Origin of the sequence: Haloarcula sp. CBA1122 (assembly GCF_009741785.1) — an archaeon.
GTDB classification, from domain to species: Archaea; Halobacteriota; Halobacteria; order Halobacteriales; family Haloarculaceae; genus Haloarcula; species Haloarcula hispanica.
In genome coordinates this window covers 56,593-99,374 of record NZ_WPCB01000008.1, presented here as the reverse complement: position 1 = coordinate 99,374, position 42,782 = coordinate 56,593, and the positions used below count along the sequence as shown (strand labels likewise).

Genomic DNA, 42,782 nt, shown 5'->3' with positions numbered 1-42,782 from the left:
GCGTTCGAGCGCGAGTCCCTGCTGTTAGGCCGTTCGAGCGCGCCGAGTTCCGCTGCGAGATTGTACGCGATAGTGGACTTGCCGACGCCGCCCTTGCCGCCGGTGACTGCCAAGATCATGCCAGGCGCGACAGCGTCTCGGTCGGCACTGTGGCGGCCGCCCGTCGGTCGGCGAGCCGTCGGCCCGCCGGGCCACGCGCAGCGGACATCTGCTCGTCAGTATCGCCGCGTCGCGCGACCGTCCGGACGCCGGACAGGCCGTCCGCCGCGCGAACCGCAGCTGTCGCCGCCGACAGCGAGTCCGCCTCGGCCAGCCGCTCTGCGCGGTCGACGCGTCGAGCAACGGTTTCGAGCCACTGCGAGACAGCGTCGGGGAGCTGCTGGTCCGGTCGCTGGCCGCTTGGAGTCCTCGACTCGGCTGGCGATTTGACGGTCGCTCGCTGCGGGTCCATCTCCTGTTCGACTGTGGATTCATTCGACCGCCGACTCGCGGCTTCGGCCGCCTGCGATGGCTCGCCTGCAGGCACAGCATCAACAGGCGGCGACGGGTCGCCCAGTTCCCTGAGGACGGCATCTGCGGAGTCGAGTCGCTCGTCCGCCGGGGTCGTATCGGACGTCGGCTCGGCACGCACCAGATCTGCCGGCTGGTCAGATAGTGGGGCCGGCGTCGCGTAACCGAGCGCGTGCGTTCCCGGGCCGACGATGCCCTCGAAGCCGTCCTCGGTCCAGCCGGCCTCTGGAACGCCCTGCTTTCTCGGCGGCCAGAGAGGGCCATCGAGACAGTTCCGAACAGTGATTCGAGTCGGTTCGGTAACGTCGCCGACGGTCGCCGTGACGAGCGTCACGCCGTCAACTCGCTCGGCGCGACAGTCGAAGGTAACCATAGGGGTGGTGGTCCGGCCTTCCGATTTAAAAGTCAGCAGCGGACGACAGGGGCGTCGAGACAGTCCGACGCAGCCGTCGGTGACCTGAACCGATCCGTTCCGAGGACGACCGGTGCGGGCGTCCGGGCGACCCGGAGTACGGCCAGCGCGGCCGTTACTGGATCGGCGTCGAACGGGCTGTCCGGGACCGGCCCCGGAACGGCTTCGATGGCCCGAGCGAACGCATCGGCGCACCGGTCGACGAGGGTCGCCCGGGCACTCCGTCGGAGATTCGCCAGTTCGTCAGCAAGCCGTCGCTGCTCCTCCAGCGTATCCCGGTAGGCGCGTGCCCGCTCCCGGCGGAGTTCGCGGGTCTCTCTGGCGGCAGCCCGTCGGGTCTCCCGTTCGCTCAGTTCTGTCGCCGCGTCCCGGAGGTCAGCCTGTACCGCCCCGTCGTCCGCCCCGACCGCCTGCCGAGCGGTGAGACGGCCGCGGTGGGTCGCGACCGCTTCCTGCAAGCCGTCGATGGTCGACTCCGGAACCGGCTCGACAGGGTCCGGCAGATCCGGCGGCGAACATTCGAGCTCGGCCAGCTGGGCGCGGCACTCCGCGATAGCGTCGTCCTGCGGGGTCTCGTGTCCCCGTGACCGAGCGGCGGCCGCGAGCGCAGTCCGCGTTCGCAGTCCCATCGATGGATGGACGTGCCCTGCGTAGGCGTACACGGACGGTGGTTCCGGACAGGAAACGACCGGAACGGACTGCTGCCCGCGGATGCTTGCGGCGATGGTCCGACCGTCGACGTCTCGCGCTCGGAGGTCGACGACAGCGCCCGCGTAAGTGGTTCCAGCGACGCGGAGCTTCACAGGTCGACGCCTCGGAGTTGGTCCGGGTCCGGGAGGTCACGCCCCGACGCGAACCGCTCGTAGGGCGTCGCCGGTTCCTCGCGTGCCTCGTACCGTTTGGCCGCCTCGCGGACGTGCTTCGGGACGTCTGTCGGCTCAAACGGCTCGACGTGTTCGATCTGTATGTCGAGGTCGTGTTTCTCGTGGAGCCGGAGCGCCTGGAAGGCCCCGAACTCGGTTCCGGAGAACAGCGCTGCTCTCCCGAACTGCCGAACGACACAGTCTTCGTGGGCACGACAGACGTTCCGCAGGTCTGTGCGTGCCGCCCGGGAGTACGTGACGACGAGTAGCACTGGGTAGACATTGATATTATTACTATAAAATTTTACTGAATTGAATGTGGTTTAAATTGAATATATATGACGACTGGCAAGAAAGATAGCGGGGCGATCGGACTCCGGAGTCGACACTGTGGACAGCAGATGGAGACGCCGACAATACCTACGGTGCTAGAAAACGCCCTACTCGACGACTGTAACGGTAAATTCGCCGGCGTCCGCGACGAGGTCTTGCACCCGTTCGCGGGCTGCTGTCTCGGACGGCGCGAGGACGACGAGGCCGTCCACGCCGGCCTCACCGCTTGCCCGGTAGGCCTGCAGGTCCCCCTCGAACTCAGTCGCGTAGGTCCGGAGCGTGCCGCGAACGTCCTGTTCGAGGTCACTGAGTGACTTCGACCCTGTCTCGAACTCGGCCAGCGCCTCCTCGATGTTGCGGAGTGCGGAAATGCGGTCCATATCAGGTCGTCCGGAGGTGGTCCGTCCGGGGCTCGTACACCTCACCTTTCTGTTTCAGCTTGTCGATCTCGTGTTCGGCCTTCGACTCGTCGATGCCGACCTCCTCGGCGCGTTCGATGACCACGTCGGCGGGTGCGCCCTCGTCGTACTCGTCTTCGATGTCCGAGATGATGCCTTTGATGTTCTGGATGCGGTCGCGCTGGGTCTTTGACTGGCCGGTCTCGACCACATCGGCGTCGAACTCGCCGGTCTCGGGGTCGACGCCGATCTCCTTCAGGCAGTAGTGGGCGATGTCGACCGCTCGGTCGGCGTCGGCTTCGTCGACGGTGTCAGAGAGGCGTATACGTGCAGAGGCCTCGGCCAATCGGACCAGCGCCTCCAGTTTCCGGGCGGTGACGGGCACCGGCGCGTCCTCGTCCTGTCCCTTCATCCGTAGGTCGACGTAGAAGTCCTCGATACGGCTCTTTGCCTCCTCGGTCATCGTCGGGAAGCAGTTGCGCTTCGCGTAGGCGACGTACTTCCGGAGGAGGTCCGGTTCGATTGTCGGCGCGACCTCCTCGGTGACGGTCCCGACCTCCTCCTCGCTGAAATTCGAAGTGGGGTTTTCCGTCCGGTGCGTGTGGAGTTCGCCGGCGTAGTTGGTCTGGATGATGTGCTCGGCGAGGTTCCGGTCTTTCTCCTCGTCGGGCTTGTCCGTCACGGTGAAGATGAGGTCGAACCGGGAGATGAGCGCCGGTTCGAGGTCGATCTGCTCCCCGATGGGTTCGTACTGGTCGAAGCGGCCGTACTTGGGGTTGGCCGCGCCCAGCAGCGAACAGCGGGATTTGAGTGTCGCGTTGATTCCAGCCTTCGAGACGCTGATACGCTGCTGTTCCAGCGCTTCGTGCATCGCGGAGCGGTCTTCCGGAGACATCTTATCGAGTTCGTCGATAGCGGCGATGCCCTGGTCTGCGAGCACGAGCGCGCCCGCTTCCAGCGTCCACTGCTGGCCGTCGCCGAAGTCGTCGCGCACGGCGGCCGCAGTGAGCCCCGCGCTCGACGACCCTTTGCCGGAGGTGTAGACAGAGCGTGGTGCGATATTCTCGATATATGACAGCATCTGTGAGTTATGCGAGACCACGCCGTTAGTGAGATAGTTGTGTGTTCCCTCGATTTCGAGGTCGTAGACCCACTTTTCGTCGTGTTCGATAGGTTCTATCGATTCGATCCGGTCCCATGCCATATCGCCTTCGACGAATGCAGTGAGTGAATCCAGGTCTTGACGGAGTGACCCCGTTCCGCCGCCGTCGCTACGCGCAGTGTCGCTGATAGGTGTGTCATTGTTCATCTCAGCCAACCGTGCCTGGAACGCATCGAGAACCGATTCGAGACTGTCACGGCTTGGGTTTCGGCGTCCCCGCTCGTAGTGTTGATACGTCGAACGCGGAAGGCCGCACTCGGATTGGGTCAGTCCAAGTGCTTCCCGGATGCGACGGAGTTCCGGACCCAGATTGGGGACAATATCGAGATTCGTATTTCCGCGAGTTCCCTGGAACTGCTGGCACGCCTCGGTCTTTCGCTCTGTAATAAATCCGATTTTTTCGGCGTAGTCATGGAAGGAGTTTCCGGAGATTCGAAGCCGGTAGCTACCGTTGTTCCGGGGTTGGAGTTGTGCCGTGATTCCTTGTGTGACGAGCAGAGTTCGAACATCTTCCAGCAGCGGTTTACTCATCGAAGCAACAGTAATCTCCCGCTGTGATGTCGAAACGTGTCCCTCTCCCTCGATATAGCCTCGAATAAATCCGGTGACAACGTTGTCGCTGGCTCGCATGATATCTTGCGGAACGCGTCTCTCCGCCGAGGACTGGAGCAACGTTTCGTCCAGAGATGCGAGGAAGCTCACGAACTCGCCGGCAGAACACAACAGTTCGCGGGTGGTCTTCCCCTCGTGTGAACTCCGTTCCGTAACGTTGAGGTTCAGTGTCTCCAGAACAGATTTCGCGTCATCGAGAACTTCGCGGTCGTTATTGGTTATCGAAACATACCCCGTGTTATCCGGACGTTGCTCGACGTACCCCTCGGCAACAATATAACCGATCAGACGGGCCAGTTCGGGTGTCCACTGCGGTGGAAGGTCAAGGTCGATTCTGTTGTGGGCCTGTGATTGTCGGAACGTGACATCCAGTTCGTTACGGGCATTTGTGGAAACCTTCCGTGGAACGGCAACGTGTGTCCCGCTCTCTAATTCCTCGGCTTTCCTGGCCTGAAACCGCCCGTTAGATTGGACGAACAGTGGATGTGACGGTGTTACATCGAGTTCACGACCGGTCGCGGTTCGTATCCGATACAGTGTTTCCGGTGCCTTGCGCTTCCAAACCTTGGTCGCGTTTTGCGTGGCTACTGTTCCATCGGATTGGAGTGACGGGACATCGAAATCAACAGTGTCCCACACGCCGTCGTCGACTGGTTTGGGATCATCTAAGTTCGATTCAACGACCTCTCGTATCGGCCGTTCGTGGCCGTCTGCGAGAGTTACTCGCGTGTCACCGTGGACGCATTTCCCCGTCCCCGGATCTCCTATCAGCAACATATGGAGATCTCCACGTATCCGAGATCCGTCAGGAAGCTCTTTGGTCACGCCCGAGAAGAGCTGGAGCATCATCGCGAGCTTCTCCTTCTCGTAGCCGTAGATGGAGGGTGCGATGGCCCCGACCATCTTGTCGTAGATGTCAGCTTCGTTGGAGAGTTCGACGATCTCCTTCTTGTCGGCGTCGGTGATCTCCATGTCCTCGAACTGCTCGTCCTCGATTTCGACGCTGACGCCCTCCATGTAGATGTCGAACATCGGGGACTTCTCGTTGTCGTTGCCTCGCTGGTCGAGCTTGAGGATGCCGGTCACGCGGACGTGATCGCCCGCAGTGACGTGGCCTGTGATGTCGTCCTCGATGTTGATGTCGATGGACTGGGGTGTCTCCCCGCCGCGCAGTCCCTCGGGGGACTCCTGCACGCGGAGCTTCTGGGCGTCGATGAACTGGGACTGGTCGGTGTTGAGCCGGAACGGCCCCTGTCGTTCACAGCCCTGGCAGTCGTGGGGTTCCTGGAAGTCGCCGGCGGTCTGGGGGATGCGCGTGAGCGTCCCACAGCGCTGGCACTCGAAAGCCGCCTCGATGACCTTCGGGCGCACGTCGGTCGCTTTCCGGATGATGCCCCTGACGGCGACGAGGTTGCCGTGGTGTTCGTGGCGCAGGTCGCGGATGTCCTCCGACTCGGGGAGGTTCCGGACGCGGACGTGGGCCTGTCCGAGCGACACGTCCACCGGCAGGTCGTACAGTCGCAGGGCCTCCTCGGCGTACTCCTGAATCTGCTCGGGCTTGGTGCGGTAGTCGTCGGCCAGGTCCGGATCGAAGCGATAGAGATCGTCCCAGTCGATATACAGCGATTTCTGGTCGTTCGGATATTTCTGGGCGAGCTCACCGATCTCGTTGCGGTAGTAGTTGCGGTAGAACTCCTCGAAGCGGTCGATGAGTTCGGTGTTCTCGGCGGTCGCCATTTGAGTGGACAGTGGTTATGCCCACTGGCCTAAGAAGGTTCGCAAACCGGGGTGGAACTGAAATGAGGCGGCATTGGGGTACTATTAGTATCAGTGCCGAGAATTGGGACCAGTAGTTTTTGCTGGTATACCTGATTCACTCAGAGTAGAATAACCGTGCGCGATCAAAAAATCACAAGGCGTCGGCTCCTCGCCAGCGGCAGCGCGGCCGCGACCGCAACGCTCGCCGGCTGTGCAGGCCGCTTCGGGGATTTCGGAGGGAGCGGAGACGAGGACACCGGCGACAGCCAGCAAGCGACGGAAAGCGACATCGACGTGAGCGATGCGGCGGCGACTGTCGGAATGGTGTACGCACTGGGCGGGCTGGATGACCGCTCGTTCAACGATGCGGCGAACCGCGGCATTCAGCGCGCGCGGCTCGATGATGGGGTCGAATACACGAACCACGAGCCAAACAGCGTCGCCGCTTCGCCGAGGTACAGGCCGAACTGGCGAGTTCGACGAACCCACCATACGACCTGATCTGCTGTATCGGATTCCTGCAGGCCGAGGGGCTGTCTGAGACTGCACCGGAGTACACAGACCAGCAATTCATGATCGTCGACTCTGTCGTAGAGGCCGACAACGTGGCGAGTTACGTGTTCCGCGAACACGAGGGATCGTTCCAGGCCGGGAACCTCGCTGGGCTGCTCACGACCAGAGATATCGACCTCGGGGCAGGCTCGACGAACCCGGACGAGACGACCGTCGGATTCGTCGGCGGCCTCGACCAGCCCCTCATCCACAAGTTCGAGGCCGGCTTCAGAGCCGGCGTCGAGTACGCCAACACGGACGTCGATGTCCTCACGGAGTATCTCGGGAATTTCGACGACGTGCAGGGCGCCCGCGACATCGCAGCCGGGATGTACGACGATGGGGCGGACATCGTCTACCACGCAGCGGGTGGCGCAGGTGTCGGCATCTTCCAGGCCGCACAGGCCAGTGGCCGGTACGCAATCGGTGTTGACTCGGACCAGTCCCGCAGTAATCCCCGGTACGCGGACGTCGTGCTCGCGAGCATGGTCAAGCGGGTGAACGTAGCCGTCTACGACGCTGCGACGGCGACGGTCACGGACAGCCTTCCCGCTGGTGAGGTGGTCTCTCTCGGGCTGGATAGTGACGGCGTCGGCGTCGTCTATGGCACCTCCCTCGAACCGGCAATTCCCGACGATGTCAGGGAGGCGCTGTCGACGTCGCGGGAGCAGGTCGCCGCCGGCGACATCGACGTACCCACTGAGCGCTCCAACACGGGTGGTGCCTGATGGCGGGCGGTCCGCTCGACGGACTGGCGAGCGCGCTTGATCGGGTCGCTCCCGAGTTTGTCCGGCAGCGGTTCGCTGCGAAGTTCGCTGTTGCGTTCCTTGCCGTGTTGCTCGTCATCGCGGGCGCTGGCGCGTTCACCTTCCAGGCGACATCCACAGCCGTCGAACGCCAGACGACCGGACAGCTCGCCGAGACCAGCCAGCTGGAGGGGGGCTCTATCGGCTCGTGGGTCGAACAGCAACGCACGCACACGCGCTCCGTCTCACAGGGCGAACCGCTCCGGAGCGACCGGCGCGCCGCGGCGTACATCCTGTTGCAGGACCAGCTACTGCCCGACGATGTTGTCAGTATGCACCTCGTAAACGATACTCGTGGCGAAGTGGTCGCCAGCACGGAACTCCCGCTGGAGGGGCGGTCGCTATCCGAACTTGACGCGCCGTGGACGGCCGCCGAAGTGCCGGAAGGACCCGGGAACAACAGTCAGGTGTGGTCGAGTAGTCGGTCGTACCGCTCACCGGTCCTCAACGACGAGCCCGTGATGGCGTTCGCTAGCTCGGTCCCGAAGCGCGACGGCTCGTACCTCGTCGTCGTCACGCGCATCCAGAGCCAGGTCGACCGGCTCAGCGATGCCAATTCCACGAAGGAAACCACGATTCTGAACACTAACGACGAGACGGTGTTGAACATCGACCGCGAGTTCGATGCCGACACCCATAGTGAGAGCCTCGCGGCGATCCGCGACGCGAACGGCACTGCAGCACCGGTGACAGCGGTTGCCGATGGTCGCGTGTACGCGTTCGCGCCCGTCCCGACCACCAACTGGGTCACTGTTACGAGCCTGGACACGGCCCAGGCGTTCAGTGTCCGGGATACGGTCGGTCAGACGGTCGGACTGCTTGTACTGCTGGCGCTCGTTTCGTTGTCGGCTGTCGGTCTCGTGCTTGGGAAACGCACGGTCGACCCCCTGAAGCAGCTGCGAGACCGTGCCGAACGCATCGAGGCCGGGGACTTCGATGTCGACCTCTCGACGAACCGTGCCGACGAAATCGGCCGGCTCTACGGGACGTTTGACGATATGCGAGTCTCGCTGCAGAACCGCATTCAGGAAGCGGAGGATGCGGTCGAGGAAGCGAAGACGGCGCGGGCGGAAGCCGAAGAGCTGCGTACGGAAGCAGAAGACGCACGGGCCGAGGCAGAGGAAGCCAGCCAGCGTCTGCAGGAGCGCGCCACCGAGTACAGCGCGGTGATGCAAGACATCGCCGACGGTGACCTCACGGAGCGACTCGACGAGGACGCGGAAGAGACGGCGATGCGGGAAGTCGCAGTGGAGTTCAACGCGATGCTCGACGGCCTCGAAGCCACCGTCAGCGAGGTCGCGGCGTTCGCCGACGAGGTCGCGAATGCCACAATCGAGGTCGCAACCGGGGCCGAGGAAATCGAGACGACGAGCCAGACCGTCAGTGACCGCATACAGGAGATCGCCGACGGCGCTATCAGACAGCACGACGACCTCGAGGAGGCCGCCGCCGAGATGGACCAGCTATCGGCGAGCATCGAGGAAGTCGCAGCGTCGTCGACGACGGTCGCAGAGACGGCCAGAGAAGCCGTCGACCGTGGCGAAGCGGGCCAGGAAGCCGCCGAGTCGGCCATCGACGACATGGCGGAAATCGAGTCCCGCTCGGCAGACGCGGTCGACCAGATTCTCGCGCTACAGGAGCGGATGGACGACATCGGCGAGATCGTCGACTTCATCTCGGATATCGCCGAGCAGACGAATATGCTCGCCCTGAACGCCAACATCGAGGCCGCCCGTGCCGACAAGGACGGCGAGGGCTTCGCCGTTGTCGCCGACGAGGTCAAGAACCTCGCGGAGGAGACGAAACAGGCGGCCGCAGAGATAGAGGCCGAAATCGCGGCCGTGCAGACGGAGACCGACGAGACTGTCACGGACATCCGCGCGACCAGCGACCACATCGACACCGGTGTCGAGACTGTCCGCGAGGCTGCCGACGCCATCGAGGATACCGTCAAGGCAATCGAGGACGCCAACGACGGGATTCAGGAGATTGCGGATGCCACCGAAGACCAGGCCGACGCGACACAGAGCGTCGTCCACCGCGTCGATGGGGTTTCCGAGATCAGCCAGAACGTGACAGAGGACGCCGAGCAGGTATCGGCGGCCGCCGAGGAGCAGTCCGCGTCCGTCGCTGAAATCGCCCAGAGCGCGGACGAACTCCGCGACCGCGCCGACTCGCTGGCCGCGACTGTCGATCAGTTCGACACCAGTGGCGGGGGAGACGACCACGGCGATGCCGACGGTGCCAGCGAGGAGCGCACTACGCGTTCCACCCCCGACGGGACTGGCGACTAGCGCGGCGTGCCATCGCTACGGCTTCTTTTCGCAGTGTGGCTCGGGTATTCGCTGGTAGCATGTCAGCGGCAGTGGGAACGCGAGTACGACTACGAAGAGCGATGACTGCGAGGGACGATCAGAACGAGTATCTGAAGGAACGACAGTAGAAGCGGCAAAAGGGCCACTTCGAGTGTGGTAGGGATGGGATCGCCCAGATTTGAACTAGGGGCGCGGGCACCCAAGGCCCGAAGGTTACCAAGCTACCCCACGATCCCGCATCAACATCTCGACCGGACAGCGAGTAAAGGGTTTCGTTGCGAGGCCGCTGTGTCACGCGGGAGCGAGGCCCCAGAAGTACGCGATGCCGAGCGTGGTCACGACGGCGAAGACGGCCTGTAGCGGCGCTCCGACGCGGAGGTAGTCAGTGAAGCGGTATCCACCGGGACCGTAGACGAGGAGGTTCGTCTGGTACCCGACCGGCGTCATAAAGGCCGTCGAGGCGGCGAAGGTGACGGCGAGGACGAACGCGAAGGCGTTGGCATTCAGTTGCTGGGCCGTTTCGATAGCGACCGGAATCATCAGCACGACGGAGGCGTTGTTCGAGATGATGTTCGTCAACAGCGCCGTGACGAGATACATCAGCCCGAGGACGACGGCGAGGCCGCCTCCGGCGGTGAGGACGCTGCCGGCACCCATGACGAACAGCTCCGCGAGCAGGTCAGCGCCGCCGGTCTCCTGCAGGGCGACACCCAGCGGGATGACGCCGGCAAGCAGGAAGACGACGTCCCACTGAACGGCGTCGTACAGTTCCGACGGGCGGAGACAGCCGGTGAGGACCATCGCGAGCGCGCCGCCCAGCGCCGAGATGACGATGTGAATCGGAGTCAACGCGGCGACGCCGACGACGGCGGCGACGATGCCGACCGCGACGGGAATCTTCGACCGGCGGAAGTCCGGCCGTTCGACCTCCTGGGCGACGATGAAGTCGTTGTTGCGGTTGAGGCGGTCGATGCTGTCGGGGGTGGCCTGCACCAGCAGCGTATCGCCGATGCGGAGTTTGACGTGGTCCATCCGCTGGCGGTACAGCTCCTGGCCGTGGCGAAGTGCCAGCACGGTTGCGTCGTAGCGCTGGCGGAAGCTCGTGGAGACGAGCGTCTCACCGATGAGCGAGGAGCCGGGAGCGACGACGACCTCGACGAGGTTCTTTCGCTCGTTTGCGGCCTCCAGTTCTGCCTCACCGACCTCGACTTCGGGAATCACGTCCAGCCCTTCGACGTCGAGGAGGTCGACGAGCGTGTCCCGGCCCGTCCGAATCGCGAAGACGTCGCCGGCCCGAATCGTTTTCTGGCCGAAGGGTTCGAGGAACGTTCGTTTCTCGCGGACCAGCTGGACGATGTCCACGTCGAACTCAGATACCCTGAGGGCCTCCTCGACGGTCTGACCGATGAGCGGGGAGTCCTCGCGGACGACGACCTCGGTGAGGTACTCACCCATCTCGAACTCCTCGGTGAGGTCCTCCTCGGCTGGGATACGCGACGGGACCAGATAGCGACCGACGGTGAGCAGGTAGATCGTCCCGACGATGGTCACAATGATGCCGAGCTGGGTGAACTCGAACATGCTGAACGGGCGGCCGAGCAGTTCCGCCGAGAGCTGCGAGGCGAGGATGTTCGTCGAGGTGCCGATGAGGGTCAGCATCCCGCCGAACATCGAGGCGTAGGACAGCGGCAGCAGCAGTTTCGACGGCGAGAGCTTGCCCTTGTGCGCGATGTCGGTGACCATCGGCAGGAGGATGGCGACGGCGGCGGTGTTGTTGATGAACCCGGAGATAGGCGCGACCAGCCCGACGGTCGCACTGAGCTGTCTCGTTTCGCTGTCCCCGGTCAGCGAGGCGATTTTCGCGCCGAGAATCTGGACGATGCCGGTCCGCTGGACGCCGTCGGAGAGGATGAACATCGCCAGCACCGTTATGGTCGCCGTCGAGGCGAAGCCAGAGAGCCCGCGGTCCAGCGGCGAAATCCCGTCACCGGCCTGGTGTAACACGTACACCGGCTCGGCAAGCAACCCGAGGTCGGTCGCGAGCACCGTCACCGGTTCGGCCAGCATCAGCGCGACCATGACGGCGATAGCAGTCACGTCGACTGGCAGCGCCTCCGTCGCAAACAGCACCAGCGCAGCGACGATAACCGCGAAGACGAACAACATCCCCGGCGTAACAGGTGGCAGCGACACGTCTGGCCCCTGCGCCGCCAGTGACAAAAGCATGGGTCGTTTGCGTGCGGTGGCGTCCGCTCACACCCTGACCAGGCAGCCGACGTTTATCCCTGTCCGGGCCGAATAGATCACAATGAGCCTTTTCAACGATCTCGGTCGGAAAGTCGAGGAGCTGAAACAGGAGGTCGGGAACGCGTCCGACGACGAAGCCACCCACCGGTGTATCGAGTGTGATACGCTCCTCTACACGGACCACGACGAGTGTCCCGAATGCGGGAGCACGTCAGTCATACCCATCTCTGACTAGCAACAGCGAGAAACCGCCTGGCCGGTGTCGCGTCGCTCACCGCGTCGGCCCGTCACGACCCAGGTCTTCGAGCAGGGCGTCGTAGCTCCGGCCGAACACCGCCTGTTTTCTGAGCGAGGTTATCGCGACCTCGAAGACGGGGATGGCGAACTGCCCGCCCGGTCCGCCGACGACGACGGCCGCTTCGTGGTCCGTCTCGTCGGTCCACTTGCCGTCGAGTTGCCGGACGAGTACTTCGCCGAAGTAGCCGCCGAGTTCCCGCACGACACTGGTGAACGCGCGGTCGTCGAAGGAGTCGTCGCTCCCGAACGTCGTCTCGGCGAATCGCTCGTCGTCCCACTCCGCGTCGACCAGATCGTCGAGTCGCGAAAGCGAGGCCGGCGAGAAATCGAGGTCGTGCTCGCCCCAGAAGTCGGCGAACTCGACGGCGGTGTCGGCGTGGTCCGCCCGGACCGTGCCGGGTTCCCACGAGCGGGCCATCGAGCCAGCGGTCGAGTCGCTGCCGGTGGAAGCAGGCTGCTCACGTTCGTCAGCGGCCGCCGTATCAGGCGTCTCGTCAGCGGTTGCGTCCTGTGACGGTGCAGTCTCAGTGGCATCAGACGCCTCGACATCCCCGACAGGAGCCGATGTGTCGGGACGATCATCGGACTGTTCCACGGCGTCGGATTCCGCAACGGCTGCCGGCGTGTCATCGACCCCCGCGGCGTCAGCGGTGTCTGCAGGCGACTCGTCACCCGTGGTTTCGGAAACCGCCTCCGCGTCTGTAGCGACGTCTGACGACGCATCCGGCGAGATATCGGGCTTTGATTCGTCGTCTATCGATGTCCCGGCCGCTCCGTCGTCGGCTGTATCGGTCACTGCTTCGTCAGCAGATGTGTCGGTTGCCGCTCCCGCGGGCGCGTCGACAGTTCGGTCCTCGTCGCGAGTGTCGATAGCCGAGTCTTCGGGAAGTGTCTCGTCCGCCGGCGCTTCGTCCGAGGGGTCCGCTGTAGCACTGTCGGCTGCCGGTTCCGCTTCGTCGATGTACGCGGCCGCTTCGTCGGCAGTGGCCATATCAGCGGTATCATCGGCATCGGCCGTCGTCTCGACAGCATCAGTCGTGTCAGCAGTCGGTCCGTCTTCAGCGGCGTCGAAGGTCGAGTCCGATGCCGGTGTTTCGGCCGTTGGTTGCTCATCGGCAGTATCAACAGCCGACTGCTCGGCAGCGGGTTCGGTGGCCGGCTCCGCATCGCTTGAGTCGATAGTCGACCCCTCCTCGGTGGTTTTAGCGGCCGACGGCTCGCTGCCGGCATCGTCTGACGCTGACTCGGTCGTCTCGGGCTCTGCGTCCTCGCCGATGTCAGCGGTCGAACCGTCGGCGTCGTCACTGCCCCACGGTGGCTCGTTCTCTGGCTCGTTCTCTGGCTCGTCAGCGACCTCACTGGTGGCGGGTGTGGGGTCGGTGTCGTCCGGCCGGTCTTCGCCTTCCGACTCAGATTCGACCCGCCGGACGATTCGAGTCGGCTCTGTTTCGATGGCCTGGGACGAATCGGTATCAGCGGTGTCGCCGGCAGTTGCCTCACTTCGCTCATCTGTCGCCGTCGGTTCGGGCGGTCCGTCGCGTTCGTCCGCCTGTCCATCGTCGACGCGGCTAACGACCCGCGTCGGTTCGGAGACGACGCTGTCGGCGTCGGTTTCGTCCGCGTCCGGCTCTGTCAGACCGTCGTCGTCAGTACTCTGTATGCTATCCAGTTCCAGGTCGGATTCCAGACGCGTCACGACGGCCGCAAACACCGGTTTGTCGGCGAACGAGCGAGCGGCCACGTCGAACACCGCGACACCCACCTCATCGTCCGGGCCGGCGACAGCGACGCCCCATCGACCGTCTGACTGGACCCACTTGCCGTCGTACGCCCGCACGAGGAGTTCGCCGAGGTAGCTTCCGAACCGAACCGTGTTCTCGGTGTAGGTCGTCACACTCGCGGCGTCGCCGACGGTTTTGCCGTCGTAGCTCTCCTCGATAGCCGTATCGAGGCGTGCGAGTGCGTCGGGGTCGAACGTCAGCGGGTCCGCGCCGTCGACGACGCGCTCGGCGTACTCGCGAAAGGTCGGCGGGTCGAGCGTCGCCGTGTCCAGCAGTTCCGGCCCGTCGTCGGACGCCCGGTCGCCTCCGGCCGTCGTCTCGTCCCCGTCAGTCGACGAATCGCCGCCGCCGACGGCGCGACGGATCGTATCGAACAGGCCCATGGACACCGGAAGTACGTGCCGCTACAAGAATGTACGCCGAAAGGATACTCGGCCGACAGGTCTGCGGAACGAACGCGGCTCAGTGCTCGTCGCGCAGTTCCATGTCGGCGACGATCTCGTAGGGGTGCTGTCCCTTTCGGATGCCGTCGAGCAGCTGGAACGACTCGTCGGGCGCGAGGAAGTGCCGGGTCACGGCTCGGCCGAGCGGCGTCGGTGAGAGCCCGTCGATAAATTCGTACTCCAGTAGCTTCCCGAGCGCGTGCTTGGTCGGGACCTCGCCGACCATCCGGTCGTTGAGCCGCTTGGCCTGCTTGCCGGCGACGGTGACGTTCGCCAGCGTCTCCTCGACGGCCGCGCCCTCGTCGTAGCGGGTGATGACCGGCTCCATCTCGCCTTTCAGGAGCTTGAACGCCACCTCGTCCTCGGTCATCTCCATGCTGTTGTGGTACGAACAGTCCGGCTCGACCAGCATGTAGACGGTGCCCTTGTCGTGGTAGTCCGGGCGACCAGCCCGGCCGAGCATCTGGCTGAACTCCTGAACGGTGAGCCACTCGATACCCATCGCAAGCGAGTCGAAGATGACCTGCGAGGCCGGGAAGTCGACCCCCGCCGCCAGCGCCGCCGTCGTCACGACCGCCGCGAGGTCCTGATCAGCGAACTGCCGCTCGACCCGCTGTCGCTTCCGGTTGTCCAGCCCGGCGTGGTACGGCGCGGAGCTGTACTCCAGTTTGCGTGAAATCTGGTGACACCGGCGTCGGGAGTTCGTGAAGATGATGGTCTGGCCGCGGTACCCCTTGCTCGACTTGTTGTCGAAGGCTCGCTTGACGAGCTTCTTTTCGGTCTCGATCTTCTCGCGGCCGTCGGCGAACGTGACGTGGCGCTCGATGGGGACCGGCCGCTCCTCGAACTCGATGAGCGTCGCCCGGAGCTGGTCGGCCAGTTGGCCGGGGTTGCCGACCGTCGCCGAGAGATAGATCCATTGCGTATCGCCGCTGTCGGGTGCGCCGCCGGACTCGCAGTAGTATTTGAGTCTGGAAATCAGGCCGTCGAGGCGGTGGCCTCGCTCGTCCTCGCCGAGCGTATGGACCTCGTCGATGACGACCGTACCGACCGTCCCGAGGTCCTTGCCGGTCCGGAGCGCGTGGTCGATTCCCTCGTAGGTCCCGACGATGACATCGGCTTCGGGGTCGAAGCGTCCGCCCTCGTCGGCGATGCGGCTCGCGCCCACGCGCAGCGACACGTCGACCATGTCGCCGTAGCGGTCCTGGAACTGCTCGTACTTCTGGTTCGCGAGCGCGACCAGCGGGACGAGAAACAGCATCGTTCCCTTGTTGTTCAGGACGCGGTCGATGCCGGCCATCTCGCCGATGAGCGTCTTCCCCGTCGCCGTCGCGCTCACGACCAGCTGGTCCGTTCCCTCCGTGGCCCCGTGCTCGACGGCGAGACTCTGGACCGGCAGGAGCGTGTCGAACCGGGATTCGAGATGCTCCTGCATCCCGGGATGGAGGTCCAGCGAATCAACGCGAACGGGGTCGACCTCGTCGACGGTGGCCGAAATCTCGTCGAACTTCGTCAGGTCCGGGTCCAGCTGGCCCGACAGGAGGTTCGTCACGCGGTCGAGGGCCTGCACTTCGAGCAGGAGCTCTTCGAGCCGGTCGCGAGCGTCGCCGCCGATGTTTCCTTTGTAGGCGAGTTCTCGGTCGAGCTGCTGGCGAGCGCACTCCGGGCAGATGGTCTCGTCGTCAGTCTCGATAGCCGTCTCGCTGGTAATCGGTGAGTAACGCCCGTCGGAGGCACACAGCCGACAGGTCCGGACGACCTTGGCCTCGACCTGATACGCGTCGAGCATCTCGCGGATTCGCTCGCGTGCACGCGGAGCAGTCTGCTCTGAAATGCGAATGCGGGCCGCACGGCGGGCGAGGTCGACGAACTGGTCGGGCGAGCGAAGCTCCTCGCTGGTTCCGTCCTTGACGCGGAGCCGACGCGGGCGGGGGCCGGCGTCGGTCTCCTTGAGTTCGAGGATGCCGTGGAAGAGCCGCTCGCCGTCCCGGTGGGCGGCGACGCGGAACTCCTCGCCATGTTCGTGGAGGAACAGCGTCTCTACCTGTGCGGCCTGCTGTGACACAATTATCTAGTGGCGACTGCGCTACTTGAGCGGTTCGGACTAGCTGTGGGTGTTACTGGTGCTGTGACAGTTGATTTAAACAGCCGGAAAGCCCCGGTCGGCTACGCTCCCGCGCCTCGCTGTGCGCTTCCCTCGCTTCGCTCGGTACAGTGCTTGCGTCGTCGGGGTTCGCGTAGCCGACCGCCCCTTTCAGTCCCACCCAGCATGGCTTGTCCAACGAGCGACGGGTAGGGCAGTCTGGCCCGCACTGTTCCAAGTACGGGGAGAAGTGAACTGTTGCTCCGGGTCACCCTTGCAGTTTGATTTCGTCGTCGCCGGCGGGAACCGCACAGAGGAACGCGCCCGGTTCGTCGCCGTCGTTGCGGTACCAGTGGACAGCGCCGGCGGGGATGTGGAGGCTGTCGCCGGCTTCGACGTCGTGTTCCTCGCCTTCGATACCGACGGTATACCGCCCCGAAAGGACGTACTGCTCGTGTTCGATGTCGTTAGTATGTTTCGGCACGCTGCCGCCGGGGGCAAGCGTGAAGCGACGGATTGCGAGGTTGCCGCCGCCCCCCTCCTCGCCGATGAGGACGCCCTTTTCCAGCCCGTCGGCTGCGTCGACGGCCTCGTACTCGATGTCGTCAGCGCGGCGAATCAGTGGGTCGCTCATGTGCGGTCCATCGCGGGCGCGCCGCAAAGGCGTACCGGCGTCGGTTACCACGGCAGTTCCGCCAAGGGGGCTTAAGACCGTCCCCCGATAAGCGACGGGTATGCGCCGGTTCCGCATCGGAAGCGCGTTCGGAATCCCGATCCAGTTGGACCTGACATTTCTCCTCGTGCTACCGCTGTTCGCCTGGATTATCGGGACACAGATCGAGCAGACGACCGAGCTGTTGAACGGGACGCTGAACGCCGGGCTGGACGCGGCCGTCCTCACCGACGGCGCGCTCGTCTGGGTACTCGGCATCGGTGCGGCCCTCGGCCTGTTCACCGGCGTCGTCCTCCACGAACTCGGCCACTCCCTCGTCGCTATCCGCTATGGCTTCCCTATTGACTCCATCACGCTCTGGCTGTTCGGCGGCATCGCCCAGCTCAGCGAGATGCCCGAAGACTGGAAACAGGAGCTGGTCATCGCTATTGCCGGCCCCATCGTCAGTATCGCCGTCGGCGCTGTCTGTTTCGTCGCGTTCCAGCTTCTCCCAAGCGGTGCGGCGACAGCCATCGAATCAGCACGGTTCATCCTCGGCTATCTGGCGCTGATGAACATCGCACTGGCGGCGTTCAATATGCTCCCCGGCTTCCCGATGGATGGCGGCCGCGTCCTGCGCGCGCTGCTGGCCCGCCGGCGGTCGTACGCCAGAGCCACCACCATCGCCGCCGAAGTCGGGAAGGTGTTCGCCGTCTTCCTCGGCCTGTTTGGCATCTTCGTCCTCGGAAATATCTTCCTCGCCGGCCTGGCCTTCTTCATCTACATCGGCGCGGCGGGCGAGTCCCGCCAGACCTCGATGCGGGCCGCGTTCGAGGGCGTCACCGTCGCGGACGTGATGACGCCGGCGGACCACGTAACGACAGTCCCCGAGGACATGTCCGTCCGGGAACTCATCCAGACGATGTTCAAGGAGCGTCACACCGGCTATCCGGTCGAGCGCGGCGGCGAGGTCGTCGGCCTCGTCACGCTCGAAGACGCCCGCGCCGTTCAGGAGGTCGAGCGCGAGGCCTACACCGTCGGCGACGTGATGACGACGGAAATCATCACAATCAGTCCGGAGACCGATGTGATGGACGCGCTGACCTCGCTCCAGCAGAACTCCGTCGGTCGCCTGCTCGTCACTGACGAGGACGACTCCTTCGAGGGGTTACTCACCCGGACAGACATCATGACAGCGCTCTCGATTATCAAGTCCAGCGGCGACTTTACCCCCATCGGTGAGACGGAGACCGAGACTGTCCGGCCGGAATCAGGGATAGAGCGGTAACGGTCACTCGCCGTCGAGATACGACATCGCGTCCTCGTCGGAAACCTGGTCGAACTGCTCGTAGTACTGGCCGACGGCGCGGAACGCCGACGGGACCTCCAAGCAGACCACCTCGTCGACCAGCGCTTCGAGGTCCGAAATCGCCCGCGGCGAAGCGACCGGCACCGCAAGCACGAGTCGCTCGGGACCGGCCTGTCGGATCTGCTCGATGCAGGCCCGCGCCGTCGCGCCCGTCGCCACGCCGTCGTCGACGAGGCAGACTCGCTTCCCGGTAAGTGTCGGCGACGACTCCGAACTGCGGTAGCGCTGGGCCTTCTGTCGGGCGGCTTCCGCCATCTCCGCTCGTGTGCTCGCAACGTAGTCTCGGGGTATCTCGCGTTGCTCGATGACATCGGTGTTGAGCCAGACCGCTCCGTCCGCGGCGACGGCGCCGATAGCGTACTCGGGGTTGTTCGGTGCGCCGATCTTCTTTGCGACCGCGATGTCCAGCGGGACGTCGAGCGCGTCGGCGACGGGGCGGCCCACTGGCAGCCCACCGCGCGGTATCGCGAGGACGATGTCGACCGCGATATCTCGCTCGCGCAACGCCTCTCCCAGCCGTCGACCGGCAGTTTGCCTGTTCTCGAACGTCGGGGAGCGGTTGCGTGCCATACTGGTTAATTCGCTGTCGGGAAGCAAATAGCTCCGCATTCTGACGGTCAACTGGAAACCTCGCACCAGCCGAAGGGCACCGTTACTCGTCGGACAGCGCCGCGGCAATCGCTTCGAGTTCTCCCTTCCGGAAGGGCTGTTCCGCGTCCGCCGGGTCGTCGTCCTCGCGCTCGCCGATTGTCCAGAGAATCCCCGCCCGCATCTGCGGCTTCGACGGCAGTCGGTCCGTGTCGATATCGTACCCGACAGCTTCGCAGATGGCCGCCAGAGCTTCCTTGGTGAAAGCAGTCGAGACCGGGCGTTCGTACCGCCCGACAGCCTCGCGGATCTCGTTCCGCAGTTCGTCGACAGTTGGTGACATACGCGTACTGGCGGCGGGACTGATTGTGTAGATTCCGGTCCAGTTACGCCATCGCGCCGCCTGCGACGGGGGTATCTATTCGAGGGATACCGGCCCGCCAACGCAACTCCGCCCGCGAAACGTGACCGAACTCGGCTCGACGGTGACAGCCCGGACACAGCGAGACGACGTTGTCAAGCGTGTGTGCGTCCCGGACGGCGAGCGCTGGCATCACGGCGAACAGCCGAACCGGCACGATGTGGTGCACATCCGGGTTCCGTCCCAGTTCCTCGGCAGCAGTGCCACACAGCACGCAAGCGTGGTCGTCCCGCGCCAGGGCCTGCTCGCGCACCGACCGCCATCCCGGTCCGTACTCGCCCACGCCACCGCCGCGCCAGTTCGGATGCCCGTCACCGGTGAACGCCGCCGAAAGCCACTCCGCGTGGCAGTCACGGCTGCAGAGGACGACTTCACTCTGAATCTGACTCGGATATCGCTCAATGCGGGCGTCGCAAACGTCACAGGAGACCGATAGTTTGCCACCGGACCACGAGTGGTGTGCAGCTCCAGAAATTTGTGGCGGGTCGCGCCACGCCGCGTTCTCGACACAGTCAGAGCAGTATACCCCATCTTTCTCCGACGGGTAATACTCGAACTTCGCGCCACAGACCTCGCAATTCGTCTGCTCTGTCGCATCCGAAAAGTTCGGATTGGCTTTTCCTTCGTACGATACAGCGGCATCGTGGCAGTGCTTCGAACAGTAGGCACGGGCGGACTCACAGTAGAAGGAATCTCCACAATGGTTGCACTCTCTATTCGGTAGCCGTTCGTCGTGGACGCGGCTATGATGCACCCCAAGACCACGTCGACTATCGAATACCCGACCACATGTCGGACAGTCAAACTCTTTCACAGGGCAGACAAGAACGTAGTAGATAGTAAATATGAGCCGAGTAGGGTGAAAGTAAAACTAAACGTACTGATGTCCTCGGTTCAAAACATATAAGAAAATTGATACAGTCCGGGTGCGGGAATTGAACCCACGTCTCAGCCACCACAAGGCTGAAGGATACCACTACCCCAACCCGGACACGCTTATTGAGGCAATCATAGATATTCCGCTGGAACAGAAATACGTTACGAATCGGGGAACCAGTGAGTCGTGAGAGCGCGTGACAGCGGTGGCACGTCGGTTCGGAGTTGAGTTCGACTATAGTAGCCATTGAAAATCAGTGCACACCTGCTCGCACGCCTGCAATGCGGTCAGTGTGTAAACCATTTCAATTGTTACGATAGCTCACCGGCTGCTTCGAGACGCTTTTACACAGCCGACGCGTACAGAGAGGCACGCGTGGCTATCACGGACAAAATCTACGTCAAGAACCACCAGCAGCTCGCCTCCCAGCTAGAGACGAGCTTCCCGAAGGGGGCGTTCAAGGGTGCGACGCTGGACATCCTGTTTCAGGGCGAGGGGTTGGCAAAGCTCGACGAAGCCTCCAGAGAGCGAGTCCTGGATTTCGCTGAGGACTTCCTCGACTGTGACTGTGAGGCCAACCCCCACTGTGGTTGTGCCGAGCGGAAGTTCATCTCGTACCTGCTGGAACTGCGCGAGCAGGGAATGGGGCCGGACGCCATCGTCGACGTGATGAGCGACGATTACATGCTGTATGCGTATCCGGGCGACGTGCTCTCTTTCCTCGATAACTCCGTCAGAACGTTAGAAGCCGTGGAAACCCTGGCCGATGTCGATGGGCGCGACGACGTCGCCGAGGACGTACAGCAGAAACGCCAGCGGTTACTCTAGGTCGTCGAAGCTGCCGATGCGATAGGAGGCGTCTTCCTCTTCGCCCTGATCGAGGTCTTCGAGATGAATGACCTCGTCTTGATCCATCTCGTCGAGTTGCTGGCGGAGCTTCGTGACGTAGCGCTTGTGTTCTTCCAGTTGTTCGCGGAGGTGTTCGGCTTCGAGTTCGAGTCGCTCGTGCTCGCGGACGAAGCTCTTCGGAACTTCGACTTTCGGCGGGAAGCTCTCGGTACTGGTCTCGGTTGCGTCGTCCTCGAACTCGTGTTCCGGCGCGACCTTCACCTGACCGTCGTGGGAAACAAGCGTGTCGACGTAGTCACGAAAAACTGCGGACAGCGAGATATCGCGCTCCTCGGCGATTTCGCGGAGGGTTTCGAATTTGTCCTCGCTGACGCGAAAGGAGATAGTCTTGTTTTTGTTGCCCATAGTTGTGTACTGTTTTAGCAGCAACGTATTTAATCGTTTGTCAGACGCTACCGGACCGGTCCCTTGGTGGCCGGCTTTGACGACAGTCGAACCGCTGTGATTTAACCGCCGGCCGACCTCGGTATCGGCAAAGATGGCGACAGACATCGACGCAACTGGCCACCACTTCGGTATCATCGTCAGCAATCTGGACCGCGCGGTCGAGTTCTACCGGGACGTGCTGGGGCTTGACGTAGTGACTCGCTTTTCCGTCGGTGACGAGGCGTTTGGAGCCGCTGTCGACATTGAGGGAGCCAGCGCCGAACTGGTCCACCTCGACGCCGGCAACGTGCGTCTGGAACTGGCGACCTACGAACCCGAGGGCGAGGAAATGCCCGACCCCGACCTCAATCGCCCGGGGGCGACCCATCCCGGTCTGGAAGTCGACGACCTCGACGCCGTCGCCGACCGCTTGCCCGACGACGTTGAGACGCTCAGCGGCCCGCAAACGACCGAAAGCGGGACGACTATCATGTTCGTCGTCGACCCAGAGGGGAACCGAATCGAGCTACTGGAGCCGTAGTAGCGGACCACTCACCAGCAGCAAAAAATAGACGACTGCGCCGCGGTCAGTCCGCGCTGGCTTCGGCCTGCTCGTCCTGCAGACTCTCCAGCGCGCCGACGACCGACTGCCGATAGTTCTCGATTGACAGTTGGTCGTATTCCTCGTCAGCCATCGAGATATACTCGTCAGTGGCCGGGTCCTCCATGTCGGCTTCCTTGTACCGCTTGACCCGGTCAAGCGTTCGCTCGGCCGTTTCGACGACCCAGCGGTCCCGCGTCGCTTCGTCGACCTTCGAAATGGACTCGGGGCGAATCGAGACGTTCACTTCGCCCTCGTCGGTCTCGTAGGTGCGTGGCTTGCCGACGACAGCGACGTAGGCCGGCGGCTCCAGTTCGCGCAGCATCGACGCCGCGTCGGGCTGGTACTGCCCGGCGTACATGAAGAACGTGTCGCCGTTGGGGTCGACGACCCGGCCCTGCCAGTACTCGCTGTCCTCACCGACGTCTTCGGTTTCGGTGAGGGTCCCGACCAGGAACACGCGGTTGGCGCGCTGGCCGGTCGGCAGGAGGACGTACACCGGCGCGCGGTCGTCGTCGGATTCCTTGAACGTGTAGCTCGCGTCGTTGAACTCGCGTGCGAAGACGCGCCGTGCGACCTCGCGGGTGGGTGTACTCGCCATTTAGATCGACCTCGCTTTGATGAGAATCTCGTCTGCATCCACGGCCCCGGTCAGTCGCTCCTGCTCGTCGGCGAGCAAGTAGCGGCCAAACGTCGGACCGCGGACGCGGTAATACCGGCCGAGGATTTTCTGTCGCATCTCGTCGGCGACAACGGTGGTGTCGAGCGCGTCCATCGCCATCTCCTTCGCCTCTTCGAGGGCGATGCCGGTCAGCTCCTCGGTCGCGTCCTCGTCGAAGATGACCTCGGTGACCTCCTCGCCGTCGTCGAGGACGCCCTTGATTCGGAGGTCGAACTCGCCTTCGACCTCGCCGTGTTCGCTACAGCGGCCGTTCTGGAGGACGCGCGTGCAGTCGTCCTCCGGACAGCGCTTGATGAGCCCGGAGCCCGACTGGATGTCGACCAGCGCGCCCTCGGCCTCGACGCTGTCGTCGCCGACCTCAATTGCCTCGTCGAGTTCCTCGATAGTGGTCGTCCGGTTGAGCTTCACGGAGAAGCGGCCCTGGTACTCGTCGGTGACGACGTTGCGCAGGGCGTAGGACTTCCCTTCTTCGAGCGACGGGAGGTCGGACTTCGACCACTTCGTGAACTTGATCGTGCCCGTCTCGTCGCCCAACAAGCCGACCTGGGCCACGGCGTCGGCGCGCGGCTCCCAGAGTTCGACGACCGTCGCGCGAACGTCGACCCACTCCTCGGGGGCGTCGACATCGGCGACGTTCACTTGCTCGTTGCCGCCGCCGTCGCCGCCGCCCAGCTGGTCGCGGTCCATACCAGCCTCGTCGAGGTACGTGTTGACGACGCTCCGGCGGGCCTCACTGATGGGGACCTGATAGTCGTTCACCAGCGTATCGAGCCGCTCGACGACGTCGTCGACGTCGATCTCTAGCTGGTCGGAAAACTGCTCGTGTATCTCTGTCGCGTGGGTACGCAAATCTGACTCAGTCATTGGCTTTCACTGTCTCCGCCTGGTTTTCGTTGGGAGACATCCGACGCTTGGTCGCCTTCGGATATAAACACTCGCCCAGCGGAGTGAAAGTGAAAGTGAGTGAGGGTGTTGCGGTCCCACAGTCGCGGCGCGAGAGCCACGCGAGAAGATTGATTTGTCGCGGGGCACAACGGTCAGTATGGCCGACGACGACCGACTCGCACGGTTCATCCGAGATACCTTGCGGTCGGCCGAGCAGCAGCTCTCGGACGCGAAGAAGGCCTACAAAAACGGCAAGCGGTCGGCGGAGGCCGGCCTGCCCAGGGACGAGGAGGGCCGGGCTCGAATCGTCTGTCGCCGCCACGCCGAGTACCGCGCGGTGTCGATGGACGAGCAGCGTCGGCCAGTCTGCTACGACGCAGAGAGTCCGGACTGTCAGGGCTGTGTCGAGGACATCAGAGACGGCACAATAGAGACGTGGTAAGCGGCTGCCGGCAGCGGCTCCGACCGTTTTTCAACAGGTTCGCCAGTATAACACTTTAGCACTGGCCGGGTTAACTCCGAGTATGGAGCGTCCAATCGTCGCGCTCGTCCTGGCCGGGGGAACCGGCACACGGCTGTATCCGGCGAGCCGGAGCGACCGGCCAAAGCAGTTTCTCTCGTTTGGCGAAGAGGAGTCACTGCTCGCCGAGACTGTCAATCGAGTGGGGTTCGCGGACGAGACCTACGTGTTGACGCGCGAATCGTTCGCCGACGGGGTGCGAACGCGCGCGCCGAGTGCTGCGGTGTTGACCGAACCGGAACCCAAAGACACCGGCCCGGCGCTGGCGTACGCGGCCCACCGCATCCGCGAACAGGTCGGCGACTGCGTTCTACTGTGTCTGCCGAGCGACCACCGGATTTCGGGGCCGTTCGAGACGGTCGCACGAACGGCGCGCGAGTCGCAGTGGAAACCGAGGGGCTTGTTACCGTCGGCATTGAGCCCGACCGGCCGGCGACCGGCTACGGCTACATCAAGCCCGGGCCGTCCGAGAACGGCTTCGCGCCGGTCGAAACGTTCCACGAGAAGCCCGACCGGGAGACCGCAGAGCGGTACGTCCGGGAGGGGTTCTACTGGAACGCCGGCCTGTTCGCGTGGACGCCGACGGCCCTCCTGTCCGCCGCGGCGTCGTCGCCGCTTGCACCCATGGTCGAGCGACTCGACGACGGGGACCATGACGCCGCCTTTGCCGCTGTTGACCCGGTGAGCATCGACTACGCTGTGCTCGAAGAAGCCGAGAACGCCTTCGTCGTCCCGGCGGCGCTGGACTGGGACGACCTGGGCTCGTGGGACGCCTTCGAGCGCATCCTCGACAAACAAGACGGAAACGCGGTGCTGGGGGAGGCGGTCACCATCGACGCCGATGGGAACGTGCTGGCGAGCGACGGGCACGTCAGCGCCGTCGGCGTCGAAGACCTCGTGGTGGCGTCCTTCGACAACCGAACACTCGTCGTCCCGAAAGACGAGGCTCAGCGCGTTCGGGAGGTCGTGTCGGAGCTACGCGATGACGAGCGATTCTGAGCGGATCGGCGGCCAGGGCTGTTAGCTCCGCATCGCGCCGCCGTCGACGGGCAGGGCCGTCCCGGTGACGTAGGAGGAGCGGGCCGACGAGAGGAACGCCACCACGTCTCCGAGTTCCTCGGGCTGGCCAACGCGCTGCAGCGGCGCGTCGGACCACGATTCGATGCCCGTCTCGTAGGAATCGTACTCGCCGCGCTCGACGGCCGCCTCGACGAGTTCCTCGATGCGGGGCGTCTCGTGTGCACCGGGGAGGACGGCGTTGACGCGGACCTCCGGCGCGAACTCGCGGGCCTGGGTCTTCATCAGGCCGATGACGGCCCGGCGGACAGCGTTCGAGAGCACCAGGTCGTCGATGACCTCCCTGACGGATCGGGAGGTGATGTTGACGATAGTACCGTCGTCGGAGTCCCGGAGATACGGATAGGCGGTCCGGGTGGTCCAGACGGCGCTCATCACCAGCAGGTCGTACGCGCCGTACCAGTCCCGTTCGGTCGTCTCCATGAACGGTCCGGGGGCCGGGCCGCCGGCGCTGGTAACGACGTGGTCGAGGCCGCCGAAGGTGTCGACGGTCTCCTCGACGAGCGCTTCGATCTGATCGGGGTCGGTGATGTCGGCCTCGACGGCCAGTACGTCGCCGTCGCCGATTGATTCGAGCCGGTCCCGTGCCTCGTCGACGTGTTCCGGCGTTCGGCCACAGACGGCCACGTCGGCACCCTCAGCGGCGAGGGCTTCGGCGCTCGCGAGTCCGAGGCCGCTCGTCGCGGCGGTACACAGCGCTGCGTTGCCATCGAGTTCGAGGTCCATGTCCGGGAGAAGTACCGACTGTCCCAAAAAGTCCCGCTCGCAAACTGTCCCAGTTACCGTGACTGCACAGCGGCCTAGCTGCCCCAGAAGTTGTCCCGGCTCCCGAGACGCCGGCCGTCGTCGGGGTCGTCGTCCGTCTCGTCGGTCTCGGTGTCGCTCTCGCTGGTTTCGGATTCGGAGAGCTCTTCGTCCATCTCCAGTCGCTCGACCTCCTCGGCGCGGGCGTGGTTCGAGTGGACGTTGGTCACCTTGACCAGCGAGCGGGCCGGCGGGAGCACGCCGTCCACCATGATGATGAAGCCGTCCTCGGTCCGACCGACGCCGGCACCGCTCTCGTGGATGTCCTCGACGTCGACGGCGACTTCCTCGCCCATCTTGACCGGCTGGCTCTTGAGCTCCGAGATCGGCTGGTTGTAGTGATTGCACCACTCGGCGCCGCCACGGTCGCCGTAGTGGGTACAGCCCATCCCCTGGATTCGTTCGGTGAATTTGGGACAGTCGTCTGCGAGCGGACAATCGGCCATATCAGGGGATAACGTGGCCGCTGGCAAAACGCTTGCGACCCCATCTCCGCGCCGCACAGCCTGTTATTACGTTTGAGATTTTCACCGGCACACACTTTACTGCCACTCGCTGGTTGTCGCGTAGCATTCGGCAGCGCCCAGAGCTATGAGAACGCAGATGTCGGCAGGGCTGGTTTGCCTGCTTCTGGTTTGCACGTCTCCAGTCGCCCTCGGTGTCGAGTCGAGTCCACCGGCACAAATCGGCACCAGCGACAGCGATAGTTCGATTGATGTCCGGTACGCAATCGACAGAGAGCCGACCCAGACCGGTCGGGTACGGGTGACCGCGACGATTGAGCGACCACGGCACGTCACTGGACTGTCGGTGCGGACGCCGGCGGAGACGACAGTCCTCCGAGCCGACGGCCTCCGGTCAGATGGCGACCGCTGGCGTCTCAGCGGCGATACGAGGACAGCACAGTTGACCTACACTGTGCCGGTCGGACTCTCGACGACGTTCGGCCAGCGGACCGCCGGCACCGACAACTGGACGCTGCTGGCCAGACAGGAAGTGTCACTGCGTGCCCGCTGGCGCTGGCGCGCCGGGCCGCGGCCCAGATGGAACGAGTCGCTCGTACTCGCGCCTGGCCAGAACGGTGTCGCCGGGCGTACGGCCGCCTACATCGGCCCACACGAGACAGAACTCAGAACAGTCGACGGGGACCGAATCACCCTCGTTGTCCCGGCGGCTGCGGACCTGCGACCCAACCGAACCGCCGTCTTGGACTCCATCAGTCACGCGAAGCGTGCCTCGACCGCCGGAACGGATCACGACCACATCCGCGTGTTCGTCGCGCCGAACGAACTCGCACCGGGCGGGTACTCCCCGTCGAACGGCGAGTCGGATGTCATCGTCAACGCCGGCGAACCCGTCCGTTCCCCGGTCAACGTCTGGGTCCACGAGTACCGCCACACCCGGGAGACGTTCGAGACGACACCGGCGATGGACTGGCTCAGTGAGGGGAGCGCGGACTATCACACCGCGGCGCTCACCTACAGCGCGAGCGGTATCGAAAAAGACCAGTTTCATGAGAGGATTACGACCGAGCGCCACGAAACCGCTGACCTGACACAGCCCGATAGCTGGGACGGGCCGGGCGCGCAGTACCACAAGGGAACGCGTGTCGTCGCGGCTATCGACGCCCGCCTCCGGCAGGCGACCGACGGGAACCGAACGTTCGAAGCGGTCCTCGACGGGCTGACTCGGCGAGACGAGCGAATTACACTCAGGCTGTTCGCCGAGACGGTGTCGGCTGTCGCCGGGGACGACCTCGACGCGTTCGTTCGACAGGCTGTCACTGACACCGCGCCGTCAGTCCAGACCGACGCGCTCACTGATCGTGACCTGCAGCGAAGCGGCGTAGCGGATACGACCGACCGGCAGGCGAATTTCGCGCCGTCAGTCGATAGCAGCCCGGCCACAGCGACCAGCGGCGACGACGAGGGCAAGCACGGCGTCGGTACCGCACGGCCCGTCACCGACCGTCACGGGGAGTGGACCATGCTCGGGACGCTCGGCATACTGTCGGTGGTACTGGTCGGTCGGCAGCGACGGCGCAAACGGCTGTAGCGCTTCGATGAGCGCTTGGCCTACTTTGAGAGCGTCGCTAGGCCACGCATCGCGTCGGAGCGCTAACGCGGCGTTCTGTGCCGAATATGTTTTTCCACAACTGTCATGCCGGCCGCTTACCTGTCACCTGACAATGGCATCACAGTCCATTTTCGAGCGGATCGGCGGTCGCGACGCGGTAGACGCGGTGGTCTCGGACTTCTACGACCGGGTGCTCGACGACCCGGTACTCGACCCGTACTTCGAAGCGACCGACATGGACCAGCTCCGCAGCCACCAGGCGCAGTTCATCAGTGCCGTCGCCGGCGGACCGGTCGACTACGACGGCGATGACATGCAGACCGCCCACGAAGGCATGGGAATCACCGAAGAAGCGTTCGCCAACGTCGCGACCCACCTCGAAGCCGCGCTCCGGGAGAACGGCGTCCCCGACGACGACGTCGAAGCGATTCTCACTGAGGTCGCTGCCATGGAAGACGACATCGTAGAAGCGTAGCACCGGGGTTCGGACGCATTCAGACACAGCGCCGGAGCCGTTCGGAGACCGGAACAGCTCGGTGTCGCTGTAGGGCTGGCCCTGTGAGCAGGCACAGTCCCAGTAGTAGCAGTACCGATGGTTCACCCGTGTTTTCAAAACAATAGCTGGGTGTGAAAATGTCGCTGTTTCATACGTCTCGCCGGGAAAACCATGGTTGTGGAGGGTGCGAAACTGATACCATCCCCCCAAGTCGGGTTCCGTGCCTCTGACAGGTCATGCGAGCCGACTAGGTATTGGCAGTAGTGCACCCTTCACTGCGACATTCTAAAGACTGGTTCTGGTGAGACATACCGGCGGTGACAGGCATTTTCAGAGCGGTCAGCCGGCAGCGAACCGTGGGGGACGCTGGAATGCGACCGATGGCGCGCTTGGTTGTTTTGAGAATGTGACTCCTCGGCGTGTAGCGTGGCTGTCTACGTTGCTTTTATTCGGAGATGGCGGGATGGTGGGATTCTCACCCGAGGCCAGGCCTCACTTCGTTCGGTCTGGCGTGATTCGAATCCCCCTGCGTGCTGCGGTTCAGCACGCTTCACTATCGTTCAGCGGCTTCACGGGCACGGTGGGAACCTGAATATCGCCAATTCGCAACGTTGATTTTAGTATTCATTGTTCTCAAATATCTGGAAGGAAATCGCTACGCTGTTCAGCCTGTTCGCGATCAGAACGCCGGTCGTAGTGACGGTCGAGAATATCCGTACTGGCGTTGAGTCGATCCTTCACGACTCGGCGGGGCACATCCTCACGACGGTAGTAGGTCACTCGGCCACTGCGAACATCGTGAGGAGATCGGGCCGAAGGGCACTTACTGGCGTGGTCGATGTGCGTGGCTTCGCAGTCATCGAGATCGCGGTCATGCGGGCAGTCCTCACCGCGCCAGCAGGGACGAGTGATCCGATACAGTGTCGTTCGGAACGTGTTGCCAGCTGGTCGACCGTTTGATGTTGTGAGCAGGGGTTCTCGTCCGTATTCGTCGGTCACGTCGTCCCGGTGGAAATCGATGTAGTCCTCGATGTACCGAGCGGTCTTCTCACTGATTCGGTTCCACCGAGTTCCTGCCTCTCGGTTCTTGAGCGGCGTGTCTGTTTCAGGACGGTGGACAAACTGTAGGGCGGGCCCAGAGAACCGTGGGTGATCGCCCTCCAAGTCCACGTCTTCGAGGTCGAGGCCACGGATTGCGCCAGTACGCGCACCGGTTTCCCAGAGCAGAGCGAGGATGATGTGGTCGCGCGTGCTGGGACGGGCCTTTTCGAGATAGTCCAGAATCTCAATTGCGCGCTCAGGGTCGAGCGTGGTCTCCGACACGTCCTCGCCGTTGGTCATCGTCGGCAGCGTCAGCTTTTCAAAGAAACCCTGTGGGACAGCGTCAATGTCAGCAGCAAACTGGAGGAAGCGACGGAGTGTCGCCAGCTGGCCCTTGAGCGTGACTGTCTTGATAGGGTTACGTCCGTCACCCTGTCCTTCGCGTCGCCAGATGCGATACTTGTAGAGGTCCCGACCAGTGAGTTCGTTCAGGTTCCCGATACCTTCCTCATCGCAGAACTGCACGAACGCCTGGAGACGATGCTTGTTGCTCTCCCGTGTCGACTTTGCGTGTTCGTCCACCATCGCGTCGTGAAACATCTCGACGGCCTCATGGGGCGGGATCGGATCGAGGTCAGTCAATAGAACCACCTCTGGGAGCCGGGCGAACGCTGGGCTTTTCATCTGGCGAGGCGACTGTCGTCGTGCGGGGCGTAGCCCCCGTATCGGTTCCGTACGACATGGATCAGGTGGCGGAACCACCCTTCGGGCCGTGTTCCAGCACGGCCCAGTTCTGAATGGCTGAGAGCCATCAGTGGGCGGCCCACAAGAACACTATTACCCAGAAAGTGCATAAATGTATCGGGAAGCTATATTTGATTAGTTGGTAAGAAAATGCACGTAAGGACTGAAATAGGTGGGTCGAGTAATATTTGTAATTCAAATGCGCTTATCCGGTTCGTGGCAGAGCGTCTGGGACGACCGTATCCTCGAATGGATGCGAGAGAACGAGGGTACGGGAACACCCAAAGAAGTCCACGATAGCGGGTTAGTCCGCGTTTCGAGAACTCAGGTTGGCCGACGGATGAAGAAACTCGCCGAACATGGGCTTCTGACACACGTCGGTAACGGAGCCTACGTGATCACTGACAAAGGGAAAGCGTATCTCGATGAAGAATACGACGCCGAGGAAGGCGTCTATATCAACGGTAGTGGCCCAACGGAGCCGTCGACGAGTGCAGACGCAGAGACGAACGACGTGTAATCGCCCTCCACCATGACGATTCGAAAGACCGCCCGCTGGCAACGAAGTATCGACGACCGGATACTGGAACACCTTCGGGATGACTCGGTGTCAACAGCCAAGCAGATGGCTATCCGTGACAATATTCACGCGACAGAAGCGCAGGTACAAGACCGGTGTCGGGTGTTGGCCGATGCTGACCTGGTGGCGTTTCTAACTGAGGATCAGGATTTTGTCGAGTTGACGACTGAAGGCGAGCAGTACCTTGAGGGCGAGATCGACGTGGAACTGTATCCGTATCCGCGGCATCCGAAGGCGATGGAATAAGTCGACCCGGTGGGTGGGTCGGTGAGTGGGTGGAAATGTATCAAATCACGATTGATTCTGGAATCATTAAGGGAGTATATCTGATTCTAAAAATTCCCGTAGCTTGTCAATTTCCAAGGATGAAACTTCAGAGTTCTCTTTAAACCGACTAAAGAGGCGGTCTACATCAGATCCGTAGAGTGAGATATACGACTCATAATCGTCGAGTTCAGTTTGATAGAGGCTTCCGTCGTTTAGTGTTATATATAACTGCTTTTGGAATTCATTTGAGTTGTTCCGAATGGTTTCCATATTTTCGTTGAAACCGATATGCAAGGCAAGAAGAAATTCTACATGCATGTATACAGGATAGCCATCCCATTTCTGGGTTTTATTTAGTCTTTTTGCAGCAACGTTCATGCTACCCTCATCCTGTGCGTTCGTTACAATAATGAAATGTGACAGATCCGTTTTAGAGGAGGTTATTTCTTCAGACCTGATTATTCGATACACATAATCTCTGAGCCGACGGGTCTCATCAGAATCAAGTTCAAACTTTTGCGAATTAGTGAATTTCGCATCATACGTTATACCCTCTCGGTATTGACCTTGACCAGTCTTGAAAAATAACTCAGCAAACCCGTCCGAGATGTTTCCTCCACGCTTATCTCCCCACTGCTGGGCTGTCGGTACTACTTGATTTATTATATGGAAGATCTCTTGTTCGAAGCGGCTGGAGTCTGAGCTGGAAGGCGACTTGCGAGCTTTGGTGAGTTCAGTATAGGCAGATTGAGCATTCGACGCTATTCGCTGTTGAGATGCGCGTTCAACCTCATGAACAGTTTTAGTGATATGATCTTTCGGGAGATCACCGGAAAGATCTCTATCAATAATCTCAGCCAAATCAAGCCTAGATACAGGAGCTTCTCTCATTAAAGCAGCATTTTTAACCTGACCTGGGTTAACCACAACAACCGGATTCAGCGATTTTTTCAGAAGTTCGACGGCATTTTCTGTGAGATTTACATCGTCGGTATTCAGATGAATGTCAACAACACTTGATTTTCCATGTACCCTAAGGAATTCATATTTTGTTTGATACACTCTCTCGGTTCGTTTGCCTATATATTCTATACCTTCTCGTTTAAATAGCGATTTCAGATACTCCCGTACTCCTACCTTGGAAATTTTCGGGACGTTATATTTAGCAACTAATTCTAATTCGCCGCCACAGCTGGCACATTCGTCGGTCCTATTTGGATATCGTTTCCCACATTCCATACAGGAATGTGGAGTGGCCTGGCCGACAGTAATCACCCCTGTTTGAGCAAGCATTGAGACTAAATCTTGATTTGGATATGTTTTAGAGTTGTAGGAAGCGGGGTCCTTAAGTATAGAAGATATTACAGCAACACGGTCTCCAGTTACCCAATGGAGAGGGATTTTTTTATCAGGAGGAAGACCAAATTGATCATGGAAATCATTACGGAATTTCTCCTTGATTCGGTCTCTTTGTGTATCTATGTTTGTATCTAATCTAAAAAACCCAGCTTCTATCGATTGCTCAAAATTTATCTTTCCAGGTTGTCCATCAACTTCCAGCCATAATTTGCTGAGATCGTCAACCTCTGCAGAGGTCACATCCGGTACAAGGGAATCAATTAGAGGTCGTATATCCCGCCCATAGCTCTTTTTAGACAACTTGATCGGAGATGATGGTGCAATATTTGTTCTTTTGAATTCAGCTGCAAGAATTCGGTTTCCGGAGACATCATCTAGATCGGCGGTGAGTTGGTCTGAAAATACCTCTTTATTTACATCATCAGATTCAATACTGGTTTCCAAATCGAATAGATAAATATCCAGTTCGTCCTGAAGAGTATCTCGCAAGACATTCCGAATATTAGTATTTGAGGTCGCGATACGGACTTTATTATCTGATTCGATTATTTCGAAAAACACAGCCGAAAGGTTGCGTCGACGTTGAGTACCAGTAAAATCACGACGTGCCTGATCAGATGTTTGGCGACTAATGTTGAACAGGACACCCTCTTTATATTCTATAGTGTCACGCGGATTGTGTTTATAATAGTTAGATTTTGTTCGATGAGCCAGAGTACTGGCAATTGACTGAATAGATTCTTCTAATTGGCTTCTGTAGTCAGAGGGAAGTTGACTTTCGACTTCATAAACATATACGTCGCTATGTTTGGACCATTCACTGTACATTTCGATTTTATAAATAAAATCGTGATTTCCCTGTAGTAGTTGTTTTAGTACGTATCTATACTCAGTTTCTTTAACAACATCATCACCTCTCTTTTCACCTAAATCTCTCACTGCTAGTTTTTTCCCAGAAACGACACGATAGATTGAGTAAAGAAGAATACATTTGTTTCTATTTTTGAATATGTCTTGGTATAGGTGATTAGTGTCCTCCAAATCCACTCCACAGATCTGCGTAATATACTCTAGGGTCTCAGCATCAGCATCTTGAATAACATCCTTGAATTTGTCTTTATATTTACCACTCCAGTTTTCTCTGAACTCATCATAATTAACTTCAACTCCATCGAGAACCGTTTCCGTCTCTGGAATAGTCATTAACTGACATCTAGCTTGGGAATATAAAACAGTGTTTGTCAATTGAGAGTTATTTTACAGTATTATGAACATTCTCTCTTTTTTTACTTGCAGGAGAATCATACCCCCGATGATCAGGATAGATTCCGATTAGCCTCAATATTCGAGCTTCCACGGCAAAGGCGTGTACTGACATGACAAGGACATCTGTTTGTTCCTACATTCGGGTTTTTGAGGATGTAAGGGGAGATCAAATCGAGTGCCTACGGCGTGATCAGCAGGATAGCCGTGCTTACGCTGGTAATTATTTGGTTCCGACAGTGCCACATCTTACACGAAGATAATATTGGTAAGTAACTATCTGATAAGAAGTGTTGAGGAAGTATAAATATATGATTTCACCAGTAAATTGAAGTAGGTAGTTTTGAATTGTAAAACCACGCTATGAAACGTCGTGATGCGATTAAGGGTGGTTTGGGAACACTTCTTTCGACTGGCATTGCAGGATGTGGAATCCTCAGTGGGAGTGATGTCCAAGATAGCGACGGTGACGGAGTAATCGATTCAGAAGACTATGCACCACAGGACCCCAATGTGCAGGAGAAATCTGATGTTAGCGGTTCAGATAGTTCTCAGAGCTCCAGTCCTAAGACCAATACAGGATCAAACTCGGATAGCGAGCTAATTGGAACTGCTGTCGGGAAATACAAAGCGGGATACCAGGGAATGCAGAGCAGCAAGGATCTTCTCGGCACAGCTATCGATTCCTATGGTCAGGAGAATTACGGATTAGTAGAAATGTCCTTGGAAGGTTTTGAGAGCGATATGAACGAGTTTTCTGAGGCCTTCGGTGAAGCGGCCTCAGCAGCGAACGAATTGGGCGAAGCCGAAGTTCAGCAATCAGCAATTGCGGGTCAAAATGAGATCGAGCACCTAGTAAGTGCAGCCGATAGTATACGGGGTGCAGCAAAAGATGCCAAGAATGAGAACTGGAATGACTCAGATGCCAAGTTAGCACAGGCTCAAACAGCGATTAAGAGTGCAGACAAACGGCATAAAGAAATGATGAAGCCAAGTGATGTTGAATCTAAGATAATGGAGATTTGAGTGATTAACCAGCTATAGATGGGTTGTGAGTAGATAAAATATAAGATTGGGAGACAGAATACAAGCAGAGGTACAAAAAAGGAATGAGCGTCTTCGCAATATTGTGTCCAAACGATTTATAATAAACCTCCATTAGATATACGACATGACTATAGAGGTTGAGGATGAAACGGGGTCTAAGTCTAATTTTAAGGAGATCTTTGATGAAACTCCAGAAAGCATCTCGATCTTGCCGACTGGTATTGAAGAAGAAGATGGAGAACAATATATTATATATCCAGAAGATAGCGACACAGTTCGAAAACTAATAAGACAATCAGATCTTGAAATTTCGGATATATATTCAACCGAAGAAGGAACTATATTAGTACTCCGTTCAGAGGAATTAATAATACCGACGTTGTGGATGGCATATACATTCACGAGAGATAATTGGGATCAGATAAAGTATGCAATTGACAAGATATCTAATCACTATTCAGAGCAATATAATCAAGAGGTCAAGATGAGTGTCGAACAGGAGAGGTCTGACGGGACGACAACTCGACTAACTTACACTGGACCACCAGAAGGTTTAGACGAACTATCTGAGGGAGTTGCTGAGATTATAGATACGGAGGAAGAAAATGAATGATAATATTGAATCATTTGCTTCTCAGTATACAGAGGTAGTAACGGACTGCGAACGATTTGCTTACCTCCCGAGGGACATAGATAGACAGAAAGAATCCATTAAAAAGTTAACTGAATTGCTTGAATCTTCTGTAGAGGTACATAAGTCAGTAATTGCTGAGAAAGATGAAGAAGCTGCGAACCAGCTTCTTGTTTTTCGTTGTATGGCTGACTCTATTAGATATAATTTAAAAATGTGGATCGACCTGAAGAGGGAAGATTGGGAGAAAGCTTGGGATGCACTGGTTGATGCACAAGAAAAAGCCAAGAGCGCTAGGGCAGCTCATGATATTTCTAAGGATTGTAATGTCGATTCATATCTCGAAAGATTAGAAAATATAGAAACGAATATTTTTCCGCCGCAAAATTTCAATAGTCCTGAGTTGATTATAAGTAAATTCTCATGCTCCCTTTGCAAACAGGATTATAGTGAATGTGGACACATCGCTGGCAAACCTTATTGGGGAGTTTTTTGCCAGAAAGTACCCGAAGAGATCGTGAAAATGCGGGCTGCAGCATTGGTTGATAATCCAAAAGACAAAAAAGCTCGAATGACAGAACACGTCACTGACGATGGTATGGTACGTGATCAAATGACATGGGAAAAGCGAGAAATGGACGAAGACGAAGCTGAGAGATATAACGACCGGTCTGACGAGGATTTCATAACTCAAGGCGTACTAATGACAGCCAGCGACAATAGCGGAGATTTCAGCAACTATATGCCTGATTAACCGCCAACAGTGGGTGATTTACTATTCTGTGGGTCCCCGTTCATATAATAATTCAATCAGATTATCCCATCCCACATCCTTCTCGAATAGCCCGGCTCGAAGATTCCAAGCCCAAGGTGCGGCGTCGTCCGGATCGTAACCAGTTGCTTTCTCGATCTCTTCGAGACTGCCACCGAACAGCCGATCAGTCGGTGCGTCAGCATCGGCAGGCCACGTCTCAAAGAACTCCGCGCTCTTTTTCGCCGCCTTGTACATCGCCAACGTTGAGAGACGCTTACGCTCAGGATGAAGGTCCTTCCCTGTGTGAACAACGACAGCTTCCATGTCCACGCCGATCTTCGCGTAGCGTTTCGCCAGCGGCGTGTACTGCTCAGCAACTTCACGGCGGTTCGTTCGAGCATCGAAGTGTGTGGAACCCTCGTCGATCAGGATAGCCTTCGGTCGGTCCCGATGTTCGAGCAGCTGCACGGCGAGATCGTGAGCTGACGTGACGACAATATCCGTCTGTTCCCACGTCCGGACGTTCGAGAGTACCAGAAGGTCATCGAGGTCGAGCGCCCGCAGCGTGATCAGGAGGATAGCCGTGTTGGTCTTGCCCGTGTTCGGGTTGCCCGCAGCGGTGAGAAACGCCGGAGCGCCGTTGTTCTCGATCTCGTTCAGGAGCATCATCGGGAGCCGCAGCGCCGAGGCATCGAGGTCCTGTTCAGTGACGCCGACAATATGGGACATGACCGAGCCGTTGCCAGCAGCGACGGCTTCCGTCGCCGTATCGGTCAGGACCTTCGAGGAGATCGCCTTTCCGAGAGCCGTGCCCTCGAACGTAGAACTACCTACCGGTGACCGGTCGGTTTCTCGCATCGCAGTTTCCATGAACGACAGCGCCGCGCGGTCTTGCTGGTCCTCGACGATTCCAGTGTGCGGCAGCAGTCGCTCGTCGCCGTCGAGTTCGCCCTGTACCTGTTCGTAGAGCTTCGCAGCAGTCAGTAGGTGTTCGTCAACGCTGTCAGTCATCAGCGGACACCTCAACAGAGTCGGAACTGTCCTCGACGAGCTGATCCCGGAACGCGTATGCGAAGCCGAGCAGCGGAACGACAACTGAGACGACAGGCAGGGAACTGGGAACAGGACGATAGGCAGGATCGTATATCTGTTCTCCAGCGTTCTGCGTCACCTCCAGTGGCACGTCAAGGGCCTGCGGTGGAACCGACCAGATGCCGGCCCAGAAGCCAGCTACGAACGTCACAGCAGCAGTTACCACGACGATGCTTTTCTCACGATGGGTTAGATTGAGTTCAATCATCAGCGGGAACACCTCCGTCACCAGCGCCAGCGAGATCGGCGAGGTCCTGGTCAAGATCGATGCGGACGCCCGGGACGTCCGACTCGGGAGACTCGTCGTTCTCGGCAGCGCGGATCTTTCGGTCGAGGCCGAACTGTTCGATAGCCGAATCTATCTCGTCGGTCAACCCCTCTCCTTCATCTGGAAGGGTGCCACGCTCGAACGTCGAAACGATTCGGAGAACCGCCTTGCGCGTGGCATTGCGGATGATCGTAAACGCCTGGGCTTCGATGGCGAAGCCGCGCTTGGCGTCAGCTTCGAGCTGGCCGCGACACTCTTCGACGGCCTGGAGCGTTCGCATCAGCTCCCGGTCAGAGAGGGTTCCGCGCCAGCATCCTTCAACGGTCTGGGCTTCGAGGTTGACGTTCTTGCCGAAGGCAAGATTGGGACTCACCCAATCGAGTTGGCCGTCCTCGACGGACCACTCGCGGAACCGTTGCCCAGGTGTCCGAAAGATACCGCCTTTCGTGTGACGGGCGTCAATGTCGACGAGCCAGACGTAGTTCGGGTCCCAGAGAAGCGACCGGACTTTCTTGCCTGTCGGTCGCCCGGCCAGCGGAATCGTTACGAGCGCACAGAGTCCGATCAGACGCAGGCTTCGCGGGAGTTCGTAGCCGAGAATCGACGCGATGACGAACAGGACGATACCGACACCCGACGCGATCAACAGCAGGTTGTTCGTGAGCCAGCGGAACAGTCGATAGGTCCGACTGTGGTCCGGGCCAGGGTCAGCGTTGTGTGCCATCTCGTCGCGGTCGAGATCGGGATTATTCTCGTCGTCGGTCATGCCAGTCGCTCACCTCGCTGGGCCGACCCGATTTTCGCGGAGACGGCTTCGTACAGGACGGCAATCACGACACCGAGCGCACTGCCGAGGGCAGCGTTGCGAACGTCCTCACCACTCCACGGACCAGTGATGATGAACGAATTGGGCTTGCGGAGGTAGTGGAACCGCTGCTGCTCGATGGACTGCTCAGTCCAGAGTGTCACGCCACCGCTGGATGGCACTCGAACGGTGGTCGTCGTATCCGCGTCGACGACAGCCGCACGGAAAGAGACGCTGCCCGCTTCCGATCCGGCGTCAACCTGCGGAGCAACACTGACGACCTTGTACTCGTCCGACCAGAAGTCGATGACCAGCTGGCCGTCCTGGTAGCGGTAGTCTGTGACCACCACGTTCTCGTCAACGACGAGTTCGACATCACTGGGTGCGCCATCAGGTGCGGAGACGTTCGTCGAGGCCGCCGTCTTGTTCGTTGTTTCCTGCGCTGCCGCTGGTGCAGCGAGAGCGATACAGCTGACGATCAGTATGAGGAGTATAGGCGTACGTGGGTTCATAGTCGAAAATCCGAGTTTGTCACCAGAGCCAGTCGAGCGACGGTTCCGGGAGCCAGGACGACACCAAGTCAATGGCTGGCCCGATCACGTCAACGGTTCCCGAGAGTTGCAGCACGGCGAGTGCGACTAGGACGAGCCACACATCCCGAGGAACGAGCTTGAGAGCCAGCCAGTAGACCATCAGTTGTTACCTCCCGTTCGCCGCTGGCTCACGGCGTAGAGTGCGCCAACGCCAATCAGTACCAGCACGAGTGACGATGACGAACCTCCGAGCAGGCCACCGCCAGCCGAGCCACGAAGGTTCTGTTCACGCGCCTCGATCTCCGCTCGCTTCCGTGCCAGATCCTCGTACTGTTGCTTGAGTTCGGTTACGTTAGTCGTCTCGTAGGTGGTTTTCTGGATAGTGACGTTCTGGACGGTCTGGCCGTCCTGTGTGGAGATACTGTCGATAGTAAACTCACCATCTAACTCGACAATGCGATCCGAGGTAACGACGTACTGCGTGCCGCCAATGTTAGACGTGTTGTAGGTCGTCCCATTCTCGAACTGACCGCTGGCTGGATTTTCTTGAGAGAACAGCACACCCTCGTACTGCGTACCGGATTCAGTAGTGACGTTGAAGCTCCCGATCTGATCGAAGTTCTCCGGAGAGTTCGTGCCGAGTAGGGTGAGCTGTGCGGCGGCCCAGCCCTGGAAGTCTTCACCCGCAGATTGCTGGTTCGACAGCACGTAAGGGTCAACGAGATCGCTGTTGTTGATTTCGCCAGCTTGGTACGCGCTATACGTGTTTTCGGCCAGCGTATCCATGTCGGCTTGGACCTCACTGTTCTGGCTTTGGATATCGGAGTTCAGCCTGTTGAACTCCTGCCAGCGAACGATCTTGAGGTTCTGATAGTTGTCGTTAGGCGCACGGATCATCAGCGATTCAAGATGAACACTGGAGCGACCAGAGCCAGCGGACGACTCAACAGAACTCGGGGCTGTGTGAGCGGTCAGCGTGGGATTGATGTTGTCACCGCTATCGTAACCGGCATCAACGAATACCTTCGGAGCCTGATACGTGTGGCTGCTACCGTTCGTGAGGGTGTAGCTAACCGAGTTCAGGCCTTGGTACTCGATAGTACCACCATCTCCGTACGGGTGAGTGTGGGACGTGCCGACGAACGTATCTTGGTTCCCGTCTAGTGTGGAGGCGATGTTTGACTCGTTTGCAGCGACGGAGTGCAGGTAATCGTAGTTCTGGGCCTCGACCTCGTACTGGTTCATGAGGTTGACCTGCTTGGTCGCGTAGTAGTCTGCGACAGCCTGCTTCGCTTCAGTCTTGGCGGCGGATTTACTGGCACCGCTGTTCAGCGCCTTGATGTAGGCATTTTTGCCGATGATGCGAGCCTGCGTTTTCGTATCCGACAGGTAGTTGTCCAGCGTAGTGTGGAAGCCTTCAGATGCCGCGTTACTGTTCTGTGCGGACTGGTAGATGTCCACCTTGGTCTGTGCAGCATCCGTTTCACTGGTATCGACCTTCGTACTGCCCGGCAGTCCAGTCCGGTCGAGTTGGACGACCTGGGGCATTACCGATTCACCGATCTGCTCGTTTAGTTCGTAGTTGAAATCGGCGTCACCACCAGTGTCTCCGAGGAACTTTCCGGAATCTCCGGGCGTCCATGCAGCAGTGACGCCGCCTTTCGAGAAGCCGGGTTCAGCGTCAGCACCTTCGACCTGAACAGTGAAAGTCTCATACGCACCAGCGTTGCGGAAGTGTGCTGATGATGTGCTGGCTGAAACACTCTTCTTCATGATCGTGACGTTATCACCAGCAGGTGACCCGGAAGTAATCACGGAGATCGTCGTCTCGGTGGTGACATTCGAGAGGTCGATTTCGACCTTGTGCGGACCAGTTGTAAATTCCTGAGCGTAGGTGTCCGTTGTCGACTGTGCCAGCGCAGGGCCGACACCAGTAACGACTGCCGACAGGACGAGCAGGCCAGCCAGCAAGATCGAGCGTGCGCGACTCATCGTAGTTCACCTCCGAAAGAATAGCGTCGTGTCATCGGTTTACTGAACAGCGACTCCCCAGGAGACGACCGTAGCGAAGAACGCCAGCTGCATCCCGAGCGGGTCGCCCAGACTGAGGAGGAAGTCGTTCACTTGCGGGACGAACTCGTTGCCGAGGATGACGAGCGGGCCTATGACAATCGCAATTTGCTCCCAGAGTCCGTAGTACTCGAAGCGTTTGGATTCGCTCGAAGCGAATCCCGCTGCGTACGTGCCGAGCGACACGAGCAGCGAGTGCTGGGTCGTCAGCGTGTACGACAGCCACGGGAGTTCGACCGTTGTGATGCCACCAAACTGGTAGAGACTTGCCGCCACGAACGCTACCGAGAGCATCGCTGGCAGCGAACGCATATTCATGTAGTCTCCGGCCACGTCGCTCAGGCGTCGCTGGTAGCTCATCGCTTCACCCGCACCTCGCGCGGATTGTACTCCTGTTCTTCACCGTCCTCGTTTTCGAACGACTCCGTTTCTTCGGACTTGCGAACGCCGATCTTCGCACCTTCGATAAGGCCAGCGATGATCTGTCGGCGCATCGTCTGGTTGAGCCGAATCGGACGACCATCGATTTCGGCCACACCGTTGTAGCTCGCCAGCGGGTTGAACGCAGTAATGACGCCGGTCACTTCTTCGCCTGGTTCGAGATCAATCCATCCGTTCGAGTTGTCGTCGTCGGAGACCTCGACAGAATCGAGGTCATCAAACGACGGGGCTTCGTTGGTAGCCATGCTACATTCAGAAATACTAGATACTAGTTAAAAGAGAAGAACCAGATAGAATCTGGTGAAGTTTTAAATACAAAGAATACGGTGAATTGCAGATCAAGAAACACGAACAGTATCGCCACACGAATCACACTCGAATAGTGATAAAGACTTATCGGTGATTTGCCGTTCGTACTGATAGCGTCCAGAGTCACAGGACAGACAACTATCATTAATTCGTGGATTCTGGAAACCAGTTTGGTTTTCTGAAATTTGATTCGAGTCGTCCCAGCTCTCAACGTCGGTCGTGATCTCGGTCATTGTGACACCGTTACCAGAGCTGGCCGAGTGGAGTTCACCATCAATCTCGATAGAATGTACGCGCCACTCCGGAACGCGCTCATGATTCAACCAATCAGGGCGGTGTTCCGGATCATCCAAGTCGGGACGGTCGAAGCCAGCCAGCACGCCACGAATTAGTGCTTCACCATGCTTGTCGGGTAGTTCCGACTGAAGCATTCCAAGCAAACCAGCGACACCGACATTCGGGTATCGGCGGGCCTTCTGCTCAATCCGTTCGACGTATTCGACAGCCTTGTTCTCGAACGCATCATCAGGGATGTAGGTGTCGTCGGGTATCGGAACAGTTGCGTCCACAGCACCCTGATATTCCGCGCAAAGAGGGCACTGATTCGACCCATCAGGGTGGTAGCACTGCCGATCAGCCGTTGTCTGTTCACAGGCACGCCAGGCGTCAACCCAGTCGTCCCA

The 42,782-nt window shown here is 59.9% G+C and carries 42 protein-coding genes, 2 tRNA genes and 2 pseudogenes (1 of these 46 running past the window's edge); 15 read left to right on the top strand and 31 right to left on the bottom strand.

Annotated features, from left to right (window positions below):
* The 6 genes from GJ630_RS05265 to GJ630_RS05240 all read right to left on the bottom strand — a co-directional run.
* Positions 1-119, bottom strand: a 119-nt coding sequence (locus GJ630_RS05265) for a P-loop NTPase (protein WP_191449499.1), incomplete at its 3' end; no start/stop codon positions are given.
* A complete protein-coding gene (locus GJ630_RS05260; RefSeq protein WP_191449498.1) occupies positions 116-883 on the bottom strand; it encodes a hypothetical protein in 768 nt (255 codons plus the stop codon). The genes GJ630_RS05265 and GJ630_RS05260, both read right to left, overlap by 4 nt.
* 32 nt (positions 884-915) lie before the next feature.
* Entirely contained in the window at positions 916-1,725 is an 810-nt protein-coding gene (locus tag GJ630_RS05255; protein ID WP_371727012.1) for a hypothetical protein, read from the bottom strand.
* On the bottom strand, positions 1,722-2,057 hold the full coding sequence (locus tag GJ630_RS05250) for a hypothetical protein (protein ID WP_008307136.1): 336 nt from the start codon (positions 2,055-2,057) through the stop codon (positions 1,722-1,724). The genes GJ630_RS05255 and GJ630_RS05250 overlap by 4 nt, the downstream gene beginning before the upstream one ends.
* 168 nt (positions 2,058-2,225) lie before the next feature.
* On the bottom strand, positions 2,226-2,498 hold the full coding sequence (locus GJ630_RS05245; RefSeq protein ID WP_191449497.1) for a hypothetical protein: 273 nt from the start codon (positions 2,496-2,498) through the stop codon (positions 2,226-2,228).
* Between the two features lies 1 nt (position 2,499).
* The gene (locus tag GJ630_RS05240) at positions 2,500-6,027 is read right to left on the bottom strand and encodes an LAGLIDADG family homing endonuclease (RefSeq protein WP_191449496.1); all 3,528 of its coding nucleotides are present in this window, start codon (positions 6,025-6,027) and stop codon (positions 2,500-2,502) included.
* 156 nt (positions 6,028-6,183) lie between these two features.
* On the opposite strand from GJ630_RS05240, the pseudogene GJ630_RS05235 reads away from it, so the two are divergent.
* Both GJ630_RS05235 and GJ630_RS05230 read left to right on the top strand, forming a co-directional pair.
* A pseudogene (locus tag GJ630_RS05235) lies at positions 6,184-7,328 on the top strand (BMP family protein).
* Positions 7,328-9,700 (top strand): methyl-accepting chemotaxis protein, encoded by a 2,373-nt coding sequence (locus GJ630_RS05230; protein ID WP_191449495.1) that lies wholly within the window; start codon positions 7,328-7,330, stop codon positions 9,698-9,700. The pseudogene GJ630_RS05235 and the gene GJ630_RS05230 overlap by 1 nt, the downstream one beginning before the upstream one ends.
* 184 nt (positions 9,701-9,884) lie before the next feature.
* Here the strand turns inward: GJ630_RS05230 and GJ630_RS05225 are convergent.
* A tRNA-Pro gene (locus GJ630_RS05225) sits at positions 9,885-9,957 on the bottom strand.
* Positions 9,958-10,012: 55 nt separating this feature from the next.
* A complete protein-coding gene (locus GJ630_RS05220; RefSeq protein WP_014039077.1) occupies positions 10,013-11,887 on the bottom strand; it encodes an SLC13 family permease in 1,875 nt (624 codons plus the stop codon).
* A 142-nt stretch (positions 11,888-12,029) separates the two neighbouring features.
* On the opposite strand from GJ630_RS05220, the gene GJ630_RS19450 reads away from it, so the two are divergent.
* Complete coding sequence (locus GJ630_RS19450; RefSeq protein WP_014039076.1) at positions 12,030-12,203, top strand: hypothetical protein; 174 nt, start codon at positions 12,030-12,032, stop codon at positions 12,201-12,203.
* A gap of 36 nt (positions 12,204-12,239) precedes the next feature.
* Here GJ630_RS19450 and GJ630_RS05215 read toward each other — a convergent pair whose 3' ends face one another.
* The 3 genes from GJ630_RS05215 to GJ630_RS05205 form a co-directional block, all read right to left on the bottom strand.
* Positions 12,240-14,429: a hypothetical protein gene (locus tag GJ630_RS05215; RefSeq protein WP_191449494.1), complete on the bottom strand. Its 2,190-nt coding sequence runs from the start codon at positions 14,427-14,429 to the stop codon at positions 12,240-12,242.
* Between the two features lie 79 nt (positions 14,430-14,508).
* A complete protein-coding gene (locus GJ630_RS05210) occupies positions 14,509-16,554 on the bottom strand; it encodes a DEAD/DEAH box helicase (protein ID WP_371727008.1) in 2,046 nt (681 codons plus the stop codon).
* Between the two features lie 286 nt (positions 16,555-16,840).
* Positions 16,841-17,206 carry a cupin domain-containing protein gene (locus tag GJ630_RS05205; RefSeq protein WP_050037314.1) on the bottom strand — a complete coding sequence of 122 codons (366 nt, stop codon included), beginning with the start codon at positions 17,204-17,206 and terminating at the stop codon, positions 16,841-16,843.
* A 100-nt stretch (positions 17,207-17,306) separates the two neighbouring features.
* Between GJ630_RS05205 and GJ630_RS05200 the strand changes: the two genes are divergently transcribed.
* Positions 17,307-18,512: a CBS domain-containing protein gene (locus GJ630_RS05200; protein WP_014039072.1), complete on the top strand. Its 1,206-nt coding sequence runs from the start codon at positions 17,307-17,309 to the stop codon at positions 18,510-18,512.
* A gap of 3 nt (positions 18,513-18,515) precedes the next feature.
* On the opposite strand, the gene GJ630_RS05195 is transcribed toward GJ630_RS05200, so the two are convergent.
* The 4 genes from GJ630_RS05195 to GJ630_RS05180 all read right to left on the bottom strand — a co-directional run bounded on the left by GJ630_RS05195 (position 18,516) and on the right by GJ630_RS05180 (position 20,593).
* Positions 18,516-19,163 carry a phosphoribosyltransferase gene (locus tag GJ630_RS05195; RefSeq protein ID WP_044951553.1) on the bottom strand — a complete coding sequence of 216 codons (648 nt, stop codon included), beginning with the start codon at positions 19,161-19,163 and terminating at the stop codon, positions 18,516-18,518.
* 82 nt (positions 19,164-19,245) lie between these two features.
* Positions 19,246-19,524 carry a hypothetical protein gene (locus tag GJ630_RS05190; protein ID WP_014039070.1) on the bottom strand — a complete coding sequence of 93 codons (279 nt, stop codon included), beginning with the start codon at positions 19,522-19,524 and terminating at the stop codon, positions 19,246-19,248.
* A 43-nt stretch (positions 19,525-19,567) separates the two neighbouring features.
* Positions 19,568-20,416, bottom strand: coding sequence for an HNH endonuclease (locus tag GJ630_RS20475; protein WP_079980815.1), 849 nt, complete (start codon positions 20,414-20,416; stop codon positions 19,568-19,570).
* A 106-nt stretch (positions 20,417-20,522) separates the two neighbouring features.
* Positions 20,523-20,593: transfer RNA gene (locus GJ630_RS05180), tRNA-His, on the bottom strand.
* A gap of 261 nt (positions 20,594-20,854) precedes the next feature.
* Between GJ630_RS05180 and GJ630_RS05175 the strand changes: the two genes are divergently transcribed.
* Entirely contained in the window at positions 20,855-21,307 is a 453-nt protein-coding gene (locus tag GJ630_RS05175; protein ID WP_004590290.1) for a DUF5814 domain-containing protein, read from the top strand.
* Here the strand turns inward: GJ630_RS05175 and GJ630_RS05170 are convergent.
* Positions 21,299-21,733, bottom strand: coding sequence for a CopG family transcriptional regulator (locus GJ630_RS05170; protein WP_004515935.1), 435 nt, complete (start codon positions 21,731-21,733; stop codon positions 21,299-21,301). The two genes, GJ630_RS05175 and GJ630_RS05170, sit on opposite strands and share 9 nt — an antisense overlap.
* 133 nt (positions 21,734-21,866) lie before the next feature.
* Between GJ630_RS05170 and GJ630_RS05165 the strand changes: the two genes are divergently transcribed.
* Positions 21,867-22,295, top strand: coding sequence for a VOC family protein (locus GJ630_RS05165; RefSeq protein ID WP_007189593.1), 429 nt, complete (start codon positions 21,867-21,869; stop codon positions 22,293-22,295).
* Between the two features lie 46 nt (positions 22,296-22,341).
* On the opposite strand, the gene GJ630_RS05160 is transcribed toward GJ630_RS05165, so the two are convergent.
* Positions 22,342-22,956 carry an RPA family protein gene (locus tag GJ630_RS05160; protein ID WP_004960047.1) on the bottom strand — a complete coding sequence of 205 codons (615 nt, stop codon included), beginning with the start codon at positions 22,954-22,956 and terminating at the stop codon, positions 22,342-22,344.
* Positions 22,957-23,901, bottom strand: coding sequence for a replication protein A (locus GJ630_RS05155; protein WP_014039066.1), 945 nt, complete (start codon positions 23,899-23,901; stop codon positions 22,957-22,959).
* A 178-nt stretch (positions 23,902-24,079) separates the two neighbouring features.
* Between GJ630_RS05155 and GJ630_RS05150 the strand changes: the two genes are divergently transcribed.
* Together GJ630_RS05150 and GJ630_RS05145 are read left to right on the top strand one after the other, a co-directional pair.
* Positions 24,080-24,364 (top strand): hypothetical protein, encoded by a 285-nt coding sequence (locus tag GJ630_RS05150; protein WP_004960042.1) that lies wholly within the window; start codon positions 24,080-24,082, stop codon positions 24,362-24,364.
* An 82-nt stretch (positions 24,365-24,446) separates the two neighbouring features.
* Positions 24,447-25,441 (top strand): annotated as a pseudogene (locus GJ630_RS05145) (mannose-1-phosphate guanylyltransferase).
* Positions 25,442-25,462: 21 nt separating this feature from the next.
* Here the strand turns inward: GJ630_RS05145 and GJ630_RS05140 are convergent.
* Both GJ630_RS05140 and GJ630_RS05135 read right to left on the bottom strand, forming a co-directional pair.
* A complete protein-coding gene (locus tag GJ630_RS05140; RefSeq protein WP_014039064.1) occupies positions 25,463-26,245 on the bottom strand; it encodes an SDR family oxidoreductase in 783 nt (260 codons plus the stop codon).
* Positions 26,246-26,319: 74 nt separating this feature from the next.
* Positions 26,320-26,769, bottom strand: coding sequence for a TRAM domain-containing protein (locus GJ630_RS05135; RefSeq protein WP_151102720.1), 450 nt, complete (start codon positions 26,767-26,769; stop codon positions 26,320-26,322).
* A 145-nt stretch (positions 26,770-26,914) separates the two neighbouring features.
* Here GJ630_RS05135 and GJ630_RS05130 point away from each other — a divergent pair, with 145 nt between their 5' ends.
* The gene (locus tag GJ630_RS05130; protein ID WP_014039062.1) at positions 26,915-28,378 is read left to right on the top strand and encodes a hypothetical protein; all 1,464 of its coding nucleotides are present in this window, start codon (positions 26,915-26,917) and stop codon (positions 28,376-28,378) included.
* Between the two features lie 133 nt (positions 28,379-28,511).
* Positions 28,512-28,874: a group 1 truncated hemoglobin gene (locus tag GJ630_RS05125; RefSeq protein WP_050037307.1), complete on the top strand. Its 363-nt coding sequence runs from the start codon at positions 28,512-28,514 to the stop codon at positions 28,872-28,874.
* A 654-nt stretch (positions 28,875-29,528) separates the two neighbouring features.
* Here GJ630_RS05125 and GJ630_RS05120 read toward each other — a convergent pair.
* A complete protein-coding gene (locus tag GJ630_RS05120) occupies positions 29,529-30,536 on the bottom strand; it encodes a site-specific integrase (protein ID WP_191449505.1) in 1,008 nt (335 codons plus the stop codon).
* A 343-nt stretch (positions 30,537-30,879) separates the two neighbouring features.
* Between GJ630_RS05120 and GJ630_RS05115 the strand changes: the two genes are divergently transcribed.
* Both GJ630_RS05115 and GJ630_RS05110 read left to right on the top strand, forming a co-directional pair.
* Entirely contained in the window at positions 30,880-31,200 is a 321-nt protein-coding gene (locus tag GJ630_RS05115; protein WP_023843043.1) for a helix-turn-helix transcriptional regulator, read from the top strand.
* Positions 31,201-31,212: 12 nt separating this feature from the next.
* On the top strand, positions 31,213-31,506 hold the full coding sequence (locus tag GJ630_RS05110) for a hypothetical protein (protein ID WP_050037305.1): 294 nt from the start codon (positions 31,213-31,215) through the stop codon (positions 31,504-31,506).
* Between the two features lie 66 nt (positions 31,507-31,572).
* Here GJ630_RS05110 and GJ630_RS05105 read toward each other — a convergent pair whose 3' ends face one another.
* Positions 31,573-34,089, bottom strand: coding sequence for a hypothetical protein (locus GJ630_RS05105; RefSeq protein WP_191449493.1), 2,517 nt, complete (start codon positions 34,087-34,089; stop codon positions 31,573-31,575).
* Positions 34,090-34,512: 423 nt separating this feature from the next.
* On the opposite strand from GJ630_RS05105, the gene GJ630_RS19445 reads away from it, so the two are divergent.
* From GJ630_RS19445 to GJ630_RS05090, 3 genes are all read left to right on the top strand, one after another.
* On the top strand, positions 34,513-35,175 hold the full coding sequence (locus GJ630_RS19445) for a hypothetical protein (protein ID WP_197427620.1): 663 nt from the start codon (positions 34,513-34,515) through the stop codon (positions 35,173-35,175).
* A gap of 145 nt (positions 35,176-35,320) precedes the next feature.
* On the top strand, positions 35,321-35,809 hold the full coding sequence (locus GJ630_RS05095; protein WP_191449492.1) for a hypothetical protein: 489 nt from the start codon (positions 35,321-35,323) through the stop codon (positions 35,807-35,809).
* Complete coding sequence (locus GJ630_RS05090) at positions 35,802-36,581, top strand: hypothetical protein (protein ID WP_191449491.1); 780 nt, start codon at positions 35,802-35,804, stop codon at positions 36,579-36,581. The genes GJ630_RS05095 and GJ630_RS05090 overlap by 8 nt, the downstream gene beginning before the upstream one ends.
* A 21-nt stretch (positions 36,582-36,602) precedes the next feature.
* Here GJ630_RS05090 and GJ630_RS05085 read toward each other — a convergent pair whose 3' ends face one another.
* The 9 genes from GJ630_RS05085 to GJ630_RS05045 form a co-directional block, all read right to left on the bottom strand.
* Positions 36,603-37,592 (bottom strand): hypothetical protein, encoded by a 990-nt coding sequence (locus GJ630_RS05085; protein WP_191449490.1) that lies wholly within the window; start codon positions 37,590-37,592, stop codon positions 36,603-36,605.
* Positions 37,585-37,881, bottom strand: coding sequence for a hypothetical protein (locus tag GJ630_RS05080; RefSeq protein ID WP_191449489.1), 297 nt, complete (start codon positions 37,879-37,881; stop codon positions 37,585-37,587). Before GJ630_RS05080 ends, GJ630_RS05085 begins: the two co-directional genes overlap by 8 nt.
* Entirely contained in the window at positions 37,874-38,707 is an 834-nt protein-coding gene (locus GJ630_RS05075) for a hypothetical protein (RefSeq protein ID WP_191449488.1), read from the bottom strand. The genes GJ630_RS05080 and GJ630_RS05075 overlap by 8 nt, the downstream gene beginning before the upstream one ends.
* A complete protein-coding gene (locus tag GJ630_RS05070) occupies positions 38,704-39,258 on the bottom strand; it encodes a hypothetical protein (protein ID WP_050037299.1) in 555 nt (184 codons plus the stop codon). Before GJ630_RS05070 ends, GJ630_RS05075 begins: the two co-directional genes overlap by 4 nt.
* 19 nt (positions 39,259-39,277) lie before the next feature.
* Positions 39,278-39,439, bottom strand: a complete 162-nt coding sequence (locus GJ630_RS05065; protein ID WP_191449487.1) for a hypothetical protein — start codon at positions 39,437-39,439, stop codon at positions 39,278-39,280.
* Positions 39,439-41,271 (bottom strand): hypothetical protein, encoded by a 1,833-nt coding sequence (locus GJ630_RS05060; protein ID WP_064288531.1) that lies wholly within the window; start codon positions 41,269-41,271, stop codon positions 39,439-39,441. Before GJ630_RS05060 ends, GJ630_RS05065 begins: the two co-directional genes overlap by 1 nt.
* 39 nt (positions 41,272-41,310) lie before the next feature.
* A complete protein-coding gene (locus GJ630_RS05055; protein WP_050037297.1) occupies positions 41,311-41,709 on the bottom strand; it encodes a hypothetical protein in 399 nt (132 codons plus the stop codon).
* Positions 41,706-42,035 (bottom strand): hypothetical protein, encoded by a 330-nt coding sequence (locus tag GJ630_RS05050; RefSeq protein ID WP_050037296.1) that lies wholly within the window; start codon positions 42,033-42,035, stop codon positions 41,706-41,708. Before GJ630_RS05050 ends, GJ630_RS05055 begins: the two co-directional genes overlap by 4 nt.
* A gap of 93 nt (positions 42,036-42,128) precedes the next feature.
* Positions 42,129-42,782 carry the final stretch of a hypothetical protein gene (locus GJ630_RS05045; RefSeq protein WP_197427619.1) on the bottom strand. The gene runs 1,488 nt beyond the window's last position, so the window shows 654 of its 2,142 coding nt (coding positions 1,489-2,142); its start codon lies off the right edge, out of view; the stop codon is at positions 42,129-42,131.

What these genes read in the sequence shown, in the direction of transcription:
- GJ630_RS05065 (WP_191449487.1), bottom strand. Translation starts at nt 39,439, where the DNA reads ATGGTCTACTGGCTGGCTCTCAAGCTCGTTCCTCGGGATGTGTGGCTC.
- GJ630_RS05190 (WP_014039070.1), bottom strand. Translation starts at nt 19,524, where the DNA reads ATGTCACCAACTGTCGACGAACTGCGGAACGAGATCCGCGAGGCTGTC.
- GJ630_RS05080 (WP_191449489.1), bottom strand. Translation starts at nt 37,881, where the DNA reads ATGATTGAACTCAATCTAACCCATCGTGAGAAAAGCATCGTCGTGGTA.
- GJ630_RS05110 (WP_050037305.1), top strand. Translation starts at nt 31,213, where the DNA reads ATGACGATTCGAAAGACCGCCCGCTGGCAACGAAGTATCGACGACCGG.
- GJ630_RS05135 (WP_151102720.1), bottom strand. Translation starts at nt 26,769, where the DNA reads ATGGCCGATTGTCCGCTCGCAGACGACTGTCCCAAATTCACCGAACGA.
- GJ630_RS05260 (WP_191449498.1), bottom strand. Translation starts at nt 883, where the DNA reads ATGGTTACCTTCGACTGTCGCGCCGAGCGAGTTGACGGCGTGACGCTC.
- GJ630_RS05240 (WP_191449496.1), bottom strand. Translation starts at nt 6,027, where the DNA reads ATGGCGACCGCCGAGAACACCGAACTCATCGACCGCTTCGAGGAGTTC.
- GJ630_RS05125 (WP_050037307.1), top strand. Translation starts at nt 28,512, where the DNA reads ATGGCATCACAGTCCATTTTCGAGCGGATCGGCGGTCGCGACGCGGTA.
- GJ630_RS05205 (WP_050037314.1), bottom strand. Translation starts at nt 17,206, where the DNA reads ATGAGCGACCCACTGATTCGCCGCGCTGACGACATCGAGTACGAGGCC.
- GJ630_RS05230 (WP_191449495.1), top strand. Translation starts at nt 7,328, where the DNA reads ATGGCGGGCGGTCCGCTCGACGGACTGGCGAGCGCGCTTGATCGGGTC.
- GJ630_RS05170 (WP_004515935.1), bottom strand. Translation starts at nt 21,733, where the DNA reads ATGGGCAACAAAAACAAGACTATCTCCTTTCGCGTCAGCGAGGACAAA.
- GJ630_RS05155 (WP_014039066.1), bottom strand. Translation starts at nt 23,901, where the DNA reads ATGACTGAGTCAGATTTGCGTACCCACGCGACAGAGATACACGAGCAG.
- GJ630_RS05115 (WP_023843043.1), top strand. Translation starts at nt 30,880, where the DNA reads ATGCGCTTATCCGGTTCGTGGCAGAGCGTCTGGGACGACCGTATCCTC.
- GJ630_RS05095 (WP_191449492.1), top strand. Translation starts at nt 35,321, where the DNA reads ATGACTATAGAGGTTGAGGATGAAACGGGGTCTAAGTCTAATTTTAAG.
- GJ630_RS05220 (WP_014039077.1), bottom strand. Translation starts at nt 11,887, where the DNA reads ATGTTGTTCGTCTTCGCGGTTATCGTCGCTGCGCTGGTGCTGTTTGCG.
- GJ630_RS05150 (WP_004960042.1), top strand. Translation starts at nt 24,080, where the DNA reads ATGGCCGACGACGACCGACTCGCACGGTTCATCCGAGATACCTTGCGG.
- GJ630_RS05090 (WP_191449491.1), top strand. Translation starts at nt 35,802, where the DNA reads ATGAATGATAATATTGAATCATTTGCTTCTCAGTATACAGAGGTAGTA.
- GJ630_RS19445 (WP_197427620.1), top strand. Translation starts at nt 34,513, where the DNA reads ATGAAACGTCGTGATGCGATTAAGGGTGGTTTGGGAACACTTCTTTCG.
- GJ630_RS05140 (WP_014039064.1), bottom strand. Translation starts at nt 26,245, where the DNA reads ATGGACCTCGAACTCGATGGCAACGCAGCGCTGTGTACCGCCGCGACG.
- GJ630_RS05105 (WP_191449493.1), bottom strand. Translation starts at nt 34,089, where the DNA reads ATGACTATTCCAGAGACGGAAACGGTTCTCGATGGAGTTGAAGTTAAT.
- GJ630_RS05195 (WP_044951553.1), bottom strand. Translation starts at nt 19,163, where the DNA reads ATGGCACGCAACCGCTCCCCGACGTTCGAGAACAGGCAAACTGCCGGT.
- GJ630_RS05215 (WP_191449494.1), bottom strand. Translation starts at nt 14,429, where the DNA reads ATGGGCCTGTTCGATACGATCCGTCGCGCCGTCGGCGGCGGCGATTCG.
- GJ630_RS05050 (WP_050037296.1), bottom strand. Translation starts at nt 42,035, where the DNA reads ATGGCTACCAACGAAGCCCCGTCGTTTGATGACCTCGATTCTGTCGAG.
- GJ630_RS05120 (WP_191449505.1), bottom strand. Translation starts at nt 30,536, where the DNA reads ATGTTTCACGACGCGATGGTGGACGAACACGCAAAGTCGACACGGGAG.
- GJ630_RS05160 (WP_004960047.1), bottom strand. Translation starts at nt 22,956, where the DNA reads ATGGCGAGTACACCCACCCGCGAGGTCGCACGGCGCGTCTTCGCACGC.
- GJ630_RS05060 (WP_064288531.1), bottom strand. Translation starts at nt 41,271, where the DNA reads ATGAGTCGCGCACGCTCGATCTTGCTGGCTGGCCTGCTCGTCCTGTCG.
- GJ630_RS05130 (WP_014039062.1), top strand. Translation starts at nt 26,915, where the DNA reads ATGAGAACGCAGATGTCGGCAGGGCTGGTTTGCCTGCTTCTGGTTTGC.
- GJ630_RS19450 (WP_014039076.1), top strand. Translation starts at nt 12,030, where the DNA reads ATGAGCCTTTTCAACGATCTCGGTCGGAAAGTCGAGGAGCTGAAACAG.
- GJ630_RS05165 (WP_007189593.1), top strand. Translation starts at nt 21,867, where the DNA reads ATGGCGACAGACATCGACGCAACTGGCCACCACTTCGGTATCATCGTC.
- GJ630_RS05245 (WP_191449497.1), bottom strand. Translation starts at nt 2,498, where the DNA reads ATGGACCGCATTTCCGCACTCCGCAACATCGAGGAGGCGCTGGCCGAG.
- GJ630_RS05070 (WP_050037299.1), bottom strand. Translation starts at nt 39,258, where the DNA reads ATGAACCCACGTACGCCTATACTCCTCATACTGATCGTCAGCTGTATC.
- GJ630_RS05075 (WP_191449488.1), bottom strand. Translation starts at nt 38,707, where the DNA reads ATGACCGACGACGAGAATAATCCCGATCTCGACCGCGACGAGATGGCA.
- GJ630_RS05085 (WP_191449490.1), bottom strand. Translation starts at nt 37,592, where the DNA reads ATGACTGACAGCGTTGACGAACACCTACTGACTGCTGCGAAGCTCTAC.
- GJ630_RS05055 (WP_050037297.1), bottom strand. Translation starts at nt 41,709, where the DNA reads ATGAGCTACCAGCGACGCCTGAGCGACGTGGCCGGAGACTACATGAAT.
- GJ630_RS05200 (WP_014039072.1), top strand. Translation starts at nt 17,307, where the DNA reads ATGCGCCGGTTCCGCATCGGAAGCGCGTTCGGAATCCCGATCCAGTTG.